The organism is Mesorhizobium sp. Root102 (genome assembly GCF_001425625.1).
Lineage (GTDB): Bacteria > Pseudomonadota > Alphaproteobacteria > Rhizobiales > Rhizobiaceae > Mesorhizobium.
The window spans coordinates 500,445-556,286 of the sequence record NZ_LMCP01000012.1; the positions used below are offsets into that span (position 1 = coordinate 500,445).

Sequence of the window (55,842 nt, forward strand, 5' to 3'; positions counted from 1 at the left end):
CCTTGTCGATCTCGTCGATCAGAAGCACGACCTTCCTGCCCGCCGCGAACGCCTCCCACAATTTGCCGCGCTTGATGTAGTTCTTGATGTCGTTGAACCTGATATCGCCAAGCTGGCTGTCGCGCAGGCGCGAGACGGCGTCATATTCGTAAAGGCCCTGCTGCGCCCTGGTGGTCGACTTGACGTGCCATTCGATGAGGTAGAGGCCAAGGGCGGCCGCCACCTGGCGCGCGAGTTCCGTCTTGCCGGTGCCGGGCTCGCCCTTGACCAGCAAGGGCCGCTCCAGTGCGATCGCGGCGTTGACGGCCACCATCAGATCCTTGTCGGCGACATAGGCTGCCGTGCCTTCGAAACGCATTTTTGCTCCTTGGTTGGTCATCGCGACCGTAAGGACGCGGCTCAGCCTGTGCAAGGGTGAGGTGTTGGCGGCGGCGAGGGCCTGAACCCGATACGGAAAGAATGCCCGTCTCACTGGCGCTTGGTCGACCGGGAGCCTATATTGGCTGGGACGGTCTGTGCTTCCCGGCAGGAGAACATTTTCCCCGGGGCCTTAACGATCCTTAGGGAGCTGTCCCTGGGAAGACCCGTGGGTTTTCTCACACGGCGCCCACCTACTTTGTAGGTTCCCGGGATCGCTCTCTCCACCGGTTGTGTGGATCGTCACTTATCGAAAAAGCCATATTTGGCGGATTTCGTCGTCGCGCCGCTTTGTGCGGTGCTCACGAACGAAAAGTTCGCTCCGCTCCTCCAAAACGTCGCTCCTAAAACTCCATCCAAATCTGACCTTTTCTATCGTCGGCGCATGACATCCTCGAAAGATCTGAAAAAGCAGCTTCGACGCGAGGCCCTCGGGCGCCGCGATGCGCTCGATGAATTCTGGCGGGTGGAGGTCGCACTTGAAATGGCCGAGACGGCGCGCGATCACCTCGTCGTCGAGCCGGGCCAGATCGTTTCCGGTTTCTGGCCGATGCGTTCCGAAGTCGACGTTCGGCCGCTGATGTTCGCCTTGCGCGAAAAGGGCGCACGGCTTTGCCTGCCGGCCATTCTCGACAAGACCACCATCGTTTTTCGCGAACTGGTGCGCGGCGCGCCGATGGTCGAAATGGGCTTCGGCACGGTCGGTCCGCACGAAGAAGCCGAGGTGCTCGATCCCGCGGTGATGCTGGTGCCGCTTGCCGCTTTCGATGCGCGCGGCCATCGCATCGGCTATGGCGCCGGCTACTACGACCGGGCCATCGCCAGGCTGATCGACAAGGGAAAGCCGCCGCGGCTGATCGGCATTGCCTTCGACTGCCAGGAAGTGGCGCTGGTACCGGATGAGAACCACGACGTCATCATTCCGGAAATACTGACCGAGAGCGGGTTGCGTCGCTTCGCGCCAAAATTGTAGATAAGTACAAGGGACGCATGATCTTTCACTGGCGTCACGCAGCTTTCGCTGACCTTCGGTGCGGGATCATATGAGACTTCTCTTCCTCGGTGACATGGTTGGAAAGACGGGACGCACGGCGGTGTGGGAACAGCTGCCTGGCCTGATCTCCGACTTCAAACTCGATTTCGTCATCGTCAACGGCGAGAACGCCGCCGGCGGATTCGGCATCACCGAAGAGATATTTCGCGAAACCATCGCGGCCGGTGCTGATGTCGTCACCACCGGAAACCATGTCTGGGACCAGCGCGACGCTCTCGCCTTCGCGCCGCGCGAAGAGCGCTTTCTGCGCCCCTCCAACTTTCCCAAGGGCACGCCCGGGCGCGGCTCCGGGGTCTACATCGCCAGGAGCGGCGCGCGCGTGCTGGTCGCCAACATCATGGGCCGGGTGTTCATGCATCCCGAGCTCGACGATCCGTTCCAGGCCGGCGAACGCGAGCTTGCCGCCTGCCCGCTAGGCGAGCAGGCGGATGCCGTGATTATCGACTTCCACGCCGAGGCGACCTCGGAAAAGATGTGCTTTGCGCATTTCGTCGACGGCCGCGCCAGTCTCGTCGTCGGCACCCACACCCACCAGCCGACCGGCGATCACCAGATCCTCAATGGCGGCACCGGTTATATTTCCGACGCAGGCATGTGCGGCGACTATGATTCCTCGCTCGGCATGGACAAGGAGGAACCGCTCAACCGGTTCCTGTCGAAAGTGCCGAAAGGGCGTTTCGAGGCAGCCACCGGACCGGCGACATTGTGCGGGGTCGGCGTCGACATTTCCGACCGCACGGGGCTGGCCGAGCGGATCGCGCCGTTTCGTCGCGGCCCGCGGCTGGAGGAAACCGCGCCATCCTTCTGGTCGTGACATTGATATAGGCGCGCGCAGTACCTAATTGCCGGCGACACTGCTCTAGATCGTAGGGGACGACCTCCATGCAGCTCATCGAATTCCTGGCGCCGCATTTCCAATTCGTGTCCGACCCAACGGCATGGGTCGCGTTGCTGACGCTGGTGGTGCTGGAGATCGTGCTTGGCATCGACAACCTGATCTTCATCTCGATCCTGACCAACAAGCTGCCGGAAGCGCAAAGGGCCCGCGCCCGCCGCCTCGGCATCTCGGCGGCGCTGATCATGCGGCTGGTGCTGCTGGCCACCATTTCGATCATCGTCCAGTTGACGGCGCCGGTGTTCACGGCCTTCGGCCATGGCTTTTCCTGGCGCGACCTGATCCTGATCGCCGGCGGCCTGTTCCTGGTCTGGAAGGCGACCAAGGAGATCCATCACACGGTCGATCCCGACGATCACAAGGACTCGATGTTGGGCGAGACGCTGCAGATCAGCCTTGCCGGCGCGATCTTCCAGATCCTGCTGCTCGACCTGGTCTTCTCGATCGATTCGATCATCACCGCCGTCGGCATGACCGACGAGATCGCCATCATGTACATCGCCGTGATCGTCGCGGTGAGCGTGATGATGCTGGCGGCCGGGCCGCTTGCCAATTTCATCGCCAAGAACCCGAGCATCGTCATGTTGGCGCTGGGCTTCCTGCTGATGATCGGCATGACGCTGATCGCCGACGGCATGGGCTACCATGTGCCCAAGGGCTATATTTACGCGGCGATGGGTTTTTCGGCGCTGGTCGAAGGGCTCAACATGCTGGCGCGGCGGCGAAGGAAAGCGAAGTCGGGCGGTGGGCACTGAGGTCGCGACGGCTGGACGAATTGAGCCGATTTATCTATAAGCCGGCCATTCCGACAGAGAACGCCGTGCTTCCACGAGTTGCACCTGGGACGCTCTGAAATTTTGAATTCGGGCATTGCAGAAGACGAGGTGAGATCACTTCGCTTCGGGATGCTCTAGCCGAGAAGACGACAGGGGTGCCATGGCTGGCCATTCACAGTTCAAGAACATCATGCACCGCAAGGGCCGCCAGGATGCGGTGCGGTCGAAAATGTTTTCCAAGCTGGCGCGCGAAATCACCGTCGCCGCCAAGAGCGGGACGCCCGATCCATCGATGAACCCACGCCTGCGCCTGGCCGTGCAGAACGCCAAGGCGGTGTCGATGCCGAAGGACAACATCCAGCGCGCTATCAACAAGGCCTCGATGGGCGATGCCGAGAACTACGAAGCCGTGCGCTACGAGGGCTATGGTCCAGGCGGCGTCGCCGTCATCGTCGAAGCGCTGACCGACAACCGCAACCGTTCGGCCTCGAACGTGCGCGCCGCCTTCACCAAAGCCGGCGGGGCGATGGGCGAAACCGGCTCGGTGTCGTTCATGTGGGACCGCGCCGGCGAGATCTACTATCCGGCATCGGCCGGCAGCGCCGACAAGATCATGGATGCGGCGATCGAAGCCGGCGCCGATGATGTGGAGTCGGATGAGGAAGGCCATACAATCTACTGTGCCTTCGAAAATCTCGGCGAAGTGTCGAAGGCGCTGGAAGGCGCGCTCGGCGAGGCTGAATCGGTGAAACCGATCTGGCGGCCGCAAAACAATGTTCCGGTTGACGAGGAGCGAGCACAGTCGCTGATGAAGCTGGTTGCCACGCTCGAGGATGACGATGACGTGCAGAGCGTCTACGCCAACTTCGAAGTCGACGACGAGACCATGGCCAAGCTCAGCGCGGCATGAGCGAAGCTCAGCCTGGCATGAGCGGAGCTCAGCTAGAGACATAAGCGGAGCTTGGTCTGACATGAGCGAAAAAGCGCTTCCCGCCATCCGCATCACTTATTGCACGCAGTGCCAGTGGCTGCTGCGTGCAGGCTGGATGGCGCAGGAGCTGCTGTCGACTTTCGGCACCGATCTCGGCGAGGTGACGCTGGTGCCCGGCACTGGCGGCATCTTCACTATTTCCTGCAATGAAACGCTGATCTGGGACCGCAAGCGCGATGGCGGCTTTCCGGACGCGGCCAAGCTCAAGCAGCTGGTCCGTGATGTCATCGACCCGGATCGCGATCTCGGCCATGCCGGCCGCAAGGGTCACACGTCAAAAGACCAGACGCAGAAGGACCCCGCCTGAGCGGGGTCTTTTGTGTATCGTGGGCGCCCAGCCGGCAGCGCAGCCGCGAGCGGGTCGAACGCATGCTGGCCGCGGCCTCGGCGCTGATTGCCGAGCAAGGCAGCGATGCCATGCGCATGGGGTGAGGTGGCGGAACGGGCAGGGGTGTCGATCGGTTCGCTCTACCAGTTCTTTCCGGACAAGCGGGCGATCATCTGGGCCCTGGCCGAGCGCTACACCGCCGAGAGCCAGGCCTGCATCGCCGCAGCACTGGCTGACGTCAGCGACGCAGAAGGGCTGGGCCAAGCGTTTTCGGGACTGGTCGATATCTACTACGGATTGTTCCTGGCGGAGCCGGTGATGCGTGACATCTGGTCAGGCACGCAGGCCGACAAGGCACTGCGCCAGCTGGAACTCGCCGACAGCCGGGCCAATGCCGAATTCCTCACCGCGGTGCTGAAACGGCTGCGGCCGGCAGCCGATCCGGCGGCGCTGGAAACCACGGCGTTCCTCGTCTGGCAAATGGGCGAAGCCGCCATGCGGCTGGCGATTTCCGTCGAGCGGCAGGAGGGCGACAGGCTGGTCGCCGCCTACAAGCGCATGGCGCTCAGGGAATTGCTGGCTGAATAGGGCCGTGGAACCGTGTCACAGGCTTAAAATCGCAACAAAAAACCCGCCTCGTGAGCGGGTTTCTGATTGCGGAGCGCTGTTTGGTTTAGAGGCCGAAACCTTCGAAACGCTTCTTGAACTTCGACAGGCGGCCGCCACGGTCGAGCAGGGTCTGCTGGCCGCCGGTCCAGGCCGGGTGGGTAGTCGGGTCGATATCGAGGTTCATCGTATCGCCTTCCTTGCCCCAGGTCGAACGGGTCATGTATTCGGTGCCGTCGGTCATGACGACCTTGATGGTGTGGTAATCGGGATGAATGTCGGTCTTCATGGGCTCGGTTCCTGGCTTGCCGGCGCTGGCGACGGGCATAAGCCTGCGTCGATGCGCCCCTTTTTAAAACTCGAAGCCGCAGCTATTGAGGAGCCACGGCTTCTAAAACGGTCGGCGAGCCTATACATCAGCCGGAATTGAATCACAAGGCTGCGGCAAGCGCATATTGAGGCGCGGACCCCAAGGGCGGCTAGAGGAACATCGGGATGGCGCAAATCAGCAGCGCAGACGAGCGCAGGCGCTCGCTCAAGCCGCTCAGGCGCCTGTTTCCTTACATCACGCAGTATCGCAGGCTGGTCATCGGCGCCATCATCTCGCTGGTCATCGCCGCGACGACGACACTGGCGCTGCCGCTGGCGGTGCGACGCATGATCGATCATGGCTTCTCGTCGTCCAGCCCAACCTTCATCGCCGAATATTTCGCCGCGTTGGTGGCGATGGCCGCCCTGCTGGCGGCGGCATCGGCCGGACGCTACTATTTCGTCATCACGCTCGGCGAGCGCGTCGTCGCCGACATCCGCCGCGATGTCTTTGCCCATGTCACGACGCTGTCGCCGTCCTTCTTCGACACCGCCCAGTCGGGCGAAATCGTGTCGCGGCTCSCCGCCGACACGACGCAGGTCAAGTCGGCGGTCGGGGCGACGGCCTCGGTGGCGCTGCGCAACCTCATCCTCGGCCTCGGCGCGGTGGGGATGATGGTCATCACCAGCCCGAAACTGTCCGGCCTGGTCATTGCCGCCATACCCGTCATCGTGCTGCCGCTGGTCGCCTTTGGCCGCTCGGTGCGGCGCAAGTCGCGACAGGCGCAGGATACGCTTGCCGATGCCACCGCCTATGCCAGCGAGCAGATAGGCGCGGTGCGCACCTTGCAGGCCTTCACCAATGAGAAGCTGGTCACCGGGCATTTCTCGGCCGCGGTGGAAGCTGCCTTCGAAGCGGCGCGCTCCTCGATCTTCGCGCGCTCCTTCCTCACCTTCTTTGCCATTTTCACCATCTTCTCGTCCGTCGTGGCGGTGCTGTGGTTCGGTTCGCGCGACGTGCTCGAAGGCTCGATATCGCCGGGCACGCTCGGTCAGTTCCTGCTCTATTCGGTGTTTGCCGCCGGCGCGCTGGGCGCCCTATCGGAAGTCTGGGGCGAGCTTGCGCAGGCGGCGGGCGCTGCCGAACGGCTGACCGAGATCCTGGCAGAGAAGCCGGCGATCCTGGCTCCGGCCGATCCGAAGCCGCTGCCTGCGGTCGCCAAGGGTGCGATCGTCTTCGACAATGTCTCCTTCTCATACCCGGCAAGGCCCGACCGCGCTGCCGTCCATGGCTTGAGCTTTCAGGTCATGCCCGGCGAGACGGTGGCGATCGTCGGCCCGTCAGGGGCCGGCAAGAGCACGGTCTTTTCGCTGATCCTGCGTTTCTACGATCCCGAAACCGGCAAGATCCTGATCGACGGCGTCGATGTGCGCGAGGCCGATCCTGTTTCCGTCCGCGAGCGCATCGCCATCGTGCCGCAGGACGTCACCATCTTTGCGGCAAGCGCGCGGGACAATATCGGTTTCGGCCGGCCGGGAGCCAGCAAGGCCGAGATCGAGACGGCGGCGAAAGATGCGCTTGCCGACGAATTCATCCTCAAGCTCGAAAACGGCTATGACAGTCAGGTCGGCGAGCGCGGCGTGACGCTGTCCGGCGGCCAGCGCCAGCGGGTGGCGATCGCCCGCGCCATCCTGCGCGACGCGCCGATCCTGCTGCTCGACGAGGCCACCTCGGCGCTCGACGCCGAAAGCGAGACGCTGGTGCAGATGGCGCTGGAACGCCTGATGCAGGGCCGCACCACCATCGTCATCGCCCATCGCCTGGCAACGGTGCTGAAGGCCGACAGGATCCTGGTCATGGATGGCGGCTCGATCGTCGAGGAAGGCACGCATCAGAGCTTGGTCGCCAAGGGCGGAATCTATGCGCGGCTGGCCAAGCTGCAGTTCGAAACCGGCGCCAGCGCCTTCAGGGGCGCGGCAGAGTAGTCAGAAACATCTGCTGCTGCGCCGACCGCCGCTATGAGGCTCCATAGCGCTGCTTCAAATGGTTGACGAAATATGCCGCGTTGAGCTTTTCGCCGGTGGCGCGCTCGAGTAGGTCCGGCGTCGACCAGCGTGACCCCTGCGACCAGATCTTTTGGCGCCGCCAATGGTTGATCGCCTCGAAATTGCCCTTGGCGAGATCCTCATCGGCGGCAGGATGTGCCCGCGTCAGCGCCGCCCATTGCTGTGCCGCCATCATCGCGCCCAGCGTGTAGGACGGGAAATAGCCGAAGGCGGCCCCCGGCCAATGCACGTCCTGCATCGGCCCGTCGGCGGGGTTGTCGATGGTGGAAAGGCCGAGATAGTCGCGCATCTTGGCGTCCCAGGCTTCGGGCAGGTCGGCCACTTCAAGCCTGCCCGCGACGAGCTCCTGCTCCAGTTCGTAGCGCAGGATGACATGCAGGGGATAAGTCACCTCGTCGGCATCGACACGGATCAGGCCGCGCTCGACGCGATGCACATGCGGCAGGATGTCGTCGAGCGACCAGGCTTCGCCGAGATGCTTTTCGACCACCGGCAGCGCCCAGCGCCAGAAGGCCGGGTTGCGGCCGAGCTGCTTTTCGACGAACAGGCTCTGGCTTTCATGCACGGCCATGCCGCGCGCCTTGCCGAGCGGCCAGTGCGACCATGCCTTCGGCAGGTTCTGTTCGTAGAGCGCATGGCCGGTCTCGTGCAGCACGCCCATCAGCGCCGACAGGAAATCAGACGTCTTGTAGCGGGTGGTGATGCGCACGTCGCTCGGCACGCCGCCGCAGAAAGGATGATGCGACACCGACAGCGACCCGTGCGTCAGGTCGAAGCCGACCGCCGCCATCATGGCAAGGCCGAGCTCGCGCTGCCGGTCGATCGCATAGGTGCCCGAAAGCGGTTTCAACGGGCGCTTGCGCAGCCGCGCGTCCTGGATCGCCAGCGCCTCCGGCACAAAGCTTTTCAGGAAAGCCTTGAGATCGGTGAACACAGGCGTGATGTCGGCGGTGCGGTTGCCGGGATCGTATTGCTCCATCAGCGCGTCATAGGGGGCAAGGCCGAGCACGTCGGCACGCAGCCCCGCCTCCTCGCGCACCAGCGCCACCACGCCCTCCAGCGCCGGCTGGAAGCCAGCCCAGTCGTTCTTGGCACGCAGGTCGCGCCACAGCTGCTCACAACGCATGCGCGCGGTCGTCTGGCGTTCGACGAATTCGACCGGCAGGCAGGTCAGGTTGGTGTATTGCCGCCGCAGTTCGGCGACGGCGGCGCGCTGCTCTTCACCCAACGCTTCCTGTTCGGCCACAGCGATCCAGTCCGCTATCTCCGGCGCCGTTGCCCTGGTGTGATACATGCCGGCCAGTGCCGACATCGCCTCGGCGCGCTTCTCGCCACCGCCGACGGCCATGTGGGTCGCTTCGTCGGCGCCGAGGATGGCCAGCGCATGCTCGAGCGCTTCGAGTTTGTGGCCGAGGTCATCGAGTTTCTGAAAGGACATGGCGGCTTCCGTGATTGGGGACGGCGCGAAAAGATACCAACGCAAAGGCGTTTGCAACCCTCAGGCACCAGGCGGCGGATGCATCTTGCGCAGGTAAGGTCACGCGTGAAATGCTGCCGGCGACACATGAAGGGGCGAACAACATGATCGGCAACATCCTGGTCGGGCTGGTGGCCTTGATCCATGTCTACGTCGTCTACCTGGAGATGGTGCTGTGGGACACGCCGCGCGGGCACAAGGCTTTCAATCTGACGCCCGAATTCGCCAGCGCTTCGAAGGTGCTCGCCGCCAATCAGGGGCTCTACAACGGCTTCCTTGCCGCCGGCCTGATCTGGGGGCTTTACCTCGGTACGGCCGGTTTCCAGGTCAAGCTGTTCTTCCTGTCGTGCGTGGCTGTTGCCGGCCTCTATGGCGCGGCCACGGTCGGCCGGAAGATCCTGTTCATCCAGACCGTGCCGGCGGTGATTGCCCTGATCGCGGTCTGGCTTGGCTGGTAAGCAAAGAAGGACGCCTGCGGATTTGACTCCCGAAGGCGTCAGGCGGTCCCTTCCTGTTGGACCGTCTCAGGCGCTGCGATTTCAGCCGCTCGGGTAGTTACCGCCGTCGGCACCGTCGCCCATCAGGAAACACTGCCGGTATTAAGCCTCAGCTGCTGGTCGACATTGTCGAGGCGGCGCTGCAGATCATGGTATTGCGCGGCCGGTATCCTGCCATGATCCGACGCCGCGATCTTCTCGGCTGCCTGGCTAATGTGCGCCGTGCGCATTTCCAGCCGCTTGGCCACGGCCGGCGTGATGTTGTTGGCCTGCTTGGCGGCGACTATGCCTTCGCGCATGCCCTGGACCTGTTGGATGAGACCCTCGACGCGCAGGTCCGTGAAATCGGTCGGGTCGGTCGCGTCGAGAGCGCCCTTGTTGTGATGGCCGCAGCATAGGCGTCAGCAAGCGGAACGGCGATGAGGAACGCTGTGAGTGTTGCACTTCTAAGCGAGGTCTTGGGAGTGAAAGAGCTCATCACCCGTCTCCTCTTGTAGAGGAAGGCGGTGGTCGTTCCGCCTGCCTTCTGGCCGTGGGCCGTCCGGTTCCGTCGCGTCGCGATGAGGGGGATTCATCGCCGGCGGTTCTCGGCCCAGGCGGGAAGCTAGGACCGCTCTGCGACAATGTGTAATTAGAAAAAGATAATCTTTTCTGGCCTTTCCGGCTCCATTCTGCGCCCTAGAGTTGAGCCGGCGAACAAATTCGCGTGGGTTCGCGTGATGATGGATCAACGTTCGGTGAGCTTCAGTTCAATACGGCGGTTCTTGTTGCGCGCCTCTTCGGTGTCGGCGGGATCGAGCGGCTGGAACTCGCCGAAACCGGCGGCGACCAGGCGGTTGGCCGGCACGCCGTTCTCGATCAGGAATTTCACCACCGAGGTCGAACGCGCCGTAGACAGCTCCCAGTTGTCGCGGTAGCGGCCGGTGCCGGAGAGCGGCTTGTTGTCGGTATGGCCGTCGACGCGCAGCACCCAGTTGATCTCGGGCGGGATTTCCTTCTGCAGCTCGATGATGGCGTCGGCGAGTTTCTTCATCTCGACCTTGCCGGCATCGTTGATCACCTCGGAGCCGGTAGGGAACAGCACTTCCGACTGGAAGACGAAGCGGTCGCCGACGATGCGGATGTTCTCGCGGTCGGCGAGAATCTCGCGCAAGCGGCCGAAGAAGTCGGAGCGGTAGCGGTTCAATTCCTGCACACGCTGTGCAAGTGCGACGTTCAGGCGGCGGCCGAGATCGGCGATCTTGGTGTTGGAATCGCGGTCGCGGGTTTCGGAGACGTTGAGCGCATCCTCGAGCGCGCCGATCTGCTTGCGCAGAGCCGCGATCTGCTGGTTGAGGATCTCGACCTGGCTCAGCGCCTGCTGACTGATCTGGCGCTGGCTGTCGAGTTCGCCGCCGAGCGCCGCGGCGCGCTGGTTGGCGGCGTCGCCGGCACCAGCACCTTGCGCCAGCAATTGTTCGAGCCGGCTCTTCTCCGCTTCCGTTGCCGACAGGGACGCCTGCAGATTGGCCAGCGAATCATCCTTGTCCTGCGCCGTAGAGCGCTCCAGCGCCAACAACTGGGTCAGCTCGTTGATCTGCGAGTTGAGGCGCGAGAGCGCCGTATCCTTGCCGGAGATTTCGCGTCCCAGCAGGAACTGCGCCAGCACGAAGACCGTGAGCAGGAACATGATCGCCAGCAGCAGCGTCGACAGCGCGTCGACGAAGCCCGGCCAGTAGTCGATGCGGCGATCGGTGCGCCGGCCCCTGGCAAGTGCCATGTTAGTGGACCCCGGGCTTCTTCAGCGCGTCGGCGATCTTTTCCAGCGTGTTGCGCATCGCCTTCTGCTCGTCGGATTGGGCCTCGACCCAGTCGCGCATGATCTGCTGTTCCGAGCGCATGTTCTTGACCAGGCCGGAAATGCCGTCGGCGAGATTGGCCATCGCCGTGGCGACGCGCGGATTGGAACCGCCGCCATTCTCCTGCATGCTGCGCAGCCGTTCGGACAGCACCCGGATCTCGTCGGAGGATTCGGTTTTGGCCGGGTCGGAGACGACGATGTCGGACGACAGATCGGTGACCGAGGACAGCCAGTTTTCCAGCTCGGTGTAGAAGCGCGTCTGGGCGCGGCCGGCCTGCAGGTCGAGGAAGCCGAGCACCAGCGAGCCGGACAGGCCGAACAGCGAGGACGAGAAGGCCGTGCCCATGCCGGCCAGCGGCGCCGAAAGCCCCTGCTTCAGGGAATCGAGCACCGCGGCGGCGTCACCCGTGCCAGGATCGAGCGATTCTATGGTCTCGCGGATCGACCCGATGGTGTTCAACAGGCCCCAGAAGGTGCCGAGCAGGCCGAGAAACACCAGCAGGCCGACGAGATAACGCGAGGTGTCGCGGCTTTCGTCGAGGCGGGTGGCAATGGAATCGAGCATGGTACGCATCGAACTGGTCGAGAAGGCCGTCGCCGAGGAGCGGCCGATCATCGCCTTCATCGGCGCCAGCAGCACCGGTTCGGTGGTCTCCGAGCCGGCACGGAAGGAGTTGACCCAGCGCACTTCGCGAAACAGCCGCCCGACCTGGGCGAAGGCCAGCAGGATGCCGACCACCAGCACGCCGACGATCAGGCCGTTGAGACCGGGATTGCTGCCGAAGGCGGTCGAAATCTGGCGGGTCAGGATAGCGGCGATGAAGGCGACGATGACCAGGAAGATCACCATGGTCAGCAGAAAGACCTGCGGGCTCGACAGTTTGTGGGGGTCGTAGATCAGGACATCAGAACGTCTGCCCATGCCGAAGGATCTGAGAAAAGCCATCCGTGCCCCGTTTCCGATGCCGCCGCCGATCACGTAAACCGCGACTCTAAACGGAATTGTGACCAAATTGAATGGCGCTTGGCAATATTGCCGCGTCGATAGTCTGTGTCAGAGGCGATTGATGACCAGACAGTCAACCATGGCGGCCAGATGCAGGCCGGCGCCGGTGACAACGAAACCGTGCCACAGTGCATTGTGGAAGCGCAGGCCTTTCCAGGCGAAGAAGATGACGCCGCAGGAGTAGACGATGCCACCTGCGACGATGAGCGCGATCGATGTCGTCGGCAGTGTTTGGACAAGTGGCCTGACCAGGACGATCCCGCTCCAGCCGATGGCGAGATAGAAGCCGATGGCCAGCCGATCGAAACGGCCGGGAAAAAACACCTTGATGGTAATGCCCAGCACGGCTGCGGTCCAGACGAGGACGATCATCCAGCGCGCCAGCGGCGAGCCTCCGAGCTGGGCCAGGAAAGGCGTGTAGGTCGCGGCGATCAGGAGATAGATCGCGGCGTGGTCGAAACGCCGCAAGACCCATTTCGCCGGCGACGACACCGGCCATAGGTTGTAGGTCATTGACACCGACAGCACGGTGAGCAGCGAAACCACGTAGAAGGTGGCGGCGATGTATTCGCCCGGTCCGACACGAAAAGCCGCCAGCGCCAGCAGTGCGGAACCGGCCGATATCGCCAGCACGATGCCGACCGCGTGGACGATGCCGTCGGCGATCATCTCGGCGCGCGAATAGTGCCAGCGTCCGATGAACGGGATGTCGGGGATGGGCTTGATGTCGTTCACTGCCGGGTTTCCTGCGCCGCGCACCACAAATCTGTGCGCTCACCGAGCAGTATTTCAAGTCTTGTTTGCGGTTTTACGACTGCGGCGCTTCAGCGCGCCGTCATGTCAGCGCGGCTTGCCTGTCAACGAGAAGGGAGCGGCTTCTTGACGACCTTGAGCAAAGCGCGTTGGATGACCTCGTTGCCGGCGACAACCGAGCCGTTGTCGAGCATGTCCTGGCCGCCATCCATGTCGGAGACGAAGCCGCCCGCCTCGCGGATCAGCAGAAGCCCGGCGGCGATGTCCCAGGCGGACAGGCCGGTTTCCCAGAAGCCGTCCATGCGGCCGGCAGCGACATAGGCGAGATCGAGCGAGGCGGAGCCGAGGCGGCGGACGCCGGAAACCTCGGCCATGACATTGCGCAGCTCGACGAGGAAATTGCCATGGTGGCCGCGGCCGAGATGCGGCATGCCGCAGCCGATCACCGTATCGACCAGCTTGATGCGGCCGGCGACGCGCAGGCGGCGATCGTTCATGAAGGCGCCGCCGCCACGTTCGCAGGTGTAAAGCTCGTCCATCGCCGGATTGTAGATGACGCCGGCAACAATCTGCCCCTGCCGCTCCAGCGCGATCGAAACGGCGAAGAGCGGGATGCCATGCAGGAAATTGGTGGTGCCGTCGAGCGGGTCGACGATCCAGCGATGCTGGCCGTCGTCGCCTTCCACTGCGCCGCGCTCTTCCATCAGGAAGGCATAGCCTGGCCGTGCCTTGGACAGCTCGGCAAAGACGATATCCTCGGCCTTGCGGTCGGCCTGGCTGACATAGTCGCCGGGACCTTTCATCGAGACCTGAAGGTTCTGCACCTCGCCGAAGTCGCGCGACAGCGAGCGGCCGGCTTTCATTGCGGCCTGGACCATGACGTTGAGAAGGGCTGAGCGTGCCATAGTGGATCTTCCTGGTGCTGCACTTAAGCTCTGGCTTGATGCATGTCGGTGACCCAAAACCGAGGCCACTTTTGGGCGACATGCATCAGTCCGCGCGGCGCACGTAAGTGATTTCGTTGGTGTCGACGATGATGCGCTCGCCGGCGCCGATGAATGGTGGCACCAGCACACGGATGCCGTTTTCCAGGATCGCCGGCTTGTAGGACGAGGCCGCCGTCTGGCCCTTCACCACCGGGTCCGCCTCGGTGATGGTCAGCGTCACATAGTCGGGCAGCGAAATGCCAATCGGCCTCTCTTCGTAGAGCTGGACCGTCACCATCATGCCGTCCTGCAGGAACGCAGCGCGATCGCCGACGAAGTCCTTGTTCAATTCGAGTTGCTCGTAGCTCTGGGTGTCCATGAACACCAGCGCGTCTTCCTGCGCATAGAGGAAGGAAAAGTCCTTCAGGTCGAGCCGAATCTGTTCGACCGTCTCGGCCGAGCGGAAGCGCTCGTTGAGCTTGGTGCCGTTGATGAGGTTCTTCAGTTCGACCTGATTGTAGGCGCCGCCCTTGCCGGGCTTGACGGTGTTGGTCCTGACCGCCACCCAAAGGCCGCCATCATGCTCGATGACATAGCCCGGACGGATTTCGTTGCCATTGATTTTGGCCATGATGAGGTGATCCGGAATGGATACCAACGGCCTGGCCGTTGATATGGGATGTTCGCTGGGAAAGCGATTTCGGGCTCCCAAGACCACAAATCGTCAGAAGAGGCAAGGGAGCGCCAAGTCGGCGCCGAACCGGAGAGGCCGTCAGGGCAGGCGGTTTGCCTTCTGCAGGGCCTGCTTGGTTTCGTCATCGCTCAGCCCTTGCAGGAAGTCGTCCATCTGCGGATCGATGAGACCGGCCCGGCGGGCGACGATGTACCAGGCACCGGCCAGGACAAGGTCCGGATCGGTGCCAATGCCTTGCATATAGAGTTTTGCGAGGCGGTTCTGGGCGGCGACATTACCGCCCTCCGCCGCCTGCTTCATCCAGCCGAAGGCGGATTTCAGGTCGCGCGCACCGCCACGGCCTTCGATCATCCAGGCGGCGAGATCGATCTGCGCGGTGTCGTAATTCTGCCGTGCCGCCTGCGCCAGCAGGCGCCTTGCCTGCACATCGTCTCGTTGCTTGCCGCCGACGCCGTTCGCGTAGATCTGCGACATCGCATATTGCGCGTCGGCGAGGCCGGTCGCGGCGGCGCGCTCGTAGTAGGAGACCGCCTTGGCTATGCCGGCGTCGCCGGGGTCCTGCTCGACCAGCATCTGCGCGAAATTGAACTGCGCCAGCCGGTTGCCGGCTTCGGCGGCGGCCTGCATCAGTGCATAGGCCCCCTTTTCGTCCTTCTTCACGTAGCGGCCATCGAGCAGCATGAGCGCATACTGGAACTGCGATTCCGGCACGCCCTGTTCGGCGGCCAGCGCGTACCATTTCGCTGCTTCCGCCGAATTGAGCGGCACACCGAGCCCGCGCGACAGGATCTCGGCCACCAGCGTCTGCGCCGCCGGGTCGCCGTTTTGCGCCCGGACCAGCGCGAGATTGTAGGCTGTCTTGTAGAGACCGCGCTGGAAGGCGCCATAGGCAGCATCCGCGGGTTTTGCGCCGAAGCGATCGGGGTTTATTGTGTCGGCCGACGGCAGCGGCGCCGGTTCCGCAGTGGTGGCGGGCTGTGGCAGCGGCTTGTCGATAGGCTTGTCGCTGTGGATGCCGATTTCCGGCTTGGGTTGCGGCAGCGGGATGCTCTCCGCGGCCGCCGCCTGGACCATCAGCACCGCAAGCAGAGCCTGGAGGGGAAGCCTCGCCGAGGGCACGTCAGTCCTCGAAGCGCGGCGCGGTCTCGTCGAGCAGCGCGTTGGCGGTGGCGACCGCTGTCTTGGGATCGGTGCCGTCGGCGAACACGGCGCTCGACAGCGCCACGAATTCAGCACCTGTGGCGCCCACTGCTTCCACCGAGGCGATGTCGGACCCGGCCATGACAATGCACGGGATCTGGATCATGTCGGCCCACCATCTGCCGAGCGACAGATTGCGCGGATGCGGTTCGGGCTTGTTGTCGTAACCGAAGCGGCCAAAGAAGATGTAATCGGGCCGTGTCTCGCCAAGCTCGAGCGCGTCGTCGCGCGTCTTGGCGCCGCCGGTGCCGACCATCATCTTTGCCTGGAAATGCTCGATCGTCTCGGCGAGTTCGGCCTTGGAGACTTCGACATGGATGCCGTCGGCCTGGACGCGGCCGGCTATGCGGGTGTCGCCGGCGATGATGACAGCAACGCCGGCGGCTTGCGCTGCCGGCACGATCTGTTCGGCGAAAGCCTGGAAGGAGGCCTCGTCCATGCCGTTCTCGGGCAGGATCAGCGAAGCGACGTCGCCGCCTTCGAATGCCGCGGCGATACGGGCCGCCGGCACGCCGGGCGGCGCGATCAGTACGATGCGACAGCGGTTGGGGGGCGTTGCGTCATTCATGGTTCTTCGGGTCCCGCGTTTCGCCTATGCCGGGCGAAGATGGTTGGATTGCGGCATAGAGCAAAGTGCCCGCCTTGAACAGGCGGGCAGCCGGGATCGCGATGTTTGACCCGCCGGCCAGCCGGCGGCCGCTTCACTTGATGGGGTGCGGGCTTACGACGGGCGGTTTGCCCTTCCACAGCGTCCAGCCGAGATTCATGCCGGCGGCGGCGATCAGGATGGCGGTGGCGCCGACGATCTGGCTCAGATGCAGCCGATGGCCGAAGGCCACGACATCGACCAGAATGGCGACGACGGGATAGATGAAGGACAGCGATCCCTGCAGATGCGTCGGCAGCTTCTGGATGGCGCCGTACATCAGTATGTACATCAGGCCGGTATGGACGATGCCGAGCGTCGCCAGCATGGCCCAGCTCCAGGCATCGGCCGGAAGCTGGGAAAGATTGGCGAAAGGTGCCAGCATGACGACGCCGACGCAGACCTGGATCAGCGCGATGAGGTGCGGCGGCGTGCCCTTGAGCTTCTTGGTAACGATGGCGGCAACGGCCCAGAAGAAGGCCGCGCCCAGCGCCATGACGATGCCGGTAAAATAATCCGTGCCGGCCATGCCGGCATTGGGGCCGGCATCGGGGGCCGACTGCACGATCAGCACCATGCCGGCGAAGGCGATGGCCAGCCAGGTCAGCCTGGTCAGGGTCAGGCGTTCGGCGAAGAAGAGCGCACCGAAGCCGACCAGCATGAAGGGCTGCGTGTTGTACACAGCGGTGGCGATCGAAATCGAGGCGCGCGAGAAAGCGCTGAACAGCAGCAGCCAGTTGACGACGATGGCGACGCCGCCGAGCGCGGCGATGCCGATGATGCGCAGCGACAGCCTGTTGCGCAGCAAGCCCAGCGCGGTGCAGATGATGAGCAGCGTCAGCGCGCCGAAAGCGCAACGCCAGAACACCACATCCATGATCGGCTGGCCGGACAGGACGACGAACCATCCGATCGTTCCCAGGATCGCCATCGCGGCGGACATTTCGACCGTGCCACGCGCTGTCTCGTTCACAACAAACCTCCGCATCAGTTGGGCCAGCATAATCTCATGCGGTCGCGAAGCTTTCCATCGGACGAGAAAGGAGATATGGGTAAATTACCTAATTATATTAGGCCATGGTTCCAAATCATCGAGAAATGTAAGATGCTGGACGATCTCGACCGAAATCTCCTTGAAATCCTGGTCAAGGATGCGCGGACCTCGCTGAAGGAACTGGCCGCCCAAGTCGGGCTGTCGTCGCCAAGCGTTTCGGAGCGGCTTCGACGGCTCGAGGAGCGCGGCGTCATCCGGGCGTTCACCGTCGAGATCGATCCGCTGGCGCTCGGCTATACCTTGCAGGCCATAGTGCGCATCCGGCCGCTGCCAGGCAAGCTGCACATCGTCCAGAAGCTGATCGAGGAGATTCCCGAATTCGGCGAATGCGACAAGGTGACGGGCGATGATTGTTTCGTCGCCCGTCTGTTCGTGCGTTCGATAGGCGATCTCGACGGGATTCTCGACCGTATCGCCGACAAGGCCGAGACAAGCACCGCCATTATCAAGGCGCAGCCGATCCGTCGCCGGCCGCCGCCGCTCGACGCAGCATCGCCTCGTGATAGGGCACAAGCCTTGCAGGCGTCCTGAGCCGGACCGGCCACGCCCTGGTTTCAGAGGGCTGATCGCAGCGGGTGGAAAGCCGGCAGCCGGTGGGCCGGATGTGCGGCCGCCACGCTCATATTTGCTGTCGCTCCCCCCGACATTCTGGGCTATTCAAACGTCGACACGCTTTCCTTTCGGACCAGTCCCCTCCCATGTCAGGCCTGCTTCTCGATCCGTGGTTCTACGCGGCTGCCATTCCGGCGGTCATTCTAGTCGGCCTGTCCAAGGGCGGCTTTGGCGGCGCAGTCGGCTTTGTCGGCGTGCCGCTGATGGCGCTGACCATGCCGCCGGTGCAGGCGGCGGCCATCCTGTTGCCGATCCTGTGCGTGATGGACATCGTCTCGGTGTGGGCATGGTGGAGCGTCTATGACCGCAAGATGCTGGTCGACATGATGCCGGGCGCCGTCATCGGCATCGGCCTTGGCTGGCTGACGGCGGCACTGGTGACCGAAGAGGCCGTGCGGCTGATCGTAGGCGCCGTCGCCATCATTTTCGTCCTGCGCTGGCTCTATCTGCAGTTCCGCCACGGCCCCGACCACGCTGCCGCGCCCAACCGCGTCGCCGCCGCCGTCTGGGGCACGGTTGCCGGCTTCACCAGCTTCGTCGCCCATGTCGGCGGCCCGCCCTTCCAGGTCTATGCCTTGCCGATCCGGCTCGATCCGAAAGTTCTGTCGGGCACCGCCGCGATCTTCTTTGCCGCCACCAATGCGCTGAAGCTGGTGCCCTATTTCGCACTCGGCCAGTTCGACACCGCCAATCTGACGGCATCGGCGGTTCTGATGCCGCTGGCGCCTCTGTCGACCATCGCCGGAGCGTGGCTGGTGCGCCGCATGCGGCCGGAAACATTCTATCCCTTCACCTACGCAACGGTCGCAGTCGTGGCGCTGAAGCTGCTTTGGGATGGCATCGCTGGCCTGATGTAGAAAAGGCCGCCGCGCAGCCTTTCTCTCACCATCAGGAGTCACGCGGGGCTTGGCACGAGGCGACGGCTGCCACCAAAGGCCAGCGCGGCGCCCACCACAACGACCAGCACCATGCCGGCGAGGATGCCGATGTCATGCACGGTCGGCTTGAGCACCATATCAGCGATGATCACCAGCATCACCGCATAGTCGAAGCGTGCCGCGCTCATCATGCGCTCACCGATGGCAAGAACGGCCGGTGTGACGCCCTCCTTGGCGATCATCGCGCCCATGCGCTCGCCGGTCGGCTTGAAGATCAACATGCCGATCGAAAAGGTCGTGGCGTAGCCGGTCAGGCCGATCAGGATCCACAGATCGGAGAAGCCAACCCAGAACCAGCACATGATGAGGCCGAAAATCAGCGTCAGCATCGACATCGGTGCAAAAAACCTGCCGCCCAGTTGGCCGCTGGCGCGCATCGCCTGCAGCTTGTCCTCGATGTTGCCCGCCCGCTCGGCAAGCACGCCGAGCAGGAACAGCACGAAGCCGCCACCAACCCAGAGAATGGCCGAGATGACGTGGAGGAATTTAACAATCGAGTACCAGTCCATGATTTGCTCCTGCAGTGTTCCGGTCAGGTTTGCGACGGCTCGGATTTGCACCGGCCGTCGGAGGAGCGGGCCTTTAGCGCGGCGCGTGTTTCGGAACGATGTCGCGAGAAAACCAGCTCTGTTTCAGCGCAATGAAGAAGCGGCTGAGATACTGAGCTATCTGATTTCCTGCTAATATACGAATCGTCGGGAGGGGGTTGGCGCGACATCGTCCGGAAACATAGCCGATGCTAGTGCGCTAACGCCGGGAGCCCGGCGGCGACAGCAGTCGCCTGACGATCAACCCATTCCCGCAACCGGGAAAAGGCACTTCGAGGGGACATTATGCAAGGGGTAGCACGGAATTTCTTCACGCTGGCCATCATCTATGCGTTGTGCGGCATGGCGCTCGGCATCCACATGGCGATCAGCGAAGACCATGGCCAGATGCCAACCCACGCCCACACGATGGTCGCCGGGTGGCTGATGTCAGCGGTCTTCGCGTTCTTCTACCATCTGTTTCCGGCCGTCGGGCAGAAGGTCCTGGCCAAGGTTCATTTCTGGCTGACTGCCATCAGCGGCATCGGGCTCATGATCGGCCTCTACATTCTGCTCGCCGGCAATCCGGGGATAGAACCGCTGCTCGGGATTTCCTCGATAGGGTTCTATGCGGGCATGCTGCTGTTTGCCTTCATCGCTTTGCCGGCGGTCTGGAAGACGGCCTGAGCTAAACCAGAGGCAGTGAGGCTGTACTGTTACGGCACAGGATGGCGACGTTCGGTCAAAAACATCCGCGCCGTTAAGGCTTCATTAAGCTTTACAGGTGTTTACTATGTTCATCCAGTGATCTGGATTCTTACCGAGTGGTTGGAGCCACTTTGTTTGACGCCTCCCTGTTAAACTCCTGAGAGCCGCCTTATCCGCGGCTCTTTTTTTGTCCGCATTTCAGAAGCGCCCGACGTCGGCTCGCCGTTAACCTTCTGTTAAACATGTGCTTGCCTTCACCGGTGACGAAGCGCATTTTCAAGCTTCAGTCAGATAGGGTTCCGGGTGTATCGGCAGGGAGCCGAATCAGCCGGTTGCAAGTGCAGGGGCGTATCAATGAACGAGCCTTCGAAGGGCAGTGCGAAAACCGTCAAACTGGCGGAGCGCCGGGTTTTCTCGCAATCCTTCAAGCCGCTTTATCAGGAAGGCATGGGCCTGGTCGAACAGGCGGCGGAATATCTCGACGGCAAGGGCCGGGCCGAGGCGAAGAAACTGTCCAGGCTGGCGGCCACGCTCTATGCCGCCGAATCGATGCGGCTGACCACCAGGCTGATGCAGGTTGCCTCCTGGCTGCTTTTGCAGCGCGCCGCGAATTCCGGCGAGATGACCCGCGACCAGGTCGCGTCGGAAAAGTCCAAGGTGCGTCTCGACACCGCTTCCGCCCATGACGAAGCCGCCGGCTGGGCCGAACTGCCCGAGGATTTCCTGGACCTCGTCACCCGCTCGCTGCGCCTGCAGGCACTGGTGCGCCGCATGGACGAGGAGATTTATGGCTCCGGCGCCGTGGTCGACATGCAACCGATGGCTCGCCGCTCCAATCCGGTTTCGGACCAGATCAGCCTGCTGAACACGGCTTTCGCCCGCGGTTAAACCTCGGTCACCCTTCTGTTTCTGGTTTGTTCACATTTCGCTGGCATCGCTGTCCGCCGGAGGTAAAGTTGGCGGATGGGGGAAGCGATTCGCATCATCGGTATTGATCCGGGGCTCAGGCGCACCGGCTGGGGCATCGTCGAAAGCCTCGGCAATTCGCTGCGCTTCATTGCGTCCGGCACCGTGAAGTCCGACGACAAGGCGGCACTGGCGACGCGGCTGTGCCAATTGCATGACGGGCTCGCCGAGATCCTGCACACCGCCATGCCGCAAGAGGCAGCCGTCGAGCAGACCTTCGTCAACAAGGACGCCGTGGCGACACTGAAGCTCGGCCAGGCACGCGGCATCGCCATGCTTGTGCCGGCGCGTGCGGGCCTCGTCGTTGCCGAATATGCGCCCAATGCAGTCAAGAAGGCGGTGATCGGCGTCGGCCATGGCGACAAGAAGCAGATCCACATGATGGTGAAAGTGCTGTTGCCGAAAGCCACTTTCGATACCGAACATGCCGCCGACGCGCTGGCCATCGCCATCTGCCATGCGCATCACCGGCAGAGCGTGGCCTACCGGATGGCAATGCTGGCGTGAGGGGTCATCAAGCATGATCGGCAAGCTCAAGGGCACGCTCGACGAGGTCGACGACGATCATTGCCTCGTCGATATCCATGGCGTCGGCTACGTCGCCTATTGCTCGGCGCGCACGCTGGCCGCGCTGCCTTCGCCCGGCGAAGCGGTGGTGCTGTTCATCGAGACCTATGTGCGCGAGGACATGCTGCGCCTCTACGGCTTCCAGTCGCAGCTCGAGCGCGAGTGGTTCCGGCTGCTGATGAACAATGTGCCGGGCGTTGGCGCCAAGGTGGCGCTGGCCATCCTGTCGACGCTGGCGCCGGCCGATCTCGCCAATGCCATTGCGCTACGCGACATCGCCATGGTTTCTCGCGCACCCGGCGTCGGCAAGAAGGTGGCCGAGCGCATCGTCACCGAGCTGAAGAACAAGGCGCCGGCCTATGCCGGCACTGCCTCGGGCACCATCGGCCTGAAGCAGGAGCTCGGCGACGGCGTGGCATCCGCGCCGATCACCGATGCCGTGTCGGCGCTGGTCAATCTCGGCTATTCGCGCGATACCGCCGCCAATGCGGTGGCGGCCGCGCTGAAGACGGCGGGCGAGGATGCCGATGCGCCGAAGCTGATCCGCTTTGGGCTGAAGGAACTGGCGCGGTGAACCCCTGCTTGTTCAGCACTCAACGCTGTGCAAGGAAGGCAACATGAGCCTGTCGCCTCGCCTTATTGCTCCCGAAAAACGCGGCGAGGATGCCGAGCAGACCTTGCGGCCGCAGACACTCGACGATTTCGTCGGCCAGGCCGCGGTGCGGGCCAACCTCAAAGTGTTCATCGAGGCGGCCAAGGGCCGTAACGAGGCGCTCGACCATGTGCTGTTCGTCGGGCCGCCGGGCCTCGGCAAGACGACGCTGGCGCAGATCATGGCGCGCGAGCTCGGCGTCAATTTCCGCTCGACCTCCGGCCCAGTCATCGCCAAGGCCGGCGATCTCGCCGCGCTGCTGACCAATCTCGAGGAAGGCGATGTGCTGTTCATCGACGAGATCCACCGGCTGAGCCCGGCGGTGGAGGAAATCCTCTATCCGGCGATGGAGGATTTCCAGCTCGACCTGATCATCGGCGAGGGACCGGCGGCGCGCTCGGTCAAGATCGACCTCGCCCGTTTCACTCTTGTCGCCGCCACCACGCGGCTTGGTCTGCTCACCAACCCGCTGCGCGACCGTTTCGGCATTCCCGTGCGGCTCAATTTCTACACCGTCGAGGAGCTGGAGCTGATCGTGCGGCGCGGCGCGCGCATCCTGCAAATGCCGCTCGGCGACGATGGCGCACTGGAGATCGCGCGCCGTGCGCGCGGCACGCCACGCATCGCCGGCCGGCTGCTACGCCGCGTGCGCGATTTCGCTTCGGTCGCCGGCGACGGCCATGTCGACCGCAAGATCGCCGACGAGGCGTTGACCCGGCTGGAGGTCGACGCGCTCGGCCTCGACGCGCTCGACCGACGGTATCTGTCGATGATCGCGCGCAATTTCGGCGGCGGGCCAGTCGGTATCGAGACGATCGCCGCCGGCTTGTCCGAGCCGCGCGACGCCATCGAGGACATCATCGAGCCCTATCTGATCCAGCAGGGCTTCATCCAGCGCACGCCGCGCGGCCGCATGCTGACGGCCAATGCCTGGCGCCATCTCGGCCTCGACGCGCCGAAGGATCTGGCGCAGCAGCAGATCAACCTGTTCCAGGAAGAGTAATTTTCAAGCGCGCCGCTACGTTGTCTCGGGCGAGCCTGGCTTTCAGCATTGCGCCGATGCGTTTGGAATGCTCCCGGAATCTTCTCGATCGATCTTGCCTGAACGGTCAACGCAGCCCGCGGATCACGTCCATTACGTCAGGCTCCGCCTTGTCGCCGTTGAAGGCATCGATGATGCCAAAAGCGCCGCCATAGCTCCACACCGACCAAGAGAAGCCGTGCGCCTCGGCGCGCGCGATCATGTCCCTGACATAGGCTGCCCGGAACTCGGCGGGCATCACATAGGCGTTGCCATATTCCTGGCGGATCATGCCGAACTCGCCCAGCGTGACGTTCTCAGGCTTGACACCGTTGGCCTTCGCCCACGCCTCGACCTTTTTGAACGGCGCATCCATCAAGCCGAGCAGCTTGTCGGGGCTGTCCATGCTGGCGGCCTGTTCGTCGAGATAGGCAAGCAGGCCGCTCTGCCGAGTCCACGGCGCCTCGGCCTTGATCCTGGCGCGGATGGTGTCGAGCGTCACCTCGAGCTGTGTCCGCGGCACCGCGGTCAGCGGATAGGGCAGGCCAGTCACATAGGGGATGAAGTCGCCGGCCCAGGTCGCGCCCTGATGAGTGAGCAGGAACGGATCGTAGGAATGGAAGGTCCAGATGACGTTGTCGTCCGGGATCGTCTTCGGGTCGATCTTCTCAAGCGAGCTCGCGGCGGAATAGCAGGCACCCGTCAGCACCAGGGTCAGTTTCGTCGCCGAGGACCGCGCCGCGGCGAACAGTTTGCGCTGGCGGTCCGGCCACAGGCTGGTGCCGTCGCTGTCGCAATCGACGATCGGTTCGTTCATCGGCTCGAAAGCGACTTGAGCCGGATCTTCGCCAGCCAGCGTGCGGGCTATCCTGCGCACCATCCCGACATAGAGATCGAAGGTCCGCGGGTCTTCCATCACTTGCGCCATGCCGATCTTGCGGCTGCCGCCGGCGGGGATCAGGTGCATGTCGACGATCACCTTCAGGCCGGCGCGGTTGATCATGCGCACCGAATCCAGCACGCTGGCATAGAGGTCGTCCCGCAACGCCACGGTCTGGCCGGACAGGAAAGGCGACGGGTCGACCGGCATGCGCAGGAAATCGAAGCCCGCGTCCTTCAGTGCCTTGAGATCGTTCTCCCCAAGGAATTTCCGCCATTCCGGATAGGGCAGGATGGCCTTGGCGTCGCTCCACTGGTCCTCGCCCGGCCACGTAACCCACTGGTCGAGGTTGAGGCCGCGCTTCATCAAGAAGGTTGCCGCGTGGCTGGGCCACGCCAACGCCGCGAGCACAAGCAGCGCCGCCGTCAAGGTCTTGATCATCGCCGTCAACAGTGCCATCCGATGTTATGTCACGCGGGGAACAGGTGCCTCGCCGGGGCTGAAAAAGGAAGCGCAATGGGCGATCATGGTGAATCGGCGACGCTGCTGGCCGGACTTTCCGGCGCGCTGACCGCGTTCGGCCACCGGCTGATGGCGCGGGTCTATTACGCCGACACCGATTTCTCCGGCGTCGTCTACCATGCACGCTATCTCGAATTCTTCGAACGCGGCCGCTCCGACTATCTGAGACTGACCGGCGTGCACCACACCGAGCTTGCCGACGGCAAGCATGGCGAAAGAATAGTCTGGGTGGTGCGGCGCATGGAGATCGACTTTCGCGGCCCGGCCCGCATCGACGACATCCTGACGGTCGACACACGCACCGAGGACATTTCCGGGGCGCGCATCTTCATGGCGCAGCAGCTTAAGCGCGGCGAAGAGGTGCTGGTCGAGGCCAGGGTCGAGGCGGCGATCATCGGCGAGAATGGCCGCCCAAGGCGCTTTCCCAGGGAATGGGTGGCCGCATTCATGCCCAAGGCCTTACCCGCGGCCGATTAGCCCCATTGCGATCAACGGCGACGGCTTGCGCATTGTTCACTGGGCGTGGCAATGCGCCGCGCCTTATATACTAACCCATCCTTAACCATAACGGTTCATGAAGAGATTGGTGAAGATTGGCGTTATCGGAGCGCCTTCCTTTCACCAATATTTGCCCTGAAAAGGCCGAGAACGGCACGGTTTGGGGTTGTTCCGGTAGCTTCGTGCGAACCGACCACAAGGGATGCCAGGGGCCAGCCGCCAGCTTCGCCCGGAAAATCTTAAGGACGTAACGATGGAAAATATCGCACTCGCCGACCCGGGCGCGCAATTGTCGGTTTGGTCGCTGTTCATTTCGGCCAGCTGGGTGGTCAAGCTGGTCATGATCGGCTTGCTCTGCGCCTCGGTCTGGACCTGGGCGATCATCGTCGACAAGCTGGTTTCCTACGCCCGCATGCGGCTGGCGCTCAACCGGTTCGAGCAGGTGTTCTGGTCGGGGCAGTCGCTGGAGGAGCTTTACCGCACGCTCGCCGACCGCAAGACCACCGGCATGGGCGCAATTTTCGTGGCTGCGATGCGCGAGTGGAAGAAGAGCTTCGAGAAGGGCGCGAAAACGCCACTCGGCCTGCAGACCCGCATCGACAAGGCGATGGACCTGGCGCTGACCCGCGAAATGGAGAAGCTGGAGGGCCGCCTCGGCTTCCTCGCCACCACCGGCTCGGCCGCACCCTTCATCGGCCTTTTCGGCACAGTCATCGGCATCATGACGTCGTTCCAGGCGATCGCCGGCTCCAAGAACACCAGTCTCGCGGTGGTTGCGCCCGGCATCGCCGAAGCGCTGCTGGCGACGGCCATCGGCCTGCTCGCCGCCATTCCCGCCGTCATCGCCTACAACAAGCTGTCGTCCGACGCGAGCAAGATAGCCGTGCGCATGGAAGGGTTCTCGGACGAGTTCTCCGCCATACTCTCGCGCCAAATCGATGAAAAAGTGGCCCCCAAGGCCTGAGGAGTAGCAGATGGGTATGTCCATGGGCATGGGAGGACGCGGCGCGCGCGGCCACAGGCGGCGCGGCCGTCACCATGCACTGATGTCCGAGATCAACGTCACGCCGATGGTCGACGTGATGCTGGTGCTGCTGATCATCTTCATGGTCGCGGCGCCGATGCTGACGGTCGGCGTGCCGATCGACCTGCCGGATACGCAGGCCAAGGCGATGAATGCCGACACGCAGCCAATCACCGTCTCGATCAACGCCGCCGGCCAAATCTATCTGCAGGAAACCGAGATCCCGATCGAGGAGTTGGTGGCCAAGCTGCAGGCAATCTCGAAGACCGGCTATGAGGAGCGCATCTTCATCCGTGGCGACAAGTCCACCGACTATGGCACGGCGATGAAGGTGATGGCCCGCATTTCGGCCGCCGGCTACAAGAACATCGGCCTGGTTTCACTGCAGGAACAGGATCAGTAGACAAGAAGATGAAGACCGGCCTCACCACATCGGTGATCTTGCATGCGGCGGCGCTGACCTTCGGCCTGTTCACGCTGACGGCGCCGGCCGCGCTTCCGTCCTCCGACGTCGAGTCGGTCGCGGTCGACATCGTGCCGATGGAAGCCATTGCGCAAACGTTGCAGGGCGACAAGAAGGCCGTGATGCATGAAAAGCCGGCACCTGTGCCGACGCAGCGCCCGGACATCGTGCCGGATGCGCAGAAGGTCGGCGAGAACAGCGTCGATACCGACAAGCCGATAACGCCGGAAGCCAAGCCGAAGCCCGTCGACATGACCTCGGCTCCCCCGCCCGCGCCGACCCCGATCGAGAAGCCGAAGCCCGAGGACGTGCCGAAGCCGCAGGAAAAGCCCAAGCCTATTCCGGCAACCGAAGTGGCGCCGGCGCCGACGCCCAAGGAAGAGGTCAAGCCCGAGCCGGTCAAGCAGGCAGACCCCAAGCCGACACCGGCCAAGCCGGCGCCGACCCCGCCGCCGCAAGACAAGACCGCGGCCATCGATCCGACGCCCGAGGTCAAGCCTGACGCCGTCGCCGAAGCCATAGCGCAGGAGCCGCCTGCCGAGGCGACGCAGCTGCCCGACTCGGCGCCCGCGCCGGAAGCCCGGCCGAAGCCGCAGCCGGCGCAAGCCGAAAGCGCCAAGGCGCCGGAGCGCAAGGATGCCGACAAGCCGGTCAAGGAGGCGACGTCGAAGCCTAAGTCCGACGACAAGCAATTCAACGCCGACGAGATCTCAGCTCTCCTTGACAAGCAGAAGCCATCCGGCGGCGGCGCCAAGCGCTCGACCCAGCAGGCGTCGCTCGGCGGCGACAAGGACCAGGGTCAGAAGCTTTCCAGGTCCGAAATGGGCGCCCTGGAAAGCCAGCTTGGCGGCTGCTGGACCCTTCCTGTCGGCCTTGAAGGTTCCGAGAACTTCGTCGTCGTGGTGCGGTTCAACCTGGATGCCTCCGGCAAGCTGGCCGGGCGCCCGGCGGTCGAGAAGTCGAGCGGAAGCCGCCAGTTCGACGAGAGTGCCGTTCGCGCGGTGCAAAAATGCGATGTCACCGGCCTGCAGGTTCCGGCCGGCAAGCAGGACATCTGGGCCGACGTCCGCGTCACCTTCGATCCAAGGGAGATGCTCGGCCTCTAACGCCTGAGTGTCCGAAAATCAGTATGAGAAGCGAGAAGACATGAAATCAATCCTCAAGCCGCTCCTGATGGTCGCAGCAATGGCGACGGGCATGACCGCGGTCAGCACGTTGCCGGCGCTGGCGCTCGTCGAGCTCAACGTCAACAAGGGCAATGTCGAGCCGCTGCCGATCGCCATCACGGATTTCCAGGGCGGCGACGCGCTTGGGGCGCAGATTTCGCAGATCATCACCGCCGACCTGAAGCGTTCGGGCCTGTTCGCGCCGATCGACAAGAGCGCCTTCATCGAGAAAATCACCAACCCCGATGCAGCGCCCCGTTTCGACGACTGGAAGGTGATCAACGCGCAGGCGCTGGTCACCGGTAGCGTCAGCAAGGAAGCCGACGGCCGCATCCGCGCCCAGTACCGGTTGTGGGATACCTTTGCCGGCCAGCAGATGTCCGGCGAGCAGTTCTTCGCCAACGACGCCAATCAGCGGCGCGTCGCCCACATCATCGCCGACGCGATCTATGAGCGGCTGACCGGCGAGAAGGGTTATTTCGACACCCGCGTCGTCTTCATCGACGAATCCGGCGCCAAGAACGCGCGAAAGAAGCGCCTCGCCATCATGGACCAGGACGGCGCCAACGTCCGCTATCTCTCGGACGGCAGGTCGATCGTGCTGACGCCGCGTTTCTCGCCGAACCGGCAGGAAATCACCTATATGTCCTACGAAAGCGGTCAACCGCGGGTCTACCTGCTGCAGATCGAGACCGGGCAGCGCGAACTGGTCGGCAATTTCCCCGGCATGACCTTTGCGCCGCGCTTTTCGCCCGACGGCCAGAAGGTGATCATGAGCCTGCTGCGCGACGACGGCAATTCCAACATCTTCGCCATGGATTTGCGCAGCCGCTCGACGACGCGGCTGACCAATTCGACCGCCATCGACACCTCGCCCTCCTATTCGCCCGACGGCAGCAAGGTGGTGTTCACCTCCGACCGTGGCGGCCGTGCGCAGATCTACGTGATGGGCGCCGACGGCTCGGGTCAGACCCGCATCTCCTTCGGCGACGGCGTCTATTCGACGCCGGTATGGTCGCCGCGCGGCGACCTCATCGCCTTCACCAAGCAGACCGGCGGCGAATTCCAGATCGGCGTCATGAAGACCGACGGCTCGGGCGAGCGCATCCTCTCCTCCGGCTTCCAGCAGGAGGGGCCGACCTGGGCGCCAAACGGCCGCGTGCTGATGTTCTTCCGCGATTCGGCAGGGGGGCCAAAGCTGGTTTCCGTCGATCTTACCGGCCGCAACGAGCAATCGATCCCGACCGCGAATTTCGCTTCGGACCCGGCCTGGTCGCCGCTGCTGGAATAGGTTCGGCTGAATTGCCACACATGCTGAAAAGGGGCCGTTTCGGCCCCTTTTCCATGCCTTGGTCGCGTTTTGGCCGTATTTACGCCTAGGGTCCGCGTGAAATGTGGCTTCAGGCCAAACGGCTGCGGACGGGCAGCCTAAACCAAATTTTAACCGTGTTTCTTGAATGCCGGTTAACCCAAACGTGGTTACTGGGTGATCAACGAAATCACTCGAATACGATCACTCGAAATGCGAAGGAGAGGCGGCATGGGCCGTATCGCAGCACTTACCAGAAACCCGGTCATGATCGCGCTGGTGGCGATGCTCGCCATCGCCGGTTGCGCCTCGAAGAAGACGCCGAACAACGCGGCCGATCTTGGCCTTAACGGCGCGGGTGCTGCAACACCCGGATCGGCGCAGGACTTCACCGTCAACATCGGCGACCGCATCTTCTTCGATACGGACTCGACCTCGATCCGTGCCGACGCGCAGACGACCCTGGCTCGCCAGGCTCAGTGGCTGAACCAGTACAAGCAGTATGCCATCGTCATCGAAGGCCATGCCGACGAACGTGGCACACGTGAGTACAATCTGGCGCTCGGCGCCCGCCGTGCCGCCGCCACCCGCGACTTCCTCGTCGCCAAGGGTGTCTCGGCCAGCCGTCTCAAGACCATTTCCTACGGCAAGGAACGTCCGGTCGCGGTGTGCGACGACATCTCCTGCTGGTCGCAGAACCGCCGTGCGGTCACCACGCTCAGCGGCGCTGGTTCCTGAGGCATCGCGCAGCCGACCGGCGCGTCAAAAGAACGCGCGGCGGTGTAGCGGTAAAAATGCAACATACCTATGCGAAAGGCGGCCCTGGGGCCGCCTTTTTCATATCCGGATGCCCGAAACAAAATTTGGCCGAAGTCTCGGCTCCTGCTATGAGCCGAGGGCGCTTGGCTGGTCCCATTCTGATTGGAAGGCGCGAACAAGCTAACGAAATCACGGCGAGAGGCACATGCATTTGAGATCGGTTCTGAGCGGCACGCTTGCGCTGCTGCTCCTATCAGGCGTCACCGCCTTGGCTAGCGGCTTGGAGGCGAGCGGCACAGGGCAATCAACCGACAGCGGCTTTTCCTTCCATCTGCCCAGCATCGAACTGCCCAGCCTTTTCGGCCAGAAGAAGAAGCCGGATCAGGTCCAGATAGTGCAGTCCGATCCTGCCGCCGTCACCAGCCTCGAAGAGCAGCTGCGGCAGATGAACGGCAAGATCGAGGAACTCAATTTCCAGGTCCTGCAGATGCAGGAGCAGATCCGCAAGCAGCAGGAAGATAATGAATTCCGCTTCCAGCAGCTTGAAGGCGGCGGCACGCAAGGCGGACAGCCGCCAGCACAGAAGAAATCGGATGCCACAACCGGCACCGACACCGACGTGGCTGCGGCCCCGGCAACACAGGCGCCGGCCGATGCCGGCGCCGCACCCGGCACCGATCAGGCAGCAGGCGGCAAGACGGTCCAGGACGTCATTGTCGAATCGCCCGAAGGCGACCCTGGCAAGGTTATTCCCGGTACGGGAGCGCCGGAAAAGACATTTGGAACCATCACCGTCGACAAGAACGGCAATGTCATCGATGCCGGCGGCAACACCCAGGCGACCGCGCCGGCGCAGGACACCGCGCCAGCCACCGGTGCGCCGGCCAAGGCCGGCAAATCCGACACGGTGATCGCGGCATTGCCCGCCACCAACGACCCGGAGGAACTCTACCGCAATTCCTACCAGTTCATCCTCTCGGGCGACTACGGCACCGCCGAGCAGGGCTTTCGCGACCACATCGCCCGCTTCCCCAAGGACGCGAAGGCGGCGGACGCGCATTACTGGCTGGGCGAGTCGCTGCTTGGCCAGCAGAAATACCGCGACGCCGCCGAGACTTTCCTTGCCGCCAGCAAGGACTATCCCAAGGCCAAGAAGGCGCCCGACATGTTGCTGAAGCTCGGCGTGTCGCTGGTCGGCCTCAAGCAGCATGACGTTGCCTGCGCCACCTTCAGCGAGGTCGGCAAGCGCTACCCTGATATTTCCAGTGCCCTCAAGGAACGCGTCAAGCAGGAGAAGGCTCTGGCCGCGTGCTGATCCTTCTGATGCATGTCGTTGTCCCAAGACCGGGGCCACTTTTGGGCGACACGCATTGATGCTCGACATCGAGCCTAATCTTTCGACCAGCCTTTTTTCGCATATCGATTTTACCAGCGGCGCTGTTGCGGCCGTATCCGGCGGCAGCGACTCGACCGCCCTGCTCCTTCTTCTCAAACACCATCTCGACCGCACGGCGCCGGCAACGAAGCTGCTGGCGGTGACGATCGACCACGGTTTGCGACCCGGTTCGGCAGCGGAAGCGCAAGCGGTGGCGAAGCTGTGCGCCACATATGCAATTTCACACCGCATCCTGGCATGGTCGGGCCCCAAGCCGTCGACCGGCCTGCCCGCCGCCGCGCGAGAGGCGCGCTACCGGCTGTTGGCCGAGGCGGCACAAGCGGAAGGCATCGGCCTGATCCTCACCGGCCATACCGCCGACGACCAGGCGGAGACCGTGCTGATGCGGCACGCGCGGGATGGTGGCCGAGAGTTTGTCGAAATGGCAGGCCGGGGACTTGCCGGCATGGCGCCGGCCACCTTGTATGACTGGCGCGGCTGGATCGTGCGGCCGCTTCTCGGCATGCGGCGCACGGGGTTGCGCGATGTCCTGCGCCGTCAAAATGTCGGCTGGGCCGACGACCCGACCAATGCCGACGAGGCTTTCGAGCGGCCGCGCATGCGGGCAGCCCTTGCCGAGGGCAACGGTGCGCGGCGCATCGACGATGCACTGGCGCTGGCCGCGCATGAGGGCCGTGCGCGCAGTCAACTCGGTCTCACCGCCGCAAGCTTGATCGGCGATTTCGCAACCCAGCCGGCCGGCGGGCTCATTCGTCTCGATCCGGGCTTGCTGAGCGCCGGTGACGCGCAGGCGGCCGTCTACGCGTTGCGCATCCTGCTGGCCACGACCGGCGGGATTGCCTTCCTGCCGGATCAGGCCCGCAGCGAGGCGCTGTTCGGCCGGCTGAAGGCCGGATTTCTTTGCGCCACATTGTCGCGGGCGGTTGTCGATTCCCGGCGCGCCGGCATCTTCCTGCGCCGCGAGGCGCGAAGCTTGCCCGCCGCCATCACTGCCACCGGCGACACTCTCTGGGACGGCCGCCGCCGCATCACATTGAACGACAGCAGCGGCGGATTGTTGATCGCCCCGTTCGGGACAGCGGCGAAGCGACTGGCGATGGGCGAAGGAAAAACCCCGCCGAGCCTGATGCGCGCCGCGCTCGCCGCCGAGCCGGCGTTGTGGCAAGCCGGTGAATGCCTTGGTTTGCCTGGACATGGAGGGGTGTCCGCGATGGTTGAGGTGCGGCCGGTCGTTGCGCCCTTTGCCCGCTTCCTGCCGTCCTTCGATCTGGCGCCGGCGCGGGCCGTCGCCGACCTGATTGGTGCGGCCCCGGTGTCGCCCTTGCCTTTCAGCGGCCACAGTGCCGGTTGATGGTTGCGCGAAAGCTTAACCCAGACGTGCTGTTATGCTTGGCAAGGGGAGGCGCTCTCCCTATGTTAGGCGCAAGTTTCCTCTCATGACGCGTGTCCGCCTTGCGGACGCCAACGGGACAATTGATGAATCCGAACTATCGCAACCTCGCGCTCTGGGCGATCATAGCGGTCCTGCTCATTGCCCTGTTCAATCTGTTCCAGACGCCGCAGACGCGAGGGGCTTCCAGCGATGTGCCATATTCGCAGTTCCTGCAGGACGTCGCGGCGGGCCGGGTCAAGACGGTGACCATCGCAGGCGCTCGCATCAGCGGCACCTACACCGACAATGCCAGCGGCTTCCAGACCTATTCGCCCGGCGATCCGTCGCTGGTCTCGCGGCTGCAGGACAAGAACGTCACCATCAACGCGCGGCCTGAAACAGACGGTTCCAATTCGCTGTTCGGCTATCTGATCTCGTGGCTGCCGATGATCCTCATCCTCGGCGTCTGGATATTCTTCATGCGCCAGATGCAGTCCGGCTCCGGGCGCGCCATGGGTTTCGGCAAGTCCAAGGCCAAGCTGCTCACCGAAGCGCATGGCCGCGTCACCTTCCAGGACGTTGCCGGCGTCGACGAAGCCAAGGAAGATCTGGAAGAGATCGTCGAGTTCCTGCGCGATCCGCAGAAGTTCCAGCGGCTCGGCGGCAAGATCCCGCGCGGCGTGCTGCTTGTTGGCCCTCCGGGAACCGGCAAGACGCTGCTCGCCCGTTCGGTTGCCGGCGAAGCCAATGTGCCGTTCTTCACCATTTCCGGTTCGGACTTCGTCGAGATGTTCGTGGGCGTCGGCGCCAGCCGCGTCCGCGACATGTTTGACCAGGCCAAGAAGAACGCGCCCTGCATTATCTTCATCGACGAAATCGATGCTGTCGGCCGTCATCGCGGCGCCGGCCTCGGCGGCGGCAATGACGAACGCGAGCAGACGCTGAACCAGTTGCTGGTCGAGATGGACGGCTTCGAGTCCAACGAAAGCATCATCCTGATTGCTGCCACCAACCGGCCCGACGTGCTCGATCCGGCATTGCTCAGGCCAGGCCGCTTCGACCGCCAGGTTGTGGTGCCGAACCCCGATATCGTCGGCCGCGAGAAGATCCTCAAGGTGCATGTGCGCAACGTGCCGCTGGCGCCCAATGTCGACCTCAAGGTGATCGCGCGCGGTACGCCGGGCTTCTCCGGCGCCGACTTGATGAACCTCGTCAACGAATCCGCGCTTATGGCGGCACGCCGCAACAAGCGTCTCGTCACCATGGCTGAATTCGAGGACGCCAAGGACAAGATCATGATGGGGGCCGAGCGTCGTTCGTCGGCCATGACGCAGGCCGAGAAGGAGCTCACCGCCTACCACGAGGCCGGCCACGCCATCCTCGCGCTCAACGTGCCGTCGGCCGATCCGCTGCACAAGGCCACCATCATCCCGCGCGGCCGCGCGCTCGGCATGGTCATGCAGTTGCCCGAAGGCGACCGCTATTCGATGAGCTACAAATACATGATCTCGCGGCTCGCCATCATGATGGGCGGTCGTGTCGCCGAGGAGTTCAAGTTCGGCAAGGAGAATATCACCTCCGGCGCCTCTTCCGACATCGAGCAGGCGACCAAGCTGGCCCGCGCCATGGTTACGCGCTGGGGTTTTTCCGACAAGCTCGGCCATGTCGCTTACGGCGACAACCAGGAGGAAGTGTTCCTCGGCCATTCGGTGGCGCGCACGCAGAACGTCTCGGAAGAGACGGCGCAGATCATCGATGCCGAAGTGCGTCGTCTGATCGACGAGGCCTATTCGTCGGCGAAGTCCATCCTGACCAAGAAGAAGAAGGAATGGATCGCGCTGGCGCAGGGCCTGCTGGAGTACGAGACGCTGTCCGGCGAGGAGATCAAGCAGCTGATCGCCGGCCACAAGCCCGCGCGCGACCTTGGCGACGACACGCCGCCGAGCCGTGGCTCGGCCGTGCCGAAGTCCGGCGGCCGGCGCAAGAAGGGTCCAGAGCCCGAAGGCGGCATGGAGCCGCAGCCGTCGAGCTGAGTTCGACCAAGCAGGTTGATTTAGAAACGCCGCGGCATGTCCGCGGCGTTTTTGTTTGGCGTCTGCAAAAGATTGTTTTGCGATTGGCGAAAGCCGGCGTGGCAGCCAATCTCCCGCCGTGTGGGGGAGATGTCCGGCAGGACAGAGGGGGCGCTGTCCCGCCGACAAATCGAGTTTAGGCCTTCCGGCGGCGGACGATCCCTCTTGCCGTTCGATTCCTTGAGCCACCCTCTCCCAGCTGTCGTGAATGCAAGGAAACCAGACTAATTAGAGCAAGGCCGCGATCCTTCGCGCCCCCCTCTGCCCTGCCGGGCATCCCCCACGTGGGGGGAGATCAGCAGTGTCGCCGGCAGCGCCTGCAGGGCTTCCGTCGTGGCAACAAAAAGCCCGCGAGCCTTGCGGGTCGCGGGCCTTTTCTTGTTCAGATGTTGTTGTCGTTCAGCTCTTCAGCTTGGCGTTGCACAGGCTGTAGAAGCCGCCGCCCTTCTGGATCCATTTCAGGCCGCCAAGCGCGTTGGCGTCCTTGAGGGCATAGTACTGGTCGAGGCAAGTATGCATGCGGCCTTTTCCGGGGGTCTCGCTGGCATATTTCGGCGAGATCGCGGACGGGAAAGTGACTCCCTTGGGCGCAGCCGTCGTCGGCTTCGCCGGCTCCTTGGTGTAGTTTGCCTCGTCGGCGGCCGGCACGGTGTCGTCATCGGATGCGCTGGCGCCGCATTCGTTCTTGCGGAAGTCGTTCCACTTCATGCCCTTCAGCGTGTTGGCCGTCTTGGCAGCCTGATATTTGGTGCTGCATTCGGCCATGCTCAGACCCTTGGCGGCATTATCGGCGGGAGCCGCGGCAGCCTTGGTGGTTGCCGGCTTTGCGGTGGCTGCGGCGGATGCACCGGCGGCGCATTCGGTCTTGCGGAAGTCGTTCCACTTCATGCCGTTCAGCGTCCCGGCAGCCTTCGCCGCCTGGTACTTGGTGCTGCATTCCTTCGCCGTCAGGCCCTTGGCCTGGCTGTTGTCCGCAGCAGCGGCTGGCTTGGCCGGTTTCGTTTCGGCAGCCTTCTTGGTCTCGGCAGCCTTCTTGGTGTCGGCGGCTTTCTTAGTGTCGGCTGGCTTGGTGTCGGTCGTGGCTGCGGCGTCGGTGCCGCACTGGGCCTTGCGGAACTGGTTCCAGGTCGCCCCGGCGAGTGTCCCCGCATCCTTGGCGGCGTTGTACTTCGTGCTGCATTCGGCCATCGTCAGTGCGTTGGCAGGCGCAACTAGGAACAAGGTCGCGACGGCGAGGCCGGTCAAAGTGGCAAGTCGGTGGATGAGCATAGCGTTTCTCCGTTGCAGCAGCCCATGATACGTCCCTGCGAATCAATAACGCTCAACGGTCGGTTGCGCCAGATACTAAGTGGCATATATATCGCCGAAAGCCGACTTCTCCCGATAAGGTGATGAAATCGTTGCCCGTTGTCGGATTCAGAGCAAGACTTTCCAGGTGCTTCTGCGCTGAAAGGCTCGCACGAATGGTGTATTGCAATATGGCAGTCGCGGTGTGTTAGGTTGCAGGCAGGTTGTGTGCCCTGCACGACAATGGTTTTCTAAGGATTGGTAACATATAATCACACAATGTGATCGTAGCGCCCTGGCCAATTGTGGCATGACGTGCCGGGGAAGAAACGTCGAGGAAGCGGGCTAGCATGGCAGGGAATTATTTCGGCACGGACGGCATTCGCGGGCGCGCCAACAAGTTTCCGATGACCGCGGAAATCGCGATGCGGGTCGGCATGGCCGCCGGCCTCTCCTTCCAGCGCGGCAGCCATCGCCACCGCGTCGTGCTCGGCAAGGACACCAGGCTTTCCGGCTATATGATCGAGAATGCCATGGTCGCCGGTCTCTGCGCCGCCGGCATGGACGTGTTCTTGCTCGGCCCGATCCCAACGCCGGCGGTCGCCATGCTGGTGCGTTCGCTGCGCGCTGATATCGGCGTCATGATCTCGGCCTCGCACAATCCCTACTACGACAACGGCATCAAGCTGTTCGGACCCGACGGCTACAAGCTCTCCGACGAGATCGAGGAGCGCATCGAGAGCATGCTCGACAAGGATATCGAACTGGCGCTGGCCGATTCCGACGGGCTTGGCCGGGCCAAGCGCGTCGACGGCGTGCATGACCGCTACATCGAATTCGCCAAGCGCACCTTGCCGCGTTCAATGTCGCTCTCCGGCTTGAGGATCGTCGTCGATTGCGCCAACGGCGCGGCCTACAAGGTGGCGCCCGAGGCGCTGTGGGAGCTGGGCGCCGAGGTCGTCGCCATCAATGTCGAACCCAACGGCTTCAACATCAACAAGGAATGCGGCTCGACGCATCCCGCCGGCCTGCAGAAGAAAGTGCACGAAGTCCGCGCCGACATCGGCATCGCACTCGATGGCGATGCCGATCGCGTCGTCATTGTCGATGAGAACGGCGCGATCGTCGATGGCGACCAGATCATGGCGCTCATCGCCGAGTCCTGGCACCAGAGCGGGCGGCTTGCGGGCGGCGGTGTCGTTTCGACCGTCATGTCCAATCTCGGCCTCGAGCGCTTCCTCGGCGGCATGAAGCTGCAATTGCACCGCACCAAGGTCGGCGACCGTTATGTCGTCGAGCACATGCGCGCGCATGGGCTGAATGTCGGCGGCGAACAATCGGGCCATATCGTGCTGTCGGACTTTTCGACCACCGGCGACGGCCTCGTTTCGGCGCTGCAGGTGCTGGCCTGCATCAAGCGGCAGGGGCGGCCGGTCAGCGAATTGTCGAAGAAATTCGAACCAGTGCCGCAGCTTCTCAAGAACGTCCATATTTCCGGCGGTAAGCCGCTCGAGGAAGCGCCGGTCAAGGCAGCCATCGAAGATGCCCGTCACCGCCTCGGCAAGGCCGGGCGGCTGGTTATCCGGCCCTCCGGCACAGAGCCGCTGATCCGCGTCATGGCCGAGGGCGACGACCCGCAACTGGTCGAGTCCGTCGTCAACGGCATCGTCGACGTTATCTCGGAAACGCGCAGCGCCGCCTGATCCCCGGCGTTCCCGGGAGGGCGTCGCGCCGCACAGCTTCGCCAGCTCAAAGCCCGCCCTTCCGGCGGGCTTTTTCGTTGGTCCGGCGGTTGATTCCAACCTCCGGAAATCGCGCTCAACTCCTCGAAGTTTCGAGATTCGTGGTTAAGCAACAGGGTTAAACGCCTTTTAACCTTTGCAACTCATTATCCACGACTGAAAGCCAATCGCATTTCGGGCGGGTTCGCCGTTCCGAGCTTTTCAGGGGTGACAAGCATGTTCAATACAGCAAGAAAGGCTCTGCTCGCCTTACTGTTCGCGAGCCTGGCAGGACCGGTGTTCGCAGCCGACATGGCGGAACCGATGGTGGAAGAGGCTCCGCCTCAAGCCGTCTACGAGCAGCCGGTCGAAGTCGGCGGCTGGTACATCCGCGGCGACATCGACTATCACAAGTCTACCGTGCGCGGCATCGACTATATGACCTACACCGTCGATCCCTGTAACTGTTCGGTCACGCCCGGCACCAGAAGTTTCGATTTCGGTAAGCTCAAAGGCGGCTTCTCGCTCGGTGCCGGCGTCGGCTACAAGATCAACGACCACTTCCGTACCGATCTGACCGCCGACTACTGGTTCAAGTCGAACTTCAACGGCGGCACCTCAGATATCAACGGAACATCGACCGAAGTGTCGAAGATGAGCGCCCTGCTGCTGCTGGCCAATGCCTATGTCGATCTCGGCACCTATCACGGCATCACGCCCTATGTCGGTGCCGGCATCGGCGGTGCGCGCGTCAAGTGGGATACTGTCTACGACCCGAACACCACCGAGACCAATCCGGGAGCGTCCAACTGGCGTTTCGCCTACGCTCTGATGGCCGGCGCTTCCTACTGCCTGACGGACAAAATCATCCTCGATGCAGGCTACCGCTTCAGCCACATCCAAGGCGGCCGCATGTTCGAATGGGACGTGAGCAGCTCCGGCCCCGGCTTCGACCGTGGCATCAACACGCACGAAGTGCGCGGTGGCCTGCGCTATCAGTTCGGTGGCAACAATGGTTGCGCCGCGCCGGTGGTCGCCTACCAGCCCGAACCCGAGCCGATCTACACCAAGTAACACCTTCACTGCCTGAAGTCTGCGAACCGCCCGGCATCGACCGGGCGGTTTTCGTTTGTACGTTTCGGATGAAATTCTTGAGAATCAATTTGCTAACGCTCCGTTAGCCTTAACCGACACTTAACCACTATGGTTAACAATGCTCCTTGAAACGATGGCTGCCGTTGCAATTGCTTGCGGCGCCAAATTCGGGAGTCGGGGACCATGAAACTCACATTGCGTATGGCGCTTGTCGCACTCGCCCTCGCACCGCTAACACCCGTGCACGCGGCCGACTACGATCCCCCGATCTATGTCGACCAGGCGCCCGACTATGTGCCGGTCGAGGTCGGCTCGGGCTGGTATCTGCGCGGTGATGTCTCCTATCTGGCGCAGAAGAGCTTCAAAAATGAGGATTTCTCCTTCACGCCTTCGCCACCTGCAAGCTTCAGCGACAAGGAAGATCCGATCTTTGCCAGCATCGGCTTCGGCTATCATTTCAACGACTATCTGCGCGCGGATCTCAATCTCGGCTATTTGCCCGGCAACAGGTTCAGCGTCGCCTATGATGATTCAGCGATCGTGATAGCCCCGGATACCGCGACCGTGGCATCAGCATCCCTGAAGAACTATGCCTTCTCGGGCATGCTCAACGGCTATGTTGACCTTGGCACTTATGTAGGAATCACCCCCTATCTGGGCGCGGGTATTGGTGTCGTCCGGAGCAAACATCAGCTCTCGGCGAGCTACTTCACCGACAATGGCGACGCCACCGACGATTTCTCCCTGCACGACAACGGGACGAAGTACTCGCTCGCCTATACGTTGAATGCGGGTCTTGCCTATCAGGTGAGCAAGAACGTCTCCGTCGATCTGGGCTATCAGTATTTCTCCGCACCCGATGCCGAATACGCCACCGCGAATGCTTTGGATTCCTATTCGATCCGCAAGGGGATCAGCAATCATCAGGTCAAGCTCGGGCTGCGCTACGATCTCTGGTAGGCGCCGCGAGCTAAGGATCAGGACGGCGGATCTTCGGGTCCGCCGTCTGCGTTTGAAGTCACGACATCCTGATCACAGATCGCCGGTATCCCGCCAGCGACAAAAACTTTCCTCTTGACGCCCGAAGCCTGAACGCATATCGCCGTCCGTGGGCCACCCCTCCCCAACGAGGGGCCACTATCTGGAAGGATAGACCACGATGACGACGCATACGAAGCCCGGACTCCGTCCGGCAAACCCCAATTTTTCCTCAGGTCCCTGCGCAAAACGCCCCGGCTGGTCGGTCGAGGTGCTGAACAATGCCGCGCTCGGTCGTTCCCATCGCGCCAAGATCGGCAAGACCAAGCTCGAACAGGCGATCGAGCTGACGAGGGAAATTCTCCAGGTCCCGGCGGGTTACCGCATCGGCATCGTGCCGGCGTCGGACACCGGCGCCGTCGAGATGGCGCTGTGGTCGCTGCTCGGTGAGCGCGGCGTCGACATGGTCGCCTGGGAGAGCTTTGGCTCCGGCTGGGTCACCGACGTGGCCAAGCAATTGAAGCTCGCCGACGTGCGCAAGATCGAAGCCGGCTATGGCGAACTGCCGGACCTCGCAAAGATCGATTTCGACCGCGATGTGGTCTTCACCTGGAACGGCACCACGTCCGGCGTGCGCGTGCCGAACAGCGATTTCATTCCCGCGGACCGCAAGGGCCTGACCATCTGCGACGCGACTTCGGCCGCCTTCGCACAGAGGCTCGATTTCGAAAAACTCGATGTCGTCACCTTCTCCTGGCAGAAGGTGCTGGGCGGCGAGGGCGCACACGGCATGCTCATACTCAGCCCACGCGCCGTGGAGCGACTGGAGACCTACAAGCCTTCGTGGCCGCTGCCGAAAATCTTCCGCCTGACCTCGGGCGGCAAGCTAATCGAGGGCATCTTCAAGGGCGAGACCATCAACACGCCCTCAATGCTGTGCGTCGAAGACTATCTCGATGCGCTCAACTGGGCGAAGTCGATCGGTGGCCTCGATGCGCTGATCGCGAGGGCGGATGCCAATGCGGCCGTCCTGGATGGCTTTGTCGGCAAGTCCTCATGGCTCGGTCATCTCGCCGCCCTCCCGGCGACGCGGTCGAACACCTCGGTCTGCCTGTCCTTCACCGACCCGGATGTGTCGGCGCTCGACGCCGACGGGCAGGCGGCTTTCGCCAAGGGACTGGTGTCGGTGCTCGACAAGGAAGGTGTCGCCTACGATATCGGCGCCTATCGCGACGCACCGCCCGGCCTGCGTATCTGGTGCGGTGCGACGGTCGAGACGTCAGATCTCGAAGCGCTGCTCCCCTGGCTCGACTGGGCCTTCGCCGCACAGAAGGCGTCGCTCAAAGCGGCGGCCTGACATTCTCCGGTAGCGGCCTTCGGGCCGCCCATTCCCATCAGGATCAAATCCATTTCAAGGAGGCCGCCATGGCGCCCCGCGTTCTCGTCTCAGACAAACTTTCTCCCACCGCCGTGCAGATCTTCAAGGATCGTGGCGTCGAGGTCGACTATCTGCCCGATCTCGGCAAGGACAAGGAAAAGCTCGCCGAAGTGATCGGCCAGTATGATGGCCTCGCCATCCGCTCGGCGACCAAGGTCACCGAAAAGCTGATCAACGCCGCCACCAATCTCAAAGTCATCGGCCGTGCCGGCATCGGCGTCGACAATGTCGATATCCCGGCGGCGAGCCGCAAGGGCATCATCGTGATGAACACGCCCTTCGGCAATTCGATCACGACAGCCGAACATGCGGTGGCGATGATCTTCGCGCTTGCCCGCCAGATCCCGGAAGCCAACGCTTCAACCCATGCCGGCAAATGGGAAAAGAACCGCTTCATGGGGGTCGAGATCACCGGCAAGACGCTGGGCGTCATCGGCTGCGGCAACATCGGCTCGATCGTGGCGACGCGCGGCGTCGGGCTGAAGATGCATGTCATCGCCTTCGATCCGTTCCTGTCGGACAGCCGTGCCGAGGAACTCGGCGTCGACAAGGTCGAGTTGGACGAACTGTTCGCCCGTGCCGACTTCATCACGCTGCACACGCCGCTGACCGACAAGACGCGCAGCATCATCGATGCGGCCGCTATCGCCAAGATGAAGAAAGGTGTGCGCATCATCAACTGCGCGCGCGGCGGGCTCATCGTCGAGGCCGATCTGGTCGCGGCGCTGAAGAGCGGCAAGGTGGCGGGCGCTGGCGTCGACGTGTTCGAGGTCGAACCGGCCGAGAACAATGAACTGTTCGGCATGGAGAACGTGGTGGCGACGCCGCATCTCGGCGCCTCGACAGCGGAAGCGCAAGAGAATGTCGCGCTGCAGGTTGCCGAGCAGATGGCCGATTATCTGATCAAGGGCGCGGTTTCCAACGCCATCAACATGCCGTCGATCACCGCCGAGGAAGCACCGAGGCTGAAGCCCTTCGTCAAGCTCGCCGAAGTGCTCGGCGCCTTTGTCGGCCAGGTCACCGAGGATCCGATCAAGGAGGTCGAGATCCTGTTCGACGGCGCGACCGCGACGATGAACACACGCGCACTGATCAGCGCCGCGCTTGCCGGGCTGATCCGGCCGCAGGTCTCCGACGTCAACATGGTGTCGGCGCCGATCATGGTGAAGGAGCGCGGCATCATTGTTGCCGAGGTCAAGCGCGACAAGTCGGGCGTGTTCGACGGCTACATCAAGCTGACGGTGACGACCGAGCACAAGACCCGCTCGATCGCCGGCACCTGCTTCTCGGACGGCAAGCCGCGTTTCATCCAGATCAAGGGCATCAATCTCGACGCCGAGGTCGGCCAGCACATGCTCTACACGACCAATGCCGATGCGCCGGGCATTATCGGCCTGCTCGGCACGGTCTGCGGCGAGAACGGCGTCAACATCGCCAACTTCCAGCTCGGCCGCAACCGGCCGGGCGGCGATGCCATCGCGCTGCTCTACCTCGATGCGCCGTTCCCGGAAAAAGTGCTGGAACAGGTGCGGGCGCACAAGTCGATCGACTCGGCCAAGAGGCTGCAGTTCGACGTCAACGCGATGTGATCTGCACTCGTTATGAGAGATCAAAAGGCGCGGCCTGGACCGCGCCTTTCCTGTTCAGCGTGTCCTGGCTGACGGCAGAGCCGCCATCTTGCGTCCGCTGTATTCGGCAAGCCCGATGCCGCCCAGCACGAGTACCAAAGCCAGTGCCTGGTAAAGCTGGAACGTCTCGCCGACGATCAGCACCGACAGCAGCGTGCCGAAGATCGGCACCAGATTGATGAACAGGCCGGCGCGGTTGGCACCGATCAGTTCGTTTCCCCTGATGTAGAATATCTGCGAGATGACCGAGGCGCCGATCGCGGTATAGAAGATAACCGTCCAGCCGCGCGCGTCGGGCACAATGACCTTGCCGGCAGCGACCTCCCACAGGAAGAACGGCAGCGAGGTGACGAGTGCCGCAACCGACAGGGCCAGCATCAGGCTCTGCCAATGCATAATCGGCTTCAGCCTCAGCCCGACCGAATAGCCGCTGTAGAGAAACACGGCGACTAGCATGATGGCGTCGCCGAAATTGAGCTCCAGCGTCAACAGCCGGCGCGGATCGCCGTGGCAGGCAGTCAGGATCACGCCGGCGACGGTCAGCACGACACCGACAATCTGCGCCCAGTTCACGCGCAGGCGGAAGAAGACGAAATTGGCGACGATGATCAGGATCGGCATCGCCGCCTGTTCGATCGAGACGTTGATCGCCGTCGTGTAGTTGAGCGCCGTGTAGAAGATGGTATTGAACAGAGTGAAGCCGCTGGCGCCGAGCGCCGCCAGCACGAGCCAGTGCTTGCGCACCACCGGCCAGTCCTTTTGGATCGTCTTCCAGCCTATCGGCAGCATGATTGCCACGGCCAGCACCCAGCGCAGGAAGACCAGCGTCATTGGCGAGACGTGATCGACAGCCAGCTTGCCGGCCACCGAGTTGCCGCCCCACAGCAAGGTGGTGAGCAGCAGGAATATGTAGGCGCTTCGATGCATCGCGGATTCCGGCCGCGGGGACGCGGTGTTTGCCGGCCTATTGCCCCCGTGTGCCCAAGTAAATGATGTCAAAGCCGAAAATTGTTGTGCCTCAAGGCATTTTCGACGGCAAAGAATGGTCGCGCTCGCGAGGTCTTGACGTTATAGAGGCCTGTCGTTTCGAACCATATTCAAGCCGCTTGGCGGCGTCTCAAGGGAAAAGAAACATGGCCAATGTGGTGGTCGTCGGCTCGCAGTGGGGCGACGAAGGCAAGGGCAAGATCGTCGACTGGCTGTCGGAGCGGGCCGATGTCGTGGTGCGTTTTCAGGGCGGCCACAATGCCGGCCACACGCTGGTCGTCGACGGGAAGGTCTACAAATTGTCGTTGCTTCCGTCGGGCGTCGTGCGCCAGGGCAAGCTGTCCATCATCGGCAATGGCGTTGTTTTCGACCCGCACGCTTTCGTCGCCGAAGTGGCCAAGCTCATGGCGCAAGGCGTCGAGGTGACGCCAGATCGCCTGAAAATAGCCGAAAACACGGCGCTTATCCTGTCCCTGCATCGGGAACTGGACGGATTCCGCGAAGACGCCGCCTCCAATTCCGGAACGAAGATTGGCACGACCCGTCGTGGCATCGGCCCCGCCTACGAGGACAAGGTGGGCCGGCGCGCGGTCAGGGTGATGGATTTGGCGGATTTGGAAACGCTGCCCTTGAAGGTAGACAGGCTGCTGACGCACCACAATGCGCTGCGTCGCGGGCTTGGCCATGCCGAAGTCACGCATGATGCGATCATGCATGAGCTGACCTCGGTTGCGCACGAGATCCTGCCCTACATGGATCGGGTCTGGAAAATCCTCGACGACAAGCGCCGGGCCGGCGAGCGCATCCTGTTCGAGGGCGCGCAAGGCACGCTGCTCGATATCGACCACGGCACCTATCCGTTCGTCACCTCGTCGAACACCGTCGCCGGACAGGCGGCCGCCGGCTCCGGCGTCGGCCCGGGCGCCATCGGTTATGTGCTCGGCATCACCAAGGCCTATACGACGCGCGTCGGCGAAGGTCCGTTCCCGACCGAGCAGAAGAACGAGATCGGTGAATTCCTCGGCACGCGCGGCCATGAATTCGGCGTCGTCACCGGGCGCAAGCGCCGCTGCGGCTGGTTCGACGCGGTACTGGTGCGCCAGGCCGTCGCCGTCAACGGCATCAAGGGTATCGCGCTGACCAAGCTCGACGTGCTCGACGGGCTGGACGAGATCAAGGTCTGCACCGGCTACCGCCTTGACGGCGAGATGATCGACTATCTGCCGGCCAGCCAGGGCGCGCAGGCACGCGTCGAGCCGGTCTACGAGACGCTCGAGGGCTGGAAAGGCACCACTGCCGGCGCGCGCAGTTGGAACGATCTGCCGGCCCAGGCCGTCAAGTATGTCCGTTACATCGAGGAGCTCATCGGCGCTCCGGTCGCGCTCCTTTCCACCAGCCCGGAACGCGACGACACGATACTTGTGACCGATCCGTTTCAAGACTAGTTTCTGAAGCCTTTCCGGGCATCGCGGCTGATTTGAGGGGGCCGGCGCGGAAACAAAATACAGGTCGACTGAAGCATGGCAGATTTCGTTGCTGTTCTGAAAAAGGCGCTCGACAAGTACGGCGAGCCCACACCGGAAACGCGCACGCGGACCTACGATGGCGCTCGTTCCGCACTTGAAAGAAAACTTGCGGAATTCTCGCCGCCGCTGTCCGCGGAGGTCATAGCCAAGCAGAAACGCTCCCTGGAAGACGCCATCGCGAGCGTCGAGCGGGATTATGCCAACGGCGTGCGGGAGACCGACCCGCTCGCGGAACTGGAACACATCTTTTCCTCAATCGATCGCAACAAGAACCAGCCGAGCCATACACGGCAACCGGCGAAGGCGGAATCAGCCTGGCCGGCACCGCCCGCCGCCAAGCCTGAACCTTATCAACCCCCGCCGCCCCCTGCCGCCAAGGTCGAGCCAAGCTGGAAGCCCGCAGCCGCACCTTCCCAGTCAGCTCGCGCCGACACGCCTCTCCCAGGCATGGACGCTGCAGGTATGGACGCCGATGAGGCGGACGACGGGGCCGATGTCTTTTCCAGCAACGAAGAGCCGGTGTCGGAGACCTTTCAGCGCCTGCGCCCGGCGGAACGCAAGCGCAGCTATGGCGGGCTGATCGCCGCCGTCGTCGCGCTGCTGGTCGTTGCCGGCGGCGGCTACGGCATCTGGCTGAACAAGGACGCCTTCGGCAAGATGCTGGGGCTTGGCGGCAACCAGGTCGCGAAGACCGAATCGGTGAAACCAGCACCTGCCAAGCCGGCAACCGATGCGGCGGCAACGCCGCCGGCGCCTGCAGCCGGCGGCACGGAAGCCGAAAGCACGAAATTCACCCAGCGGCTGACGCCGCAGGGCAGTGAAGTCGACCCCGGCCCGGCCGGCGGCCAAAGTGGCATCGGCGAGGGCGAATCGGTCGCCGCGCTGACCACGCCGCCCTCGGCGACCAACGCGCCGGCAATTTCCGCACCGGCCGCCGGCACCCCGGCTGCGGCCGCACCTGCCACAACGCCGGCACCGGGCACCGCGCCCGCGACGCCGCCTGCTACGGGAGCTGCGCCGGCCGATGCCGCCGCCACTCCGCCAACGCCGGCAGGCGCCACGCCAGCGGCGCCGGCAGCCGCGCCCGCGGAAACCGCTCTGCCGGTTGGCCAGAAGGCGATCTTCTATGAAGAGCGCACCAGCACCGCCCCGGGTTCGGCGGAGCCCGGCAACATCGTCTGGTCGCTGGTGCAGGAATCGCCCGGAGGCGACCTGCCGCCGGAGCCGGCGATCCGCGCCGAGGCAACCATTCCCGGCAAGGACATCCAGTTGCGCATGACCATCCGCCGCAACACCGACCAGACCTTGCCGGCCAGCCATATCATCGAGATGATCTTCCTGACCCCCGACGGTTTCGAAGGCGGCGGCGTCGACAACATCCTGCGCGTCGCCATGAAGAGTTCGGAACAGGATGCCGGCAGCCCGCTGATCGGCATTCCGGCCAAGATCGCCGACGGTTTCTTCCTCGTCGCGCTCAACGACACCAAGGCGGACGAGGACGCCAACATGACCTTGCTTCGCGGCCAGGATTGGATCGACGTGCCGGTCGTCTACAAGACCGGACGGCGGGCGCTGCTGACCATGGAAAAGGGCATTCCCGGCGAGAAGGTGTTCGACGAGGCGATCAAGGCCTGGCAAGCGAAAACGGCTGGCTGAGAAACGCCGTAACTGTCGCCTTTGTTCAGAAGCCTTGGAACAGCATGTCGAGTGCCGCGACGATGTCGTCGTGGTGCCTCATCAGGTTCAGTCGACTTTCGCCTAATTCACTGGCCGGAACGGTGGCGATCAGGTGTGTTGCCATAACCACCTTTCGGCCGTTGATCTCGAAGATCGGATGAAGCTTTCGCATCGGCGGCGGCACCGTTGCGACCGGCAGAAGCGGAACGACTACCCGCGTCTTGAAATTGTCGAGCAGTTCGGACTGGACGTCGAGCAAGTAGCTGCCTTCGATGCGACCGGCGAAGACATCATAGCGGGGCATCAGAACTGCCGGTACTCTTCCAGCGGAATGCCGTGCTTCTCGATATAGTCGTTCCACGCATCTATCGTGGCGCGGTTCTCAAGCTTCCACAGCCGCGTTTTTTCAGCAGCCACCGCCTCCGCGATGCCTGCTTCCGCGGCGCGCGAGACATTCACGTCAAGCCCCTTGGCTTCCCTCATGAGGTTCGAATCGATCGACAGATTTGCTGGCTGACGGATCGCATTCAAGGCAACCTTGCGCATAGTAGCCTCCGTAACATGCGCATAATGTATGCGCATTTCCGTGTCACTGCAATAATCAGGCAATGCTGATTGCGGTGAAGCTACCCCTCCATCTCTTCGCGCAGCATCTCCAGCTCCAGCCACTCTTCTTCAAGCGCGGCCAGCGTGGCGCGCTCCTTGTCGAGGGCGGCGATGGTCTTCTGGAAGGAGGCCGGATCGCGCTCGTAATAGGCCGGATCGGCGATGTTGTTCTCAAGCCTTGAGATCGATGCCGTCACGGCTTCGATTTTCTTAGGCAGGGATTCCAGCGCGAATTTCTGCTTGAACGACAGTTTCTTCGCCGGCCCCTTTGGCGCTGTGGCCTCGCTCTTGCTTGATGCGGGCGCTTCGCCGTTTTCGGCCCTCGCGCGCGCCTTGCGGTCATCCAGCCTGGTGCCGCCGCGCTGCGCCAGCATGTCGGAATAGCCGCCGGCATATTCGATCCAGCGGCCGTCACCGTCGGGCGCGATCAGGCTGGTCACTGTGCGGTCGAGGAAATCGCGGTCGTGGCTGACCAGGATGACCGTTCCGGCAAAACCGGCAACCAGTTCCTGCAGCAGTTCCAGCGTCTCCATGTCGAGATCGTTGGTCGGCTCATCCAGCACCAGAAGGTTTGCCGGCCGCGCCAGCACGCGCGCCAGCAAGAGCCGCGCCCGCTCACCGCCGGACAGCTCGCGCACCGGCGTGCGCGCCTGCTCCGGCTTGAACAGGAAATCCTTCATGTAGGAGACGACGTGGCGCTGCTCGCCATTGATGACGAGGTTTTCGCCGCGCCCGTCGGTGAGATATTGCGCCAGCGTCTCCTGCGGGTCGACCGCCTCGCGCTTCTGGTCGAGGGTGGCGATCTCCAGATTGGTGCCGAGCCGTACCGAGCCGGCGTCGGGCTTCATCTCGCCGGTCAGCATCTTCAACAGCGTCGTCTTGCCGGCGCCGTTCGGCCCGACCAGACCAACGCGGTCGCCGCGCTGGATGCGGGTTGAAAACCCCTTGACCACGGTGAGATCGCCAAAGCTCTTCTCGATGTTCTTGGCCTCGATCACCAGCTTACCGGATTCGGCGGCGTCGCTGGCCACCATGGTGGCCGACCCTTCGGCGCCGCGATGGCCGCGAAAACGCTGGCGCATCGTCTGCAATTCGCCGAGACGGCGCATGTTGCGCTTGCGCCGCGCCGTCACGCCGTAGCGCAGCCAGTGTTCCTCACGCACGATCTGGCGGCCGAGCTTGTGTTGCTCGCGCTCTTCTTCCTCCAGCACCAGGTCGCGCCATTCCTCGAAATGGCCAAATCCCTTGTCCAGGCGACGGGTCTGGCCGCGATCGAGCCAGATCGTGGCGCGCGACACGCGTTCGAGAAAGCGACGGTCGTGCGAGATGACGACGAGTGCGGAGGAGGTGCGGCTAAGCTCCTCTTCCAGCCATTCGATGACAGAGAGATCGAGATGGTTGGTCGGCTCATCGAGCAGCAGAATGTCGGGCTCGGGCGCCATGACGCGGGCAAGGGCGGCGCGCCTCGCCTCGCCGCCTGACAGATCGTTCGGCCGCTCTTCGCCCGACAGGCCGAGATGCTCCATCAGATAGGTGGCGCGGTAGGGATCGTCGGCGGGGCCTAGTCCTGCCTCGACATACGCGCGGACACTGGCAAAACCTTCCATGTCGGGCATCTGCGGCAGGTATCGAATGGTTGCCGAGGGCTGGCGGAACACCTCGCCGTCCTGCGGCTCGATCAGGCCGGCGGCGATCTTCAGCAGCGTCGACTTGCCTGATCCGTTGCGCCCGACCAATGCGATCTTGTCGCCGGCCGAAGCGGTCAAGGCGGCGCCATCGAGCAGCGGCGTACCGCCGAAGGTCAGTTTTATCCCGTCGAGGTTGAGAAGGGGCGGGGCCATGTCAGCTTTCAGGTAAGGGATAGGGATGAGCGAGCAGCATCGCGCTGCCATGGTCCAGCGCGATTTCGAGGTGGCCCATGACCTCGTTGGAAATGGTCAGCGACGAACCGAATGCCACCTTGACGTGATCGAGCGGCCATTTGGCACCGGTGACGGTCAGGCCGGCAAGCTCGGAAAAGCCGAGCACCGAAAACAGCGTGCGGTCGGTATAGTCGAAGCCAGCCGTTCCGTGCAACAGGGGAACGCCTTCCTGGGCGCCGCTTGTCAAAAGCACATCAGTCCCGGCCTCGGCCAGCCGCAGGGCAAGCGCCAGATGCAGGAAAGCGTGGTCGGCGCGCTTGCCGCCGAAGGCGCCGACGAGCACCAGGCTGGTCGCACCGCGCTCCAGTGCGGCGGCGACGGCCAGTTCGCCGTCGGTCTGGTCCTTTTCCGCCGGGAAGGTCCGGCGCGGCACGGAAGCGAGATCGTCAGGCAGGTTGGCCGGCACCGAATCGAAATCACCCACCCACAGCTCCGGCACGAGACCCAGCAGCCGCGCATGGCCGATGCCAGCATCGGCGGCGATCACGCGGGAGCCTTCGACCTGGCGGTCGAGCCGTGGCGTGCGGATGAGATCGCCGCCAAGCAGGATGGTGAATGTGCTCATATCGTGTGGCCCTTACCAGCCCGGCACGGCAAACGGAAGGCGGCAAACTCCCACTTGCGTGGGGGATCGGCCCGGCCTATGTGTCGAAACGCTCTAACGGGGTGCCGGATGCGATCTTCGCGGACCGGCTGAGAGGCAATCTCGCCAACCCGCTGAACCTGATCCGGTTTGTACCGGCGGAGGGATTAGACGTTTCGGACAGTCCGACGCCTCAATTCCTTTTAACTCGAACGAAGGAGGCGCCGATGCGCACGCTTTTATACGCTCTTGTCTCAGCAATGGCCGTGGTCCTGTCCGACCCGGCCTTGGCCAAGGACAAGCTCACCGTCTACACCTATGAGAGTTTCACCGCCGACTGGGGTCCGGGTCCCGTGGTGAAGAAGGAATTCGAGGCCGAATGCGGCTGCGATGTCGAGTTCGTCTCGGTCGCCGACGGCGTCGCGCTGCTCAACCGGGTCAAGCTGGAAGGCGCATCGACCAAGGCCGATATCGTGCTTGGCCTCGACACCAATCTCACCGCCGATGCCAAGGCGTCAGGCCTGTTCGCACCGCATGGCGCGGTGACCGACGTCAATGTGCCGGGCGGCTGGAGCGACGACACTTTCGTCCCCTTTGACTACGGCTATTTTGCCGTCGTCTACGACACCGAGAAGCTGAAGAGCCCACCGAAAAGCCTGAAAGAGCTGGTCGAAGGCAGTGCCGACGACAAGATCGTCATCCAGGATCCGCGCACCTCGACACCGGGCCTCGGCCTGCTTCTGTGGGTCAAGTCGGTCTATGGCGACAAGGCGCCGGAGGCCTGGGCCAAGCTCAAGGCGAAGGTGCTGACCGTGACGCCGGGCTGGAGCGAGGCCTATGGCCTGTTCACCAAGGGCGAGGCGCCGATGGTGTTGTCCTACACGACGTCGCCGGCCTACCACATGGTCGCCGAGAACACCGAGCGCTACCAGGCGGCCTCCTTCGAGGAGGGCGAATATCTGCAGATCGAGGTGGCGGGCATCACCACGGCGGGAGCCAAGAATCCGCTGGCGGCAAAGTTCATGGCCTTCATGACCGGGCCGAAATTCCAGGATGCCATTCCCGAGACCAACTGGATGTTCCCGGCAGGCAAGACCGACAAGCCGCTCAATCCGGCATTCGACAAACTGGTCAAGCCGACCAAAACCTTGCTATTCAGCCCCGAGGAAGTCGCCGCCAACCGCAAGGCTTGGGTCGATGAATGGCTGGCGGTGATGAGCAAGTAGGCAGCGCGATGACGCCGGCGCATTCCACGAATTCCCGCGTCAGCGCCGGCATTATCGCGCTTGCTGCAATCGGGCTGCTGATCGGTGGTGCGTTTGCAGGCCTGCTTTTCGAGGGCGCTCACGATCTTTCGGGCGCATGGGCAGCCTTCGACCCCTATCTGTTTCGCGTCATTCGCTTCACGCTCTGGCAAGCAGCGCTGTCGACGCTGCTTTCCGTCGGCCCGGCGCTGTTTGTGGCGCGCGCTCTGTCGCGGCATCCGCGCTTCTTTGGCCGCGCCTTCATCCTGCAGCTCTTCGCCGTACCGTTGGCGCTGCCGGCCATCGTTGCGGCCCTCGGCATCCTGGCGCTTTATGGCCGCGCCGGCTATTTCGCCGGCGTGCTCGCCATGATCGGCGGTGGAAGCTGGCCGGGGATCTATGGCCTGTCCGGCATTCTCGTCGCCCATGTCTTCTTCAACCTGCCGCTGGCGACGCGACTGTTTCTCGAGGCGCTGCAGACCATACCGTCCGATCAATGGCGGCTGGCGAGCCAGCTCGGCATGGCGGCGCAGCCGGCGTTCCGGCTGATCGAATGGCCAACGCTGCGTGCGGCATTGCCAGGGGTCGCCGGGCTGGTCTTCATGCTCTGCATCACATCCTTCACGATCGTGCTGATACTGGGCGGCGGGCCGGCCGCGACGACGCTGGAGGTCGGTATCTATCAGGCGCTTCGCTTCGATTTCGATCCCGCGCGCGCCGTCACGCTGACGCTGCTGCAGATCGCCTTGACCTTTGTCGTGGTGCTGGCGCTGACACGGCTTGGTGCCAATGTGGTCGGCGACACCAACCTGCCAGTCGCGCAACGCCGCTATCTCTCGGTCAACGGGAGCGAAACCTGGTTGAACGCCATGCTCATCGTCCTGGCGCTGCTGTTCGTCGTCGGGCCGATGGCCGCCACGGTGATGGCCGGGCTCGGCGCCGATCTCGGCCGGCTGGCCGGTGAGGCCACTGTCCGGCAGGCGACGCTGACCAGCGTGGTGCTCGCGTACCTGTCGGCGCTGCTCTCAGTGACGTTGTCGCTGGCGCTGACCATGGCGCGGCGGGCCCTGGCGCTGAACCGCCGGACCGGCGCAAAGACACTGCTCGAACACGCCACCGATACAGGCGCCGGCTTTGTCCTGGTCGTGCCGCCGATCGTCGTCGGCGCCGGCTGGTTCCTGTTGCTGCGCCATGTCGGCGATGTCTTCGCCATTGCCCCGGTCATGGTCGTCACCGTCAATGCGGTGATGGCCATGCCGTTCGCCCTGCGCGCCATCCGTCCCGCCTATGATGCGGCCAGCGAGCGTCACGAGCGGCTGTGTGCACAGCTCGGCATTGCCGGCTGGAACCGGTTAATGCTGGTCGACTGGCCGTCGCTGCGGCGACCGCTCGCCACGGCTTTCGCTTTCGCCATGGCGCTGTCGCTCGGTGATCTCGGCGTCATTGCCTTGTTCGGCAGTGATTCCGTGCAGACATTGCCCTACCTTCTCCTGGCGCGGATGGGCAGCTACCGCACCGAGGACGCCGCCGGCCTGGCACTGCTGCTCGGCCTCGTCTGCCTCGCATTGATCGTGGCGGCGCACTGGCTGGGAAGAGAGAAGGTCCGGGATGCGTGACGGAGCGGCCAGCAGGCTTGAAAAGGGCGCTCCGGTGCGGCTGGATAACGTGTCGTTCAGCTATGGCGAAGCACCGCTGGTCTTCGACGTCGAGTTTGTCACGGCGAAGATCACCGCCATCATGGGGCCGAGCGGTTCGGGCAAGTCGACGCTGCTCAATCTGGTCGCCGGCTTCGAGACCCCGCAGTCCGGCCGCGTGCTGATCGGCGGGGCCGATGTCAGCGCCGAGCCTCCTTCAGCTCGGCCTGTGTCGATGGTGTTCCAGGAGAACAATCTCTTTGCCCATCTTTCCGTCGAGCAGAATGTCGGGCTCGGGCGCTCGCCATCCTTGCGGCTGACCGAGGCGGACCGCGCCGCGATCGCCGAGGCGCTTGCGCGCACCGGTCTTGCCGGCAAGGAACGACGCCTGCCGCGCGAACTTTCCGGCGGGGAACGTCAACGCGTCGCCCTGGCCCGGGTGCTGGTGCGCGATCGGCCTGTTCTGCTGCTCGACGAACCCTTCGCCTCGCTCGGTCCGGCGCTGCGCGACGACATGCTGGATCTGGTTGCCGCCGTTCATGCCGAGCGGGGCATGACGGTGCTGTTCGTCACCCACCAGCCCGAAGACGCCCGCCGTATCGGCGAACACATGGTGTTTCTGGACAATGGTTTGGTTGCCGCAACCGGCAAGGCGGATGATTTCTTTGCCGGGGCTGGTCCGGAAGCGTTCCGGCGCTATATCGGCGCAGGTACCGGGGGTGCCGTATCACGAGATGTTGCCCGGAAGCGGACATAATTTACGGTCAAACCGGTTCCAGGCGATGTGGCGCTTGCTTGCCATGACTGGAGGAGTGTGGCTAGGTCCGCCCTACTGGTCCGGCACAGGACGTGATTTGCCTGCAGTATCCGCCGCTCGCCCCTGTGGGACGGGCAACGGATGCTGCAGCAGTTTGAGATATATAGCGCATGACACATTCCGAAGATCGCCCCCGATTTTCGTGATCATGCGCCGGGACCCGAAAGGAAGCCGTTCTGGCGATCGGCGCTAACACACTAGGAATGAAACCGCTGGCGCGCTTTCTTGCGCTGGCTGGCTTTGCCGTGGCGCTGGCGAGCTGCCAGATGCTCACGCCGCCGGCGGTTCAGGAATCCGGCTTCCAGCCATCCGACAAGCCGATCACCGTCGACAATGTCGGCGCCAACAACAAGCTCGCTGAATTGGCCAAGGCGCAGCATCCGCGCATCCTGGCGACCTATGGCGGCGAATATTCCGATCCCAAGCTTGAGCGCATGGTCGCCAAGGTGGTCGGCAATCTGACGGTGGTCTCGGCCAACCCGACGCAGACCTATCGCATCACCATCCTGAATTCGCCCAACGTCAACGCCTTCGCGCTGCCGGGTGGCTATCTCTACATCACACGCGGCCTGCTGGCACTGGCCAATGATTCGGCCGAGCTTGCCGCGGTCATCGCGCATGAGATGGGCCACGTCACGGCCAATCACGGCCTGCAGCGCCAGCAACTCGAGGCCGAGGAAGGCCTGGCGACCAAGGTGGTTTCTGACGTGCTCGGCGACAGCCCGACCGCCAAGGCGGCGCTGATCCGCGGCAAGCTGAGGCTGGCGCAATTCTCGCGCAACCAGGAGCTGGAAGCCGACGCCATCGGCATCAAATCGATCGGCGAAGCCGGCTACGATCCTTTCGCCGCCGGCCGCTTCCTGCAGTCGATGTCGGCCTATACCGATTTCCGTTCGATCAGCGGCGCCACCGATGCCAGCCTAGACTTCCTGGCCACGCACCCCAACACGCCGCAGCGCATCGATCTGGCGCAGCGCCATGCCCGCCAGTTCGGTGCGCCAGGCTTCGGCACGCGCGACCGCGATTCCTTCCTCGCCGGCATAGACGGCCTGCTCTATGGGGACACACCTGAGGAAGGCTATGTGCGCGGCGAAACCTTCCTGCATCCGGGCCTTGGCGTGTCCTTCTCGGTGCCGCAGGGCTTCATCATCGACAATTCGGCGGCGGCAGTGACCGCAACCGGTCCCGGTGACATGGCCATCCGCTTCGACGGCGTCTCGATCGACAAGAACCGCTCGCTGACAGACTATATCCGCAGCGGCTGGGTGGCCGGTCTCGACGACAGCACCGTCAAACAGGAAACCATCAACGGCAATGAGGCGGCGACCGCGCATGCGGGCGCCGAAGGCTGGCAGTTCGACATCGCTGTGATCCGCGCCGGTGGCCAGGTCTACCGGCTGCTGACCGCTGCTCCTTCGGCCAGCACCTCGCTGGACACAGTGGCGCGTTCGGTCAGCGGCTCGTTCCGGATCCTCAGCGCTGCCGAAAAGGCGGCTTTGAAGCCGCTGCATATCCGCGTGGTCACTGTCCAGCCAGGGCAGACGATGGGTTCTCTTTCGGCCCAGATGGTCGGCGTCGACCGCAAGCTCGACCTGTTTCGCGTGCTCAATGCGCTGTCGCCGGGGGCCGCGGTTTCGGCCGGCGACAAGGTCAAGATCGTCACTGACAAGTAAGATCGCGGTCTATCCGCGGGACGTCTGCTGCGGATCAG

At 63.4% G+C, this 55,842-nt stretch carries 54 protein-coding genes, 1 other RNA gene, 2 pseudogenes and 1 riboswitch (2 of these 58 running past the window's edge); of the genes and pseudogenes, 36 read left to right on the forward strand and 21 right to left on the reverse strand.

The genetic code is table 11. The features are described 5' to 3' along the window. On the reverse strand, positions 1 to 358 hold the 5' end (the start) of the coding sequence (locus ASD12_RS13600; protein ID WP_056586408.1) for a MoxR family ATPase. It extends 482 nt beyond the left edge of the window; 358 of the gene's 840 nt are visible here — the first part of the coding sequence; it begins with the start codon at positions 356 to 358; the stop codon falls past the left edge of the window. Between the two features lie 149 nt (positions 359 to 507). Between ASD12_RS13600 and ssrS the strand changes: the two genes are divergently transcribed. From ssrS to ASD12_RS13630, 7 genes and pseudogenes are all read left to right on the forward strand, one after another. Next, a non-coding RNA gene (gene ssrS, locus ASD12_RS33115) (6S RNA) lies at positions 508 to 663 on the forward strand. 139 nt (positions 664 to 802) lie between these two features. Then, on the forward strand, positions 803 to 1,390 hold the full coding sequence (locus tag ASD12_RS13605; RefSeq protein WP_056586876.1) for a 5-formyltetrahydrofolate cyclo-ligase: 588 nt from the start codon (positions 803 to 805) through the stop codon (positions 1,388 to 1,390). 70 nt (positions 1,391 to 1,460) lie between these two features. Continuing rightward, on the forward strand, positions 1,461 to 2,285 hold the full coding sequence (locus ASD12_RS13610) for a YmdB family metallophosphoesterase (protein ID WP_056586411.1): 825 nt from the start codon (positions 1,461 to 1,463) through the stop codon (positions 2,283 to 2,285). Positions 2,286 to 2,353: 68 nt separating this feature from the next. Beyond that, on the forward strand, positions 2,354 to 3,121 hold the full coding sequence (locus tag ASD12_RS13615; protein WP_056586414.1) for a TerC family protein: 768 nt from the start codon (positions 2,354 to 2,356) through the stop codon (positions 3,119 to 3,121). A 181-nt stretch (positions 3,122 to 3,302) separates the two neighbouring features. After that, the gene (locus ASD12_RS13620) at positions 3,303 to 4,052 is read left to right on the forward strand and encodes a YebC/PmpR family DNA-binding transcriptional regulator (protein WP_056586417.1); all 750 of its coding nucleotides are present in this window, start codon (positions 3,303 to 3,305) and stop codon (positions 4,050 to 4,052) included. A gap of 61 nt (positions 4,053 to 4,113) precedes the next feature. Beyond that, positions 4,114 to 4,440, forward strand: a complete 327-nt coding sequence (locus ASD12_RS13625) for a SelT/SelW/SelH family protein (protein WP_056586420.1) — start codon at positions 4,114 to 4,116, stop codon at positions 4,438 to 4,440. Further along, a pseudogene (locus tag ASD12_RS13630) lies at positions 4,437 to 5,049 on the forward strand (TetR/AcrR family transcriptional regulator). Before ASD12_RS13625 ends, ASD12_RS13630 begins: the two are co-directional and overlap by 4 nt. A gap of 85 nt (positions 5,050 to 5,134) precedes the next feature. On the opposite strand, the gene rpmE reads toward ASD12_RS13630, so the two are convergent. Further along, complete coding sequence (gene rpmE / locus ASD12_RS13635; protein WP_006327661.1) at positions 5,135 to 5,356, reverse strand: 50S ribosomal protein L31; 222 nt, start codon at positions 5,354 to 5,356, stop codon at positions 5,135 to 5,137. 206 nt (positions 5,357 to 5,562) lie between these two features. Between rpmE and ASD12_RS13640 the strand changes: the two genes are divergently transcribed. Further along, positions 5,563 to 7,362 (forward strand): ABC transporter transmembrane domain-containing protein, encoded by a 1,800-nt coding sequence (locus ASD12_RS13640; protein WP_056586423.1) that lies wholly within the window; start codon positions 5,563 to 5,565, stop codon positions 7,360 to 7,362. Positions 7,363 to 7,393: 31 nt separating this feature from the next. Here the strand turns inward: ASD12_RS13640 and ASD12_RS13645 are convergent, their stop codons facing one another. Further along, complete coding sequence (locus ASD12_RS13645; protein ID WP_056586425.1) at positions 7,394 to 8,881, reverse strand: carboxypeptidase M32; 1,488 nt, start codon at positions 8,879 to 8,881, stop codon at positions 7,394 to 7,396. 143 nt (positions 8,882 to 9,024) lie between these two features. Here ASD12_RS13645 and ASD12_RS13650 point away from each other — a divergent pair, with 143 nt between their 5' ends. Further along, entirely contained in the window at positions 9,025 to 9,378 is a 354-nt protein-coding gene (locus ASD12_RS13650) for a DUF1304 domain-containing protein (RefSeq protein WP_056586878.1), read from the forward strand. 81 nt (positions 9,379 to 9,459) lie between these two features. Here the strand turns inward: ASD12_RS13650 and ASD12_RS13655 are convergent. The 9 genes and pseudogenes from ASD12_RS13655 to ASD12_RS13695 form a co-directional block, all read right to left on the reverse strand. Continuing rightward, positions 9,460 to 9,895 (reverse strand): annotated as a pseudogene (locus ASD12_RS13655) (hypothetical protein). Positions 9,896 to 10,144: 249 nt separating this feature from the next. Then, on the reverse strand, positions 10,145 to 11,176 hold the full coding sequence (locus ASD12_RS13660) for a peptidoglycan -binding protein (RefSeq protein WP_056586428.1): 1,032 nt from the start codon (positions 11,174 to 11,176) through the stop codon (positions 10,145 to 10,147). Between the two features lies 1 nt (position 11,177). Beyond that, positions 11,178 to 12,203, reverse strand: coding sequence for a MotA/TolQ/ExbB proton channel family protein (locus ASD12_RS13665; RefSeq protein WP_056586431.1), 1,026 nt, complete (start codon positions 12,201 to 12,203; stop codon positions 11,178 to 11,180). Between the two features lie 108 nt (positions 12,204 to 12,311). Next, the gene (locus ASD12_RS13670) at positions 12,312 to 12,998 is read right to left on the reverse strand and encodes a hemolysin III family protein (protein WP_056586434.1); all 687 of its coding nucleotides are present in this window, start codon (positions 12,996 to 12,998) and stop codon (positions 12,312 to 12,314) included. A 122-nt stretch (positions 12,999 to 13,120) separates the two neighbouring features. Continuing rightward, positions 13,121 to 13,921 (reverse strand): inositol monophosphatase family protein, encoded by an 801-nt coding sequence (locus ASD12_RS13675; RefSeq protein WP_056586436.1) that lies wholly within the window; start codon positions 13,919 to 13,921, stop codon positions 13,121 to 13,123. A gap of 85 nt (positions 13,922 to 14,006) precedes the next feature. Then, entirely contained in the window at positions 14,007 to 14,573 is a 567-nt protein-coding gene (gene efp / locus ASD12_RS13680; protein ID WP_013529127.1) for an elongation factor P, read from the reverse strand. A 141-nt stretch (positions 14,574 to 14,714) separates the two neighbouring features. Beyond that, positions 14,715 to 15,755: a tetratricopeptide repeat protein gene (locus ASD12_RS13685; RefSeq protein ID WP_082525416.1), complete on the reverse strand. Its 1,041-nt coding sequence runs from the start codon at positions 15,753 to 15,755 to the stop codon at positions 14,715 to 14,717. A 1-nt stretch (position 15,756) separates the two neighbouring features. Continuing rightward, positions 15,757 to 16,404 carry a thiamine phosphate synthase gene (locus tag ASD12_RS13690; protein ID WP_056586439.1) on the reverse strand — a complete coding sequence of 216 codons (648 nt, stop codon included), beginning with the start codon at positions 16,402 to 16,404 and terminating at the stop codon, positions 15,757 to 15,759. A gap of 133 nt (positions 16,405 to 16,537) precedes the next feature. Then, positions 16,538 to 17,455, reverse strand: a complete 918-nt coding sequence (locus ASD12_RS13695; RefSeq protein ID WP_056586883.1) for a DMT family transporter — start codon at positions 17,453 to 17,455, stop codon at positions 16,538 to 16,540. A 132-nt stretch (positions 17,456 to 17,587) separates the two neighbouring features. Here ASD12_RS13695 and ASD12_RS13700 point away from each other — a divergent pair, with 132 nt between their 5' ends. Beyond that, positions 17,588 to 18,067: an Lrp/AsnC family transcriptional regulator gene (locus tag ASD12_RS13700; RefSeq protein ID WP_056586442.1), complete on the forward strand. Its 480-nt coding sequence runs from the start codon at positions 17,588 to 17,590 to the stop codon at positions 18,065 to 18,067. Between the two features lie 167 nt (positions 18,068 to 18,234). Then, positions 18,235 to 19,005 (forward strand): sulfite exporter TauE/SafE family protein, encoded by a 771-nt coding sequence (locus ASD12_RS13705; RefSeq protein WP_056586445.1) that lies wholly within the window; start codon positions 18,235 to 18,237, stop codon positions 19,003 to 19,005. 38 nt (positions 19,006 to 19,043) lie between these two features. Here ASD12_RS13705 and ASD12_RS13710 read toward each other — a convergent pair whose 3' ends face one another. Beyond that, positions 19,044 to 19,595 carry a DUF2269 family protein gene (locus ASD12_RS13710; RefSeq protein ID WP_056586448.1) on the reverse strand — a complete coding sequence of 184 codons (552 nt, stop codon included), beginning with the start codon at positions 19,593 to 19,595 and terminating at the stop codon, positions 19,044 to 19,046. A 324-nt stretch (positions 19,596 to 19,919) separates the two neighbouring features. On the opposite strand from ASD12_RS13710, the gene ASD12_RS13715 reads away from it, so the two are divergent. From ASD12_RS13715 to ruvB, 5 genes are all read left to right on the forward strand, one after another. After that, positions 19,920 to 20,300: a hypothetical protein gene (locus ASD12_RS13715; protein ID WP_056586451.1), complete on the forward strand. Its 381-nt coding sequence runs from the start codon at positions 19,920 to 19,922 to the stop codon at positions 20,298 to 20,300. A 375-nt stretch (positions 20,301 to 20,675) separates the two neighbouring features. Further along, a complete protein-coding gene (locus tag ASD12_RS13720) occupies positions 20,676 to 21,209 on the forward strand; it encodes a DUF1465 family protein (RefSeq protein WP_056586454.1) in 534 nt (177 codons plus the stop codon). A 75-nt stretch (positions 21,210 to 21,284) separates the two neighbouring features. Then, positions 21,285 to 21,794, forward strand: a complete 510-nt coding sequence (gene ruvC / locus ASD12_RS13725) for a crossover junction endodeoxyribonuclease RuvC (protein ID WP_056586457.1) — start codon at positions 21,285 to 21,287, stop codon at positions 21,792 to 21,794. 13 nt (positions 21,795 to 21,807) lie between these two features. Then, the gene (gene ruvA / locus ASD12_RS13730) at positions 21,808 to 22,428 is read left to right on the forward strand and encodes a Holliday junction branch migration protein RuvA (protein ID WP_056586460.1); all 621 of its coding nucleotides are present in this window, start codon (positions 21,808 to 21,810) and stop codon (positions 22,426 to 22,428) included. 43 nt (positions 22,429 to 22,471) lie between these two features. Beyond that, positions 22,472 to 23,509, forward strand: a complete 1,038-nt coding sequence (gene ruvB / locus ASD12_RS13735) for a Holliday junction branch migration DNA helicase RuvB (RefSeq protein ID WP_056586463.1) — start codon at positions 22,472 to 22,474, stop codon at positions 23,507 to 23,509. A 106-nt stretch (positions 23,510 to 23,615) separates the two neighbouring features. On the opposite strand, the gene ASD12_RS13740 is transcribed toward ruvB, so the two are convergent. Then, entirely contained in the window at positions 23,616 to 24,866 is a 1,251-nt protein-coding gene (locus ASD12_RS13740; protein WP_056586466.1) for a cellulase family glycosylhydrolase, read from the reverse strand. Between the two features lie 57 nt (positions 24,867 to 24,923). Here ASD12_RS13740 and ybgC point away from each other — a divergent pair, with 57 nt between their 5' ends. The 9 genes from ybgC to ftsH all read left to right on the forward strand — a co-directional run bounded on the left by ybgC (position 24,924) and on the right by ftsH (position 34,949). Then, a complete protein-coding gene (gene ybgC / locus ASD12_RS13745) occupies positions 24,924 to 25,406 on the forward strand; it encodes a tol-pal system-associated acyl-CoA thioesterase (RefSeq protein ID WP_056586469.1) in 483 nt (160 codons plus the stop codon). 274 nt (positions 25,407 to 25,680) lie between these two features. Continuing rightward, positions 25,681 to 26,391, forward strand: a complete 711-nt coding sequence (gene tolQ / locus ASD12_RS13750) for a protein TolQ (protein ID WP_056586472.1) — start codon at positions 25,681 to 25,683, stop codon at positions 26,389 to 26,391. A 10-nt stretch (positions 26,392 to 26,401) separates the two neighbouring features. After that, entirely contained in the window at positions 26,402 to 26,854 is a 453-nt protein-coding gene (gene tolR, locus ASD12_RS13755; RefSeq protein ID WP_056586475.1) for a protein TolR, read from the forward strand. Between the two features lie 8 nt (positions 26,855 to 26,862). Continuing rightward, positions 26,863 to 28,020: a TonB family protein gene (locus tag ASD12_RS13760; protein WP_056586478.1), complete on the forward strand. Its 1,158-nt coding sequence runs from the start codon at positions 26,863 to 26,865 to the stop codon at positions 28,018 to 28,020. A 40-nt stretch (positions 28,021 to 28,060) separates the two neighbouring features. Continuing rightward, on the forward strand, positions 28,061 to 29,371 hold the full coding sequence (gene tolB, locus ASD12_RS13765) for a Tol-Pal system beta propeller repeat protein TolB (protein ID WP_056586481.1): 1,311 nt from the start codon (positions 28,061 to 28,063) through the stop codon (positions 29,369 to 29,371). Between the two features lie 249 nt (positions 29,372 to 29,620). Next, a complete protein-coding gene (gene pal, locus ASD12_RS13770) occupies positions 29,621 to 30,127 on the forward strand; it encodes a peptidoglycan-associated lipoprotein Pal (RefSeq protein WP_056586484.1) in 507 nt (168 codons plus the stop codon). A 226-nt stretch (positions 30,128 to 30,353) separates the two neighbouring features. Beyond that, complete coding sequence (ybgF, locus tag ASD12_RS13775) at positions 30,354 to 31,463, forward strand: tol-pal system protein YbgF (protein ID WP_056586487.1); 1,110 nt, start codon at positions 30,354 to 30,356, stop codon at positions 31,461 to 31,463. 58 nt (positions 31,464 to 31,521) lie between these two features. Next, a complete protein-coding gene (tilS, locus tag ASD12_RS13780; RefSeq protein ID WP_056586491.1) occupies positions 31,522 to 32,895 on the forward strand; it encodes a tRNA lysidine(34) synthetase TilS in 1,374 nt (457 codons plus the stop codon). A 125-nt stretch (positions 32,896 to 33,020) separates the two neighbouring features. Beyond that, on the forward strand, positions 33,021 to 34,949 hold the full coding sequence (gene ftsH / locus ASD12_RS13785; RefSeq protein WP_023811859.1) for an ATP-dependent zinc metalloprotease FtsH: 1,929 nt from the start codon (positions 33,021 to 33,023) through the stop codon (positions 34,947 to 34,949). Between the two features lie 438 nt (positions 34,950 to 35,387). Here ftsH and ASD12_RS13790 read toward each other — a convergent pair whose 3' ends face one another. Next, positions 35,388 to 36,257 carry a hypothetical protein gene (locus tag ASD12_RS13790; RefSeq protein WP_056586496.1) on the reverse strand — a complete coding sequence of 290 codons (870 nt, stop codon included), beginning with the start codon at positions 36,255 to 36,257 and terminating at the stop codon, positions 35,388 to 35,390. A 368-nt stretch (positions 36,258 to 36,625) separates the two neighbouring features. On the opposite strand from ASD12_RS13790, the gene glmM reads away from it, so the two are divergent. From glmM to serA, 5 genes are all read left to right on the forward strand, one after another. Further along, the gene (gene glmM / locus ASD12_RS13795) at positions 36,626 to 37,978 is read left to right on the forward strand and encodes a phosphoglucosamine mutase (protein ID WP_056586498.1); all 1,353 of its coding nucleotides are present in this window, start codon (positions 36,626 to 36,628) and stop codon (positions 37,976 to 37,978) included. 255 nt (positions 37,979 to 38,233) lie between these two features. Continuing rightward, entirely contained in the window at positions 38,234 to 39,070 is an 837-nt protein-coding gene (locus ASD12_RS13800; protein ID WP_056586501.1) for an outer membrane protein, read from the forward strand. 204 nt (positions 39,071 to 39,274) lie between these two features. Beyond that, positions 39,275 to 40,051, forward strand: a complete 777-nt coding sequence (locus ASD12_RS13805; RefSeq protein ID WP_056586504.1) for an outer membrane protein — start codon at positions 39,275 to 39,277, stop codon at positions 40,049 to 40,051. A gap of 199 nt (positions 40,052 to 40,250) precedes the next feature. After that, positions 40,251 to 41,426 (forward strand): phosphoserine transaminase, encoded by a 1,176-nt coding sequence (locus ASD12_RS13810; protein WP_056586507.1) that lies wholly within the window; start codon positions 40,251 to 40,253, stop codon positions 41,424 to 41,426. Positions 41,427 to 41,494: 68 nt separating this feature from the next. Continuing rightward, on the forward strand, positions 41,495 to 43,096 hold the full coding sequence (gene serA / locus ASD12_RS13815; RefSeq protein WP_056586511.1) for a phosphoglycerate dehydrogenase: 1,602 nt from the start codon (positions 41,495 to 41,497) through the stop codon (positions 43,094 to 43,096). 54 nt (positions 43,097 to 43,150) lie between these two features. Here the strand turns inward: serA and ASD12_RS13820 are convergent, their stop codons facing one another. Then, positions 43,151 to 44,062, reverse strand: a complete 912-nt coding sequence (locus ASD12_RS13820; protein WP_056586514.1) for a DMT family transporter — start codon at positions 44,060 to 44,062, stop codon at positions 43,151 to 43,153. Between the two features lie 206 nt (positions 44,063 to 44,268). Here ASD12_RS13820 and ASD12_RS13825 point away from each other — a divergent pair, with 206 nt between their 5' ends. Next, positions 44,269 to 45,567, forward strand: a complete 1,299-nt coding sequence (locus ASD12_RS13825; RefSeq protein WP_056586516.1) for an adenylosuccinate synthase — start codon at positions 44,269 to 44,271, stop codon at positions 45,565 to 45,567. A 75-nt stretch (positions 45,568 to 45,642) separates the two neighbouring features. After that, entirely contained in the window at positions 45,643 to 47,304 is a 1,662-nt protein-coding gene (locus tag ASD12_RS13830; RefSeq protein ID WP_056586519.1) for a hypothetical protein, read from the forward strand. Positions 47,305 to 47,329: 25 nt separating this feature from the next. Here the strand turns inward: ASD12_RS13830 and ASD12_RS13835 are convergent, their stop codons facing one another. The 4 genes from ASD12_RS13835 to ASD12_RS13850 all read right to left on the reverse strand — a co-directional run bounded on the left by ASD12_RS13835 (position 47,330) and on the right by ASD12_RS13850 (position 50,418). Further along, positions 47,330 to 47,629 (reverse strand): CcdB family protein, encoded by a 300-nt coding sequence (locus ASD12_RS13835; protein WP_056586522.1) that lies wholly within the window; start codon positions 47,627 to 47,629, stop codon positions 47,330 to 47,332. Then, positions 47,629 to 47,871, reverse strand: coding sequence for a type II toxin-antitoxin system CcdA family antitoxin (locus ASD12_RS13840; protein ID WP_056586525.1), 243 nt, complete (start codon positions 47,869 to 47,871; stop codon positions 47,629 to 47,631). Before ASD12_RS13840 ends, ASD12_RS13835 begins: the two co-directional genes overlap by 1 nt. Before the next feature lie 80 nt (positions 47,872 to 47,951). After that, a complete protein-coding gene (locus tag ASD12_RS13845; protein ID WP_056586528.1) occupies positions 47,952 to 49,772 on the reverse strand; it encodes an ABC-F family ATP-binding cassette domain-containing protein in 1,821 nt (606 codons plus the stop codon). A 1-nt stretch (position 49,773) separates the two neighbouring features. Further along, positions 49,774 to 50,418, reverse strand: a complete 645-nt coding sequence (locus tag ASD12_RS13850; protein ID WP_056586531.1) for a thiamine diphosphokinase — start codon at positions 50,416 to 50,418, stop codon at positions 49,774 to 49,776. A gap of 87 nt (positions 50,419 to 50,505) precedes the next feature. Continuing rightward, positions 50,506 to 50,620: riboswitch (TPP riboswitch) on the forward strand. Between the two features lie 43 nt (positions 50,621 to 50,663). Between ASD12_RS13850 and thiB the strand changes: the two genes are divergently transcribed. The 4 genes from thiB (at position 50,664) to ASD12_RS13870 (ending at position 55,804) form a co-directional block, all read left to right on the forward strand. Further along, the gene (gene thiB, locus ASD12_RS13855; protein ID WP_056586534.1) at positions 50,664 to 51,662 is read left to right on the forward strand and encodes a thiamine ABC transporter substrate binding subunit; all 999 of its coding nucleotides are present in this window, start codon (positions 50,664 to 50,666) and stop codon (positions 51,660 to 51,662) included. Between the two features lie 8 nt (positions 51,663 to 51,670). After that, positions 51,671 to 53,296 (forward strand): thiamine/thiamine pyrophosphate ABC transporter permease, encoded by a 1,626-nt coding sequence (thiP, locus tag ASD12_RS13860; RefSeq protein WP_056586537.1) that lies wholly within the window; start codon positions 51,671 to 51,673, stop codon positions 53,294 to 53,296. Continuing rightward, positions 53,289 to 54,071: a thiamine ABC transporter ATP-binding protein gene (thiQ, locus tag ASD12_RS13865; protein WP_056586540.1), complete on the forward strand. Its 783-nt coding sequence runs from the start codon at positions 53,289 to 53,291 to the stop codon at positions 54,069 to 54,071. The genes thiP and thiQ overlap by 8 nt, the downstream gene beginning before the upstream one ends. A gap of 263 nt (positions 54,072 to 54,334) precedes the next feature. Then, the gene (locus ASD12_RS13870) at positions 54,335 to 55,804 is read left to right on the forward strand and encodes a M48 family metalloprotease (RefSeq protein ID WP_056586542.1); all 1,470 of its coding nucleotides are present in this window, start codon (positions 54,335 to 54,337) and stop codon (positions 55,802 to 55,804) included. Positions 55,805 to 55,838: 34 nt separating this feature from the next. On the opposite strand, the gene ASD12_RS13875 is transcribed toward ASD12_RS13870, so the two are convergent. Continuing rightward, a protein-coding gene (locus ASD12_RS13875) for an RNA polymerase factor sigma-32 (protein WP_056586546.1) crosses the window boundary here: on the reverse strand, positions 55,839 to 55,842 show its 3' portion. It continues 860 nt past the right edge of the window; the window shows 4 of its 864 coding nt (coding positions 861–864); the start codon falls outside the window, past its right edge — the gene reads right to left on this strand; its stop codon occupies positions 55,839 to 55,841.

Excerpts from the sequence above, each read along its gene's own strand:
- ASD12_RS13605 (WP_056586876.1), top strand. The coding sequence starts at position 803 with ATGACATCCTCGAAAGATCTGAAAAAGCAGCTTCGACGCGAGGCCCTC.
- ASD12_RS13610 (WP_056586411.1), top strand. The coding sequence starts at position 1,461 with ATGAGACTTCTCTTCCTCGGTGACATGGTTGGAAAGACGGGACGCACG.
- ASD12_RS13615 (WP_056586414.1), top strand. The coding sequence starts at position 2,354 with ATGCAGCTCATCGAATTCCTGGCGCCGCATTTCCAATTCGTGTCCGAC.
- ASD12_RS13620 (WP_056586417.1), top strand. The coding sequence starts at position 3,303 with ATGGCTGGCCATTCACAGTTCAAGAACATCATGCACCGCAAGGGCCGC.
- ASD12_RS13625 (WP_056586420.1), top strand. The coding sequence starts at position 4,114 with ATGAGCGAAAAAGCGCTTCCCGCCATCCGCATCACTTATTGCACGCAG.
- rpmE (WP_006327661.1), bottom strand. The coding sequence starts at position 5,356 with ATGAAGACCGACATTCATCCCGATTACCACACCATCAAGGTCGTCATG.
- ASD12_RS13645 (WP_056586425.1), bottom strand. The coding sequence starts at position 8,881 with ATGTCCTTTCAGAAACTCGATGACCTCGGCCACAAACTCGAAGCGCTC.
- ASD12_RS13650 (WP_056586878.1), top strand. The coding sequence starts at position 9,025 with ATGATCGGCAACATCCTGGTCGGGCTGGTGGCCTTGATCCATGTCTAC.
- ASD12_RS13660 (WP_056586428.1), bottom strand. The coding sequence starts at position 11,176 with ATGGCACTTGCCAGGGGCCGGCGCACCGATCGCCGCATCGACTACTGG.
- ASD12_RS13665 (WP_056586431.1), bottom strand. The coding sequence starts at position 12,203 with ATGGCTTTTCTCAGATCCTTCGGCATGGGCAGACGTTCTGATGTCCTG.
- ASD12_RS13675 (WP_056586436.1), bottom strand. The coding sequence starts at position 13,921 with ATGGCACGCTCAGCCCTTCTCAACGTCATGGTCCAGGCCGCAATGAAA.
- efp (WP_013529127.1), bottom strand. The coding sequence starts at position 14,573 with ATGGCCAAAATCAATGGCAACGAAATCCGTCCGGGCTATGTCATCGAG.
- ASD12_RS13690 (WP_056586439.1), bottom strand. The coding sequence starts at position 16,404 with ATGAATGACGCAACGCCCCCCAACCGCTGTCGCATCGTACTGATCGCG.
- ASD12_RS13700 (WP_056586442.1), top strand. The coding sequence starts at position 17,588 with ATGCTGGACGATCTCGACCGAAATCTCCTTGAAATCCTGGTCAAGGAT.
- ASD12_RS13705 (WP_056586445.1), top strand. The coding sequence starts at position 18,235 with ATGTCAGGCCTGCTTCTCGATCCGTGGTTCTACGCGGCTGCCATTCCG.
- ASD12_RS13710 (WP_056586448.1), bottom strand. The coding sequence starts at position 19,595 with ATGGACTGGTACTCGATTGTTAAATTCCTCCACGTCATCTCGGCCATT.
- ASD12_RS13715 (WP_056586451.1), top strand. The coding sequence starts at position 19,920 with ATGCAAGGGGTAGCACGGAATTTCTTCACGCTGGCCATCATCTATGCG.
- ASD12_RS13720 (WP_056586454.1), top strand. The coding sequence starts at position 20,676 with ATGAACGAGCCTTCGAAGGGCAGTGCGAAAACCGTCAAACTGGCGGAG.
- ruvC (WP_056586457.1), top strand. The coding sequence starts at position 21,285 with ATGGGGGAAGCGATTCGCATCATCGGTATTGATCCGGGGCTCAGGCGC.
- ruvA (WP_056586460.1), top strand. The coding sequence starts at position 21,808 with ATGATCGGCAAGCTCAAGGGCACGCTCGACGAGGTCGACGACGATCAT.
- ruvB (WP_056586463.1), top strand. The coding sequence starts at position 22,472 with ATGAGCCTGTCGCCTCGCCTTATTGCTCCCGAAAAACGCGGCGAGGAT.
- ASD12_RS13740 (WP_056586466.1), bottom strand. The coding sequence starts at position 24,866 with ATGGCACTGTTGACGGCGATGATCAAGACCTTGACGGCGGCGCTGCTT.
- ybgC (WP_056586469.1), top strand. The coding sequence starts at position 24,924 with ATGGGCGATCATGGTGAATCGGCGACGCTGCTGGCCGGACTTTCCGGC.
- tolQ (WP_056586472.1), top strand. The coding sequence starts at position 25,681 with ATGGAAAATATCGCACTCGCCGACCCGGGCGCGCAATTGTCGGTTTGG.
- tolR (WP_056586475.1), top strand. The coding sequence starts at position 26,402 with ATGGGTATGTCCATGGGCATGGGAGGACGCGGCGCGCGCGGCCACAGG.
- ASD12_RS13760 (WP_056586478.1), top strand. The coding sequence starts at position 26,863 with ATGAAGACCGGCCTCACCACATCGGTGATCTTGCATGCGGCGGCGCTG.
- tolB (WP_056586481.1), top strand. The coding sequence starts at position 28,061 with ATGAAATCAATCCTCAAGCCGCTCCTGATGGTCGCAGCAATGGCGACG.
- pal (WP_056586484.1), top strand. The coding sequence starts at position 29,621 with ATGGGCCGTATCGCAGCACTTACCAGAAACCCGGTCATGATCGCGCTG.
- ybgF (WP_056586487.1), top strand. The coding sequence starts at position 30,354 with ATGCATTTGAGATCGGTTCTGAGCGGCACGCTTGCGCTGCTGCTCCTA.
- tilS (WP_056586491.1), top strand. The coding sequence starts at position 31,522 with ATGCTCGACATCGAGCCTAATCTTTCGACCAGCCTTTTTTCGCATATC.
- ftsH (WP_023811859.1), top strand. The coding sequence starts at position 33,021 with ATGAATCCGAACTATCGCAACCTCGCGCTCTGGGCGATCATAGCGGTC.
- ASD12_RS13790 (WP_056586496.1), bottom strand. The coding sequence starts at position 36,257 with ATGCTCATCCACCGACTTGCCACTTTGACCGGCCTCGCCGTCGCGACC.
- glmM (WP_056586498.1), top strand. The coding sequence starts at position 36,626 with ATGGCAGGGAATTATTTCGGCACGGACGGCATTCGCGGGCGCGCCAAC.
- ASD12_RS13800 (WP_056586501.1), top strand. The coding sequence starts at position 38,234 with ATGTTCAATACAGCAAGAAAGGCTCTGCTCGCCTTACTGTTCGCGAGC.
- ASD12_RS13805 (WP_056586504.1), top strand. The coding sequence starts at position 39,275 with ATGAAACTCACATTGCGTATGGCGCTTGTCGCACTCGCCCTCGCACCG.
- ASD12_RS13810 (WP_056586507.1), top strand. The coding sequence starts at position 40,251 with ATGACGACGCATACGAAGCCCGGACTCCGTCCGGCAAACCCCAATTTT.
- serA (WP_056586511.1), top strand. The coding sequence starts at position 41,495 with ATGGCGCCCCGCGTTCTCGTCTCAGACAAACTTTCTCCCACCGCCGTG.
- ASD12_RS13820 (WP_056586514.1), bottom strand. The coding sequence starts at position 44,062 with ATGCATCGAAGCGCCTACATATTCCTGCTGCTCACCACCTTGCTGTGG.
- ASD12_RS13825 (WP_056586516.1), top strand. The coding sequence starts at position 44,269 with ATGGCCAATGTGGTGGTCGTCGGCTCGCAGTGGGGCGACGAAGGCAAG.
- ASD12_RS13830 (WP_056586519.1), top strand. The coding sequence starts at position 45,643 with ATGGCAGATTTCGTTGCTGTTCTGAAAAAGGCGCTCGACAAGTACGGC.
- ASD12_RS13835 (WP_056586522.1), bottom strand. The coding sequence starts at position 47,629 with ATGCCCCGCTATGATGTCTTCGCCGGTCGCATCGAAGGCAGCTACTTG.
- ASD12_RS13840 (WP_056586525.1), bottom strand. The coding sequence starts at position 47,871 with ATGCGCAAGGTTGCCTTGAATGCGATCCGTCAGCCAGCAAATCTGTCG.
- ASD12_RS13845 (WP_056586528.1), bottom strand. The coding sequence starts at position 49,772 with ATGGCCCCGCCCCTTCTCAACCTCGACGGGATAAAACTGACCTTCGGC.
- ASD12_RS13850 (WP_056586531.1), bottom strand. The coding sequence starts at position 50,418 with ATGAGCACATTCACCATCCTGCTTGGCGGCGATCTCATCCGCACGCCA.
- thiB (WP_056586534.1), top strand. The coding sequence starts at position 50,664 with ATGCGCACGCTTTTATACGCTCTTGTCTCAGCAATGGCCGTGGTCCTG.
- thiP (WP_056586537.1), top strand. The coding sequence starts at position 51,671 with ATGACGCCGGCGCATTCCACGAATTCCCGCGTCAGCGCCGGCATTATC.
- thiQ (WP_056586540.1), top strand. The coding sequence starts at position 53,289 with ATGCGTGACGGAGCGGCCAGCAGGCTTGAAAAGGGCGCTCCGGTGCGG.
- ASD12_RS13870 (WP_056586542.1), top strand. The coding sequence starts at position 54,335 with ATGAAACCGCTGGCGCGCTTTCTTGCGCTGGCTGGCTTTGCCGTGGCG.